The organism is Pseudonocardia sp. Ae505_Ps2, from assembly GCF_001932425.1.
In the GTDB taxonomy this organism is placed as follows: domain Bacteria; phylum Actinomycetota; class Actinomycetes; order Mycobacteriales; family Pseudonocardiaceae; genus Pseudonocardia.
The window spans coordinates 833006-888349 of record NZ_MCIP01000001.1; the positions used below are offsets into that span (position 1 = coordinate 833006).

The 55344-nt window shown below is 74.7% G+C and carries 56 protein-coding genes (1 of these 56 running past the window's edge); 12 read left to right on the top strand and 44 right to left on the bottom strand.

Going from position 1 to position 55344, the window contains the following annotated elements:
• Window positions 1-599: 599 nt before the first annotated feature.
• From ccsB to Ae505Ps2_RS03860, 15 genes are all read right to left on the bottom strand, one after another.
• Window positions 600-1556, bottom strand: coding sequence for a c-type cytochrome biogenesis protein CcsB (gene ccsB, locus Ae505Ps2_RS03790; protein ID WP_020625495.1), 957 nt, complete (start codon window positions 1554-1556; stop codon window positions 600-602).
• 6 nt (window positions 1557-1562) lie between these two features.
• Window positions 1563-3209: a cytochrome c biogenesis protein ResB gene (locus Ae505Ps2_RS03795; protein ID WP_075310002.1), complete on the bottom strand. Its 1647-nt coding sequence runs from the start codon at window positions 3207-3209 to the stop codon at window positions 1563-1565.
• Window positions 3209-4072: a cytochrome c biogenesis CcdA family protein gene (locus Ae505Ps2_RS03800; protein WP_075310000.1), complete on the bottom strand. Its 864-nt coding sequence runs from the start codon at window positions 4070-4072 to the stop codon at window positions 3209-3211. The genes Ae505Ps2_RS03795 and Ae505Ps2_RS03800 overlap by 1 nt, the downstream gene beginning before the upstream one ends.
• 96 nt (window positions 4073-4168) lie before the next feature.
• Window positions 4169-4768, bottom strand: coding sequence for a TlpA disulfide reductase family protein (locus Ae505Ps2_RS03805; protein ID WP_075309998.1), 600 nt, complete (start codon window positions 4766-4768; stop codon window positions 4169-4171).
• Window positions 4765-5424 (bottom strand): histidine phosphatase family protein, encoded by a 660-nt coding sequence (locus Ae505Ps2_RS03810; RefSeq protein ID WP_075309996.1) that lies wholly within the window; start codon window positions 5422-5424, stop codon window positions 4765-4767. Before Ae505Ps2_RS03810 ends, Ae505Ps2_RS03805 begins: the two co-directional genes overlap by 4 nt.
• 2 nt (window positions 5425-5426) lie before the next feature.
• Window positions 5427-6740 carry a glutamate-1-semialdehyde 2,1-aminomutase gene (gene hemL / locus Ae505Ps2_RS03815; protein ID WP_075309994.1) on the bottom strand — a complete coding sequence of 438 codons (1314 nt, stop codon included), beginning with the start codon at window positions 6738-6740 and terminating at the stop codon, window positions 5427-5429.
• Between the two features lie 49 nt (window positions 6741-6789).
• Window positions 6790-7479, bottom strand: coding sequence for a hypothetical protein (locus tag Ae505Ps2_RS03820; protein ID WP_139320124.1), 690 nt, complete (start codon window positions 7477-7479; stop codon window positions 6790-6792).
• Between the two features lie 244 nt (window positions 7480-7723).
• A complete protein-coding gene (gene hemB / locus Ae505Ps2_RS03825; RefSeq protein WP_075309990.1) occupies window positions 7724-8704 on the bottom strand; it encodes a porphobilinogen synthase in 981 nt (326 codons plus the stop codon).
• A 114-nt stretch (window positions 8705-8818) separates the two neighbouring features.
• Window positions 8819-10360: a uroporphyrinogen-III synthase gene (locus Ae505Ps2_RS03830; RefSeq protein WP_075309988.1), complete on the bottom strand. Its 1542-nt coding sequence runs from the start codon at window positions 10358-10360 to the stop codon at window positions 8819-8821.
• A 16-nt stretch (window positions 10361-10376) separates the two neighbouring features.
• Entirely contained in the window at window positions 10377-11333 is a 957-nt protein-coding gene (gene hemC, locus Ae505Ps2_RS03835; protein WP_020626099.1) for a hydroxymethylbilane synthase, read from the bottom strand.
• Window positions 11330-12766, bottom strand: a complete 1437-nt coding sequence (locus Ae505Ps2_RS03840) for a glutamyl-tRNA reductase (protein WP_075309986.1) — start codon at window positions 12764-12766, stop codon at window positions 11330-11332. The genes hemC and Ae505Ps2_RS03840 overlap by 4 nt, the downstream gene beginning before the upstream one ends.
• A 4-nt stretch (window positions 12767-12770) precedes the next feature.
• On the bottom strand, window positions 12771-13499 hold the full coding sequence (locus tag Ae505Ps2_RS03845; RefSeq protein ID WP_075553411.1) for a redox-sensing transcriptional repressor Rex: 729 nt from the start codon (window positions 13497-13499) through the stop codon (window positions 12771-12773).
• 485 nt (window positions 13500-13984) lie between these two features.
• Complete coding sequence (locus tag Ae505Ps2_RS03850) at window positions 13985-15679, bottom strand: molybdopterin-dependent oxidoreductase (RefSeq protein ID WP_083695305.1); 1695 nt, start codon at window positions 15677-15679, stop codon at window positions 13985-13987.
• Window positions 15676-15912, bottom strand: coding sequence for a glutaredoxin family protein (locus Ae505Ps2_RS03855; RefSeq protein WP_060710448.1), 237 nt, complete (start codon window positions 15910-15912; stop codon window positions 15676-15678). The genes Ae505Ps2_RS03850 and Ae505Ps2_RS03855 overlap by 4 nt, the downstream gene beginning before the upstream one ends.
• 1 nt (window position 15913) lies before the next feature.
• Entirely contained in the window at window positions 15914-17515 is a 1602-nt protein-coding gene (locus tag Ae505Ps2_RS03860; protein WP_349289816.1) for an AMP-binding protein, read from the bottom strand.
• Window positions 17516-18243: 728 nt separating this feature from the next.
• Between Ae505Ps2_RS03860 and Ae505Ps2_RS03865 the strand changes: the two genes are divergently transcribed.
• The 3 genes from Ae505Ps2_RS03865 (at window position 18244) to Ae505Ps2_RS03875 (ending at window position 21633) form a co-directional block, all read left to right on the top strand.
• On the top strand, window positions 18244-18882 hold the full coding sequence (locus Ae505Ps2_RS03865) for a sigma-70 family RNA polymerase sigma factor (RefSeq protein ID WP_043280249.1): 639 nt from the start codon (window positions 18244-18246) through the stop codon (window positions 18880-18882).
• Window positions 18883-19072: 190 nt separating this feature from the next.
• The gene (locus Ae505Ps2_RS03870; protein WP_075553413.1) at window positions 19073-20491 is read left to right on the top strand and encodes a DUF5667 domain-containing protein; all 1419 of its coding nucleotides are present in this window, start codon (window positions 19073-19075) and stop codon (window positions 20489-20491) included.
• 251 nt (window positions 20492-20742) lie between these two features.
• A complete protein-coding gene (locus Ae505Ps2_RS03875; protein ID WP_075309978.1) occupies window positions 20743-21633 on the top strand; it encodes an HAD-IB family hydrolase in 891 nt (296 codons plus the stop codon).
• A 13-nt stretch (window positions 21634-21646) separates the two neighbouring features.
• On the opposite strand, the gene Ae505Ps2_RS03880 is transcribed toward Ae505Ps2_RS03875, so the two are convergent.
• The 15 genes from Ae505Ps2_RS03880 to ddaH all read right to left on the bottom strand — a co-directional run bounded on the left by Ae505Ps2_RS03880 (window position 21647) and on the right by ddaH (window position 35170).
• Entirely contained in the window at window positions 21647-22045 is a 399-nt protein-coding gene (locus tag Ae505Ps2_RS03880; protein WP_075309976.1) for a DUF5313 family protein, read from the bottom strand.
• A complete protein-coding gene (locus tag Ae505Ps2_RS03885) occupies window positions 22042-23067 on the bottom strand; it encodes a lysophospholipid acyltransferase family protein (protein WP_233147670.1) in 1026 nt (341 codons plus the stop codon). The genes Ae505Ps2_RS03880 and Ae505Ps2_RS03885 overlap by 4 nt, the downstream gene beginning before the upstream one ends.
• Before the next feature lie 17 nt (window positions 23068-23084).
• Entirely contained in the window at window positions 23085-24131 is a 1047-nt protein-coding gene (locus tag Ae505Ps2_RS03890) for an NAD-dependent epimerase/dehydratase family protein (RefSeq protein WP_060710443.1), read from the bottom strand.
• Window positions 24132-24306: 175 nt separating this feature from the next.
• A complete protein-coding gene (locus Ae505Ps2_RS03895; protein WP_010241351.1) occupies window positions 24307-24408 on the bottom strand; it encodes an AURKAIP1/COX24 domain-containing protein in 102 nt (33 codons plus the stop codon).
• A gap of 210 nt (window positions 24409-24618) precedes the next feature.
• Window positions 24619-24831: a helix-turn-helix domain-containing protein gene (locus Ae505Ps2_RS03900; RefSeq protein WP_020625776.1), complete on the bottom strand. Its 213-nt coding sequence runs from the start codon at window positions 24829-24831 to the stop codon at window positions 24619-24621.
• Between the two features lie 186 nt (window positions 24832-25017).
• Entirely contained in the window at window positions 25018-25818 is an 801-nt protein-coding gene (gene proC, locus Ae505Ps2_RS03905; protein ID WP_075309974.1) for a pyrroline-5-carboxylate reductase, read from the bottom strand.
• Window positions 25819-25838: 20 nt separating this feature from the next.
• Window positions 25839-26684 carry a thioesterase family protein gene (locus tag Ae505Ps2_RS03910; protein ID WP_075333922.1) on the bottom strand — a complete coding sequence of 282 codons (846 nt, stop codon included), beginning with the start codon at window positions 26682-26684 and terminating at the stop codon, window positions 25839-25841.
• Window positions 26685-26693: 9 nt separating this feature from the next.
• A complete protein-coding gene (locus Ae505Ps2_RS03915; RefSeq protein WP_139318914.1) occupies window positions 26694-27578 on the bottom strand; it encodes a sugar phosphate isomerase/epimerase in 885 nt (294 codons plus the stop codon).
• Window positions 27579-27580: 2 nt separating this feature from the next.
• On the bottom strand, window positions 27581-29089 hold the full coding sequence (locus Ae505Ps2_RS03920; RefSeq protein ID WP_139320125.1) for a hypothetical protein: 1509 nt from the start codon (window positions 29087-29089) through the stop codon (window positions 27581-27583).
• The gene (locus tag Ae505Ps2_RS03925; RefSeq protein ID WP_075309968.1) at window positions 29089-30096 is read right to left on the bottom strand and encodes a Ppx/GppA phosphatase family protein; all 1008 of its coding nucleotides are present in this window, start codon (window positions 30094-30096) and stop codon (window positions 29089-29091) included. Before Ae505Ps2_RS03925 ends, Ae505Ps2_RS03920 begins: the two co-directional genes overlap by 1 nt.
• Window positions 30097-30142: 46 nt before the next feature.
• The gene (locus Ae505Ps2_RS03930; protein ID WP_075309966.1) at window positions 30143-30832 is read right to left on the bottom strand and encodes a response regulator transcription factor; all 690 of its coding nucleotides are present in this window, start codon (window positions 30830-30832) and stop codon (window positions 30143-30145) included.
• A gap of 1 nt (window position 30833) precedes the next feature.
• Window positions 30834-32096: an ATP-binding protein gene (locus Ae505Ps2_RS03935; protein ID WP_060710437.1), complete on the bottom strand. Its 1263-nt coding sequence runs from the start codon at window positions 32094-32096 to the stop codon at window positions 30834-30836.
• Window positions 32097-32295: 199 nt separating this feature from the next.
• Window positions 32296-33030: a phosphoglyceromutase gene (locus Ae505Ps2_RS03940; protein WP_020624973.1), complete on the bottom strand. Its 735-nt coding sequence runs from the start codon at window positions 33028-33030 to the stop codon at window positions 32296-32298.
• Window positions 33031-33047: 17 nt separating this feature from the next.
• Entirely contained in the window at window positions 33048-34268 is a 1221-nt protein-coding gene (rocD, locus tag Ae505Ps2_RS03945) for an ornithine--oxo-acid transaminase (protein ID WP_075309962.1), read from the bottom strand.
• The gene (gene ddaH, locus Ae505Ps2_RS03950; protein ID WP_349289817.1) at window positions 34265-35170 is read right to left on the bottom strand and encodes a dimethylargininase; all 906 of its coding nucleotides are present in this window, start codon (window positions 35168-35170) and stop codon (window positions 34265-34267) included. Before ddaH ends, rocD begins: the two co-directional genes overlap by 4 nt.
• 8 nt (window positions 35171-35178) lie before the next feature.
• Between ddaH and Ae505Ps2_RS03955 the strand changes: the two genes are divergently transcribed.
• Both Ae505Ps2_RS03955 and Ae505Ps2_RS03960 read left to right on the top strand, forming a co-directional pair.
• Window positions 35179-35619, top strand: a complete 441-nt coding sequence (locus Ae505Ps2_RS03955; RefSeq protein ID WP_212567607.1) for an Lrp/AsnC family transcriptional regulator — start codon at window positions 35179-35181, stop codon at window positions 35617-35619.
• 63 nt (window positions 35620-35682) lie between these two features.
• Entirely contained in the window at window positions 35683-36195 is a 513-nt protein-coding gene (locus tag Ae505Ps2_RS03960) for a VOC family protein (RefSeq protein WP_075312749.1), read from the top strand.
• A 114-nt stretch (window positions 36196-36309) separates the two neighbouring features.
• Here Ae505Ps2_RS03960 and Ae505Ps2_RS03965 read toward each other — a convergent pair whose 3' ends face one another.
• A complete protein-coding gene (locus Ae505Ps2_RS03965; RefSeq protein WP_075553416.1) occupies window positions 36310-37074 on the bottom strand; it encodes a GntR family transcriptional regulator in 765 nt (254 codons plus the stop codon).
• 46 nt (window positions 37075-37120) lie between these two features.
• Window positions 37121-38524 (bottom strand): GABA permease, encoded by a 1404-nt coding sequence (gene gabP / locus Ae505Ps2_RS03970; protein WP_075309960.1) that lies wholly within the window; start codon window positions 38522-38524, stop codon window positions 37121-37123.
• A gap of 123 nt (window positions 38525-38647) precedes the next feature.
• On the opposite strand from gabP, the gene Ae505Ps2_RS03975 reads away from it, so the two are divergent.
• Window positions 38648-39280, top strand: coding sequence for a TenA family protein (locus Ae505Ps2_RS03975; protein ID WP_075553417.1), 633 nt, complete (start codon window positions 38648-38650; stop codon window positions 39278-39280).
• Here the strand turns inward: Ae505Ps2_RS03975 and Ae505Ps2_RS03980 are convergent.
• On the bottom strand, window positions 39268-39702 hold the full coding sequence (locus Ae505Ps2_RS03980) for a hypothetical protein (RefSeq protein ID WP_075309958.1): 435 nt from the start codon (window positions 39700-39702) through the stop codon (window positions 39268-39270). The two genes, Ae505Ps2_RS03975 and Ae505Ps2_RS03980, sit on opposite strands and share 13 nt — an antisense overlap.
• Window positions 39703-39785: 83 nt before the next feature.
• Between Ae505Ps2_RS03980 and Ae505Ps2_RS03985 the strand changes: the two genes are divergently transcribed.
• Complete coding sequence (locus Ae505Ps2_RS03985) at window positions 39786-40745, top strand: FAD-dependent oxidoreductase (protein ID WP_075309956.1); 960 nt, start codon at window positions 39786-39788, stop codon at window positions 40743-40745.
• 119 nt (window positions 40746-40864) lie between these two features.
• On the opposite strand, the gene Ae505Ps2_RS03990 is transcribed toward Ae505Ps2_RS03985, so the two are convergent.
• A complete protein-coding gene (locus Ae505Ps2_RS03990) occupies window positions 40865-41308 on the bottom strand; it encodes a VOC family protein (RefSeq protein ID WP_075309954.1) in 444 nt (147 codons plus the stop codon).
• Window positions 41309-41421: 113 nt separating this feature from the next.
• On the opposite strand from Ae505Ps2_RS03990, the gene Ae505Ps2_RS03995 reads away from it, so the two are divergent.
• The gene (locus Ae505Ps2_RS03995) at window positions 41422-42408 is read left to right on the top strand and encodes an AraC family transcriptional regulator (protein ID WP_075333925.1); all 987 of its coding nucleotides are present in this window, start codon (window positions 41422-41424) and stop codon (window positions 42406-42408) included.
• A gap of 30 nt (window positions 42409-42438) precedes the next feature.
• Window positions 42439-42876 carry an SMI1/KNR4 family protein gene (locus Ae505Ps2_RS04000; protein WP_075309950.1) on the top strand — a complete coding sequence of 146 codons (438 nt, stop codon included), beginning with the start codon at window positions 42439-42441 and terminating at the stop codon, window positions 42874-42876.
• 129 nt (window positions 42877-43005) lie between these two features.
• On the opposite strand, the gene Ae505Ps2_RS04005 is transcribed toward Ae505Ps2_RS04000, so the two are convergent.
• A complete protein-coding gene (locus Ae505Ps2_RS04005; RefSeq protein WP_075312747.1) occupies window positions 43006-43395 on the bottom strand; it encodes a VOC family protein in 390 nt (129 codons plus the stop codon).
• Window positions 43395-43727: a metalloregulator ArsR/SmtB family transcription factor gene (locus Ae505Ps2_RS04010; RefSeq protein ID WP_198932228.1), complete on the bottom strand. Its 333-nt coding sequence runs from the start codon at window positions 43725-43727 to the stop codon at window positions 43395-43397. Before Ae505Ps2_RS04010 ends, Ae505Ps2_RS04005 begins: the two co-directional genes overlap by 1 nt.
• A gap of 54 nt (window positions 43728-43781) precedes the next feature.
• Here Ae505Ps2_RS04010 and Ae505Ps2_RS04015 point away from each other — a divergent pair, with 54 nt between their 5' ends.
• A complete protein-coding gene (locus tag Ae505Ps2_RS04015) occupies window positions 43782-44009 on the top strand; it encodes a hypothetical protein (protein ID WP_139318911.1) in 228 nt (75 codons plus the stop codon).
• A 62-nt stretch (window positions 44010-44071) separates the two neighbouring features.
• Here Ae505Ps2_RS04015 and Ae505Ps2_RS04020 read toward each other — a convergent pair whose 3' ends face one another.
• From Ae505Ps2_RS04020 to Ae505Ps2_RS04035, 4 genes are all read right to left on the bottom strand, one after another.
• Window positions 44072-44260, bottom strand: coding sequence for a hypothetical protein (locus Ae505Ps2_RS04020; protein ID WP_075309946.1), 189 nt, complete (start codon window positions 44258-44260; stop codon window positions 44072-44074).
• A gap of 168 nt (window positions 44261-44428) precedes the next feature.
• Window positions 44429-46006, bottom strand: a complete 1578-nt coding sequence (locus Ae505Ps2_RS04025) for an AMP-binding protein (RefSeq protein ID WP_075553418.1) — start codon at window positions 46004-46006, stop codon at window positions 44429-44431.
• A 196-nt stretch (window positions 46007-46202) separates the two neighbouring features.
• Complete coding sequence (locus Ae505Ps2_RS04030) at window positions 46203-47543, bottom strand: solute carrier family 23 protein (RefSeq protein ID WP_075309942.1); 1341 nt, start codon at window positions 47541-47543, stop codon at window positions 46203-46205.
• Window positions 47540-48658 carry an aryl-sulfate sulfotransferase gene (locus Ae505Ps2_RS04035; RefSeq protein WP_075333927.1) on the bottom strand — a complete coding sequence of 373 codons (1119 nt, stop codon included), beginning with the start codon at window positions 48656-48658 and terminating at the stop codon, window positions 47540-47542. Before Ae505Ps2_RS04035 ends, Ae505Ps2_RS04030 begins: the two co-directional genes overlap by 4 nt.
• A 91-nt stretch (window positions 48659-48749) precedes the next feature.
• Here Ae505Ps2_RS04035 and Ae505Ps2_RS04040 point away from each other — a divergent pair, with 91 nt between their 5' ends.
• On the top strand, window positions 48750-49328 hold the full coding sequence (locus Ae505Ps2_RS04040; protein WP_075309938.1) for a helix-turn-helix domain-containing protein: 579 nt from the start codon (window positions 48750-48752) through the stop codon (window positions 49326-49328).
• Between the two features lie 3 nt (window positions 49329-49331).
• On the opposite strand, the gene Ae505Ps2_RS04045 is transcribed toward Ae505Ps2_RS04040, so the two are convergent.
• The 4 genes from Ae505Ps2_RS04045 to Ae505Ps2_RS04060 all read right to left on the bottom strand — a co-directional run bounded on the left by Ae505Ps2_RS04045 (window position 49332) and on the right by Ae505Ps2_RS04060 (window position 54755).
• On the bottom strand, window positions 49332-49814 hold the full coding sequence (locus Ae505Ps2_RS04045) for a YbjN domain-containing protein (RefSeq protein WP_020625459.1): 483 nt from the start codon (window positions 49812-49814) through the stop codon (window positions 49332-49334).
• Window positions 49811-51085 (bottom strand): D-inositol-3-phosphate glycosyltransferase, encoded by a 1275-nt coding sequence (mshA, locus tag Ae505Ps2_RS04050; RefSeq protein ID WP_075309936.1) that lies wholly within the window; start codon window positions 51083-51085, stop codon window positions 49811-49813. Before mshA ends, Ae505Ps2_RS04045 begins: the two co-directional genes overlap by 4 nt.
• The gene (locus Ae505Ps2_RS04055; protein ID WP_170917010.1) at window positions 51082-53694 is read right to left on the bottom strand and encodes a hypothetical protein; all 2613 of its coding nucleotides are present in this window, start codon (window positions 53692-53694) and stop codon (window positions 51082-51084) included. Before Ae505Ps2_RS04055 ends, mshA begins: the two co-directional genes overlap by 4 nt.
• A 227-nt stretch (window positions 53695-53921) precedes the next feature.
• Window positions 53922-54755, bottom strand: coding sequence for a DUF3027 domain-containing protein (locus tag Ae505Ps2_RS04060; RefSeq protein ID WP_349289818.1), 834 nt, complete (start codon window positions 54753-54755; stop codon window positions 53922-53924).
• 39 nt (window positions 54756-54794) lie between these two features.
• Between Ae505Ps2_RS04060 and Ae505Ps2_RS04065 the strand changes: the two genes are divergently transcribed.
• Window positions 54795-55344: the 5' portion of a glutaminyl-peptide cyclotransferase gene (locus Ae505Ps2_RS04065; protein ID WP_233147671.1), read on the top strand. Its footprint extends 275 nt past the window's final position; 550 of the gene's 825 nt are visible here — the first part of the coding sequence; it begins with the start codon at window positions 54795-54797; its stop codon lies off the right edge, out of view.

Sequence of the window (55344 nt, forward strand, 5' to 3'; positions counted from 1 at the left end):
CGGAGGCGGGCACCGCCCACCACGGCTCGGAGTCGGTGCCCCCGGCCCGGTAGAGGCCGGTGTCGTCGGGGCCGTGGTCGTGCACGCCCGGGTCCGGGGAGGCGTCGTCGCGCCGGTGCCGGGGGTCGCCCGCGGAGGCCTGGGCGGGCTCCTCCTCGGCATCCGCGGCCGCCGAGGAGCCGGCGGGGGAGGTCGGGCGCGGGGTCTCTCGCAGGGCGGACAGGTCCATCCCGTGCGGCGGGGTGGACGGGTCGATCTCGTCGACCAGGTCGTCGTCGATCTCGGGCAGCTCGCTGCCCCACGCCGAGCCCGCCGGCGGGGTCTGCGTGCCGATGGCCGCGCGGCCCGGGGCGGGCGCCGACGCGGCGCGCTCGGCGGCCGTCGGGGTCCGCGGCGGCGTGTCACCGGGCTCGGCGGCCGGCTCCGCAGCGTCGTCACCGCCGGTCCGCCTGCGCCGTCCGAAGGACCGGCCGGGGGACTCCGTCGTGGCCCAGCGCTCCCGCACGTAGCGGCCCACCGACCCGTCGGGCTGCTCGCCGGAACCGTTCTCACTCACGGGAAACGACGGTAGCCGGGCGGAACCCGGTGGTCGAGGCGCCTCACACCCCCGCGTACGAGTGCAACCCGGCGACCACCATGTTGATGAAGAACAGGTTGAACACGATCGTGGCGAAGCCCGCCGTGTTGATCCACGCCGCGGCGCCGGAGTTCTTCCACCCCGCGGTGGCCCGGGCGTGCAGGTAGGCGGCGTAGAGCACCCAGGCGACGAAGGCGACGGTCTCCTTCGGGTCCCAGCCCCAGAACCGGCCCCAGGCCGCCTCGGCCCACACCGCGCCGGTGATGATCCCGAAGGTGTAGAGCGGGAACGCGAGCACCGTCACGCGGTACGCCAGCCGGTCGAGCGACTCCGCCGACGGCAGCTTCGCGGCCCACGACGCCGGCTTCCCGTTCCGCTTGACCAGGAACAGCAGGCTCGCCACACCGGGGACGAGCAGCAGGCCGGAGGCCAGCGTGATCGTCGTGACGTGGATGATGATCCAGTACGACTGCAGGGCCGGGACGACCGGCGCCGCGTCGAGGTAGAGCACGGTGCCGGTGACGAACATCAGCAGCACGACCGGCGTCAGCACGAACACCCCGGCCGGGCGCAGCCCCGGGTGCCGGCGCACGAGCACCAGCCACGCCCCGACGGCCATCAGGCACAGCGCCGAGGTGAACTCGTACATGTTGCCCAGCGGCCACCGGTAGGCGGCGAAGCCGCGCAGCACGATCGACCCGAGGTGGGTCAGGAACGCCAGCACCATCAGCGAGATGCCGATCCGGCCGTAGCGGTCGGCGCGGGAGCGGCGGCCGTCGTCGGAGGGGGGCTCCTCGGGCGCGGCGACCGCCGTGGACCCGGCCCCGACCGGGGCGGGCTCCGACTGCCGGGCGGAGGCCCTGGCGACGCGGCGGGCCGCGTACTCCAGCGACGCGAACACCAGCGCCAGCAGCAGCACGACGAGCGTCGCCTGGAACAGGCGGTCGCTCCACATCGCGGTGATCGGGTCGACGAGCATCTCCGGTTAACCGTCCTTCTTGTCCGTCGGGTCGAGCAGCTCGGTCGCGAGCCGGTCGAACTCCTCGCCGTAGCCTGCCCGGTCGGTCCGGGCCAGACCACCGAGGGTGATGCGCGCGCCCCCACCGTCGCGCGGGGTCACCCGCACCCAGAACCGGCGACGCGTGACCGACAGCGACAGCGCGAGGCCGCCGACCATCAGCACCGCCGCGGCCAGCACCCAGGACTGGCCGGGGTCGTGGCCCACCTGCAGGTTCACCCACGGGGTGACGCCGTCGAACCGGACGACCGTGCCGTCCGGCAGCCGGGTGGTGTCGCCGATCCCGAGCCGCGCGGTGGCGACGGAGCGCAGCTCGCCGTCGTCGATCTTGCTCTGGTCGACGCTGAAGATCGACTGGCCGCGGCCGTCGTCGATGCCGAGGTCGCCGAGGAGCACGTCGATGTCGGCGGTCGGCGACCGCAGGTCCGGGTGCACCGACACCAGCCTGCCCTCGGGGTCGACCGCGCCGGTCGGCGCGAACGTCCCGGTGACGGCGATCTGCGTGGTGCGCCGCTGCTCCGGGTCGGTGATGCCGGGGCGCTCGAACTTCGTCGCCCCCTCCGACAGCTGGGTGCCGGACTGGTCGACCGGACGCCACTGGACCTCGCCGGTGCGGCTCTGCCCGTCCGGCCAGGTCACCGTGAACTCCGGGGCGTAGCCGTATCCGGTCAGGTAGACGCGGTCGCCGTCGGTGCGCAGCGGGTGGTTGACCGCGATCTCGTAGGGACGCCAGGTGCTGACGCCGTCACGGACGTCCTGCCCGGTCTGGTACCCGACCGAGGCGCCGAAGGTCGACGGCTGGCCGTTCGGCAGCCAGGTGCCGTCGAACCGGTCGACCTTCACGCAGAAGTCGTTGAGGTCGGTGCCGTCGACGCGCAGCCCGGCGCGGAAGCTGTCGTAGCCGAGGATCGAGCTGTTGCAGAACTCGCTGCCGTCGGCGCGCACGATGACGTCGCCCTCGTAGCCGTACATCTTCCCGCCGGCCAGGCCGAGCAGGATGCCGATCAGGCTGAGGTGGAACACGAGGTTGCCGGTCTCGCGCAGGAACCCCTTCTCCGCCGAGATCGTGCGGGAGCCGTCGTCCTCGGTGCGCTCGACGGTGCGCCAGCCGCGCAGCAGCCGCCGGGCCCTGGCCAGCTCGTCGTCGACGCCGGCGGTGGTGTCGCCCTCGGCGTGGTGCGGCAGCCGCGCCAGGTTGCGCGGGGTCATCACCGGGGGCTGGCGGACCGAGCGCAGGTACTCGCCGGTGCGCGGGAACACGCAGCCGACCAGCGAGATCATCAGCAGCAGGTAGATGGCGGCGAACCACGGGCTCGCGAACACCTCGAACCCACCGACCGCGTCGATCACCGGCGCGATGGTCGGGTTGTCGCGGTAGAAGTCGTCCACGAGGAACGCGTTCAGCGAGCGCTGCGGCAGCAGGGCCCCCGGCATCGCCGCCAGCGCGAGCAGGAACAGCAGCACCAGCGCGGTGCGCATGCTGGTCAGCCCGCGCCAGGTGTTGCGCAGGAACGCCAGCGCGCGGACCAGCGGCCCGGGCCGCTGCGACGACGGCGGTCCGCCGTCCGGTGTCGACACGGACGGCTGCGGTGGGGCCTGCGGCGGGGAGCTCATCAGATCGGCGGGGTGAATCCGGCGATCGAGACCTGCAGCGCGACCAGCCACTGGGACCACAGACCGGACACCAGCAGCGCCCCGACCGCGACCAGCAGCGCTCCCCCGGCGATCTGCACCACCCGGGTGTGGCGGCGCAGCCAGCCCAGCGCGCGCACCGCCCGGGTCGCGCCCAGCGCGATCAGCACGAACGGGATCCCGAGCCCGGCGCAGTAGGCCAGGATCAGCACGATCCCGCGCACCGAGCCGCCCCCGGTGCCCGCGGCGACGGCGACGACCCCGGCCAGCGTCGGTCCGATGCAGGGCACCCAGCCCAGGCCGAAGACCGCTCCCAGCAGCGGGGCGCCCGCGAGGCCGACCCGCGGCGTCCAGTGCGAGCGGTACTCGCGCTGCAGCGCGGGGATGGCCCCGGCGAACGCCAGCCCCATCACGATCATCACGACGCCGCCGATGCGCTGCAGCAGCGCCTCGTTGTCGATGAGGACGTCGGACAGCCACACGACGCCGACCATGATCGCGCCGAACACGACGGTGAACCCGCCGACGAACAGCAGCGCGGCCCCGGCGACCCGCCAGCGGCCGTCGTCCCGGGCCGGTGCGACGGCGGCGGCCACGGCGCCGTCCTGCCCGCCGTCCCGGGGCACGGTCGCGGCCCCGCCCCGGCGGGCGGCGGCGCGGTCGCCCGCCTCGGCCGGGGTGACCGGCGGGGACTGCGCTCCGACGAGCCCGGCGAGGTAGGCGAGGTAGCCCGGGACCAGCGGGACGACGCACGGCGAGGCGAAGCTCACCAGGCCCGCGGCGACCGAGACCAGCACTGCGAGCAGCAGCGGCCCCGAGATCGCCAGCGTCGTCGTCGCGTCCATCGCATCCCAGGGTAGAAGCCCTGCTCGGGGTGCCGCGCGGCGGGTTCTACAGCGTGTAGTTCACCGCGCGGCGCGCGACCGGCCGGTCACCAGGGGTCAGCGGGACGAACCGGCCCGCGGCTCGGCGGCCAGCCGCGTGATGAGCGGCAGCAGGTCGGAGCTGCCGACCGGGACCAGGAACACCGCGGCCACCCGGGAGTCGCGGTCGAGCACGATCGTCGAGGGGACGACGTTGCGCGGGTAGCCGTCGAGCCGGGCCAGGGTGCGGCCGGGCGCGTCGTAGATCGAGTCGTAGGTGATGCCGCGGTCGGTGACGAAGTCCAGGGCGGCCTGTCGGTCGTCGCGGACGTCGATCCCGAGGACGACGGCCTTGCCCTTCGCCGCCTCGGCCACCGCCTGCAGCTCGGGGGCCTCGGTCCGGCACGGGCCGCACCAGGAACCCCAGATGTTGATGACCCGCACCGTGTCGGGGAAGTCGCCGATGCCGACCTGGGTGCCCTCCCGCAGCAGGCTCTCGCCACGCAGGTCGGTGATCGTCTGACGGCTCTCCGGCGGGTCGTAGGTGATGCGCACCTGGCCGCCCGGGGCGACGAACTGGAAGTCCTGGCCCGGTCCCCCGCCCGCGGCGTCGCGGCCCACACCGCAGCCGGCGACGAGCAGCAGCAGCCCGAGCAGGGCGGGCAGCAGGCGGCTCATGCGCCGGTCACCATCGCGCCGCTCGGGCCGGCCGGCTCGGCGTAGCGCAGCCCGGTCATCCGGGTGCCGATGAACTCGATGCTGGTCAACGAGGCGAGCGCGCACTGGCGGCGGCGCGGGTCGTGCCAGAGCCGCTGGCCCATCAGGTAGCGGCGCAGCGTCCAGATCGGCAGCTGGTGCGACACGCACACGACCTCGCGGCCGGGGGCGAGCGCCCGTGCGGCGTGCACGGCGCCGAGCATCCGGTGTGCGATCGCGATGTAGGGCTCGCCCCAGGACGGGGTGAACGGGTCGCGCAGCTGCCGCCACACCTGCGGGCGCTTGAGCGCGCCGTCGCCGACGCCGAACCGCTTGCCCTCGAAGAGGTTGCCGGACTCGATCAGTCCCTCGTCGGTGTGGATGTCGACGCCGTGGGCGTCCGCGATCGGGCGGGCGGTCTCCTGCGCGCGCTGCAGCGGCGACGCGACGACGGCCGCGACGTCGTTGCCGTCCAGGTACGCGGCGACGGTCTTGGCCTGGGCCCGGCCGTGGTCGGACAGGTGGTAGCCGGGGATGCGGCCGTAGAGGACGCCCTCGGGGTTGTGCACCTCGCCGTGGCGCAGCACGTGCACCACGGTCACCGGTCCCGACGCGGGCGGGCTGGTCCGGTCACCCATGGTCAGACCCCGTCCGGTCGGGTGGCGGCGGCCGCGGCGCCCGCGGCGGCGGCGAGGCCGGTCTCGATCCGCTCGAAGGCCTCGTCGTCCAGCGCGGTGGAGACGAACCAGCCCTCGAAGGCGCTGGGCGGCAGGTAGACCCCGTGGTCGAGCATGGCGTGGAAGAACGCCGGGTAACGCCAGGTCTCGGCGGCCTTGGCACCCGCGTAGTCGGTGACCGGATCGGCGGTGAAGAACGGGGAGAACATGGTGCCCGCGTACTGGATCGTGTGGGCGACGCCCTCCCGGTCCAGCGCCGCGGTCACCATCGCGCCGATCCGGTCGGCGTTGGCCGCCAGGGTGGCGTAGACGGCCTCGTCGGCGTGGCGCAGCGTGGTGAGCCCGGCGGCGACGGCGACGGGGTTCCCGGCGAGCGTGCCCGCCTGGTAGACCGGCCCGGCCGGGGCCAGGTACGACATGTGCTCGGCGGACCCGCCGAACGCGGCGGCGGGCAGGCCGCCGGACATGACCTTGCCGAAGGTGTAGAGGTCCCCGGCGACGCCGTCGCAGCCGAACCAGCCCTGACGCGAGGCCCGGAAGCCGGTCATGACCTCGTCGATCACCAGCAGCGCGCCGTGCTCGTGCGCGAGGTCGCGCAGCGCGGCGTTGAACCCGGGGACCGGCGGGACGACCCCCATGTTCCCGGCGGCGGCCTCGGTGATCACGCAGGCGATCTCCGGGCCGCGCTGCTCGAACACGGTGCGGACGGCGTCGAGGTCGTTGTAGGGCAGCACCACGGTGTCGGCGGCCTGGGCGCCGGTGACACCCGGGCTGGTCGGCAGGCCGAGGGTGGCGATGCCGGAGCCCGCGTCGGCGAGCAGCGCGTCCACGTGGCCGTGGTAGCAGCCGGAGAACTTCACGATCCCCGTGCGACCGGTGATGCCGCGGGCGAGCCGGATGGCGCTCATCGTCGCCTCGGTGCCCGAGTTGACCAGGCGGACCTGCTCGACAGGGGTGCGGTCGACGATCTCGGCGGCGAGATCGATCTCGCCCGGGGTCGGGGTGCCGAACGACAGCCCCTGCGACGCCGCGGACCGCACCGCCTCGACGACGGCCGGGTGCGCGTGCCCCAGGATCATCGGCCCCCAGGAGGAGACGAGGTCGACGTAGGTGGCGCCGTCGGCGTCGGTGAGGCGGCAGCCCTCGCCCGAGACCATGAACCGCGGGGTGCCGCCGACCGAGTTGAACGCCCGCACCGGGGAGTTCACCCCGCCGGGGATCAGCTCGGTCGCCCGCTCGAAGAGGCGGGCCGACTCCTTCGGTTCCGGGTTGCTCACGGTGGTCCCTGCGCTTCCGGTGCTCACGGGCCCAGTCTCGCAGCCGGTGTCAGGACCGGCTCGCGGCCCCGAGCTTGCGGGCGGCGTACCACTCCTTCGCCGGGCGACCGAACAGCAGCGCGACCCCGGCAGCGGCGACGCCGACGACCAGCACCGCGAACACGGGCTGTCCGCCGATCAACATGATCAGCAGTAGTGGGATCCCGTAGAGCACGAGCAGCACGATCAGCGCGATCCGCGCCCCGGCAGCACCGAGGAACGCGGCGACCGCCAGCGCGATCCAGACCAGTGCCAGCACCAGGAAGACCACGCCCATGACCCGCACCGCCTGGCCGAACTGGGCCATCGTCATCCCGGACGCGGCCAGCGCGGCGTCGAACTCCCCGCGCGGGATACCGGGGTCGTTCAGCAGCGACTCGTTGACGGTCACGAACAACGAACCGATTCCGGTGACCACGAACGGCACCGCCGCTGCGATCAACGCGACGAGCGCGGTCACGACCTGACGAGGCCGGGCCGGACGGCCCTGTGGCCCGCTGCCGAGACCCGCCGGGGGCGGTCCCCAGCCCGACGCGGTGTTCGCCGGCGCGGCGGGTGCCTGCTGCGGCGACGGCGGCGGCATGGAGCCGCCGTGCCAGCCGTTCGGGTACGGGTTCTGCGGGTACTGCGGGTAGCGCCCCGTCGACGGCCCGGGCCGGTAGTACTGCGGGGCGTCGTGCTGTCCGGGGTCGCTGCTCACGTCGTCCACGGTAGCCGTGCCGGTGTCCGGTTTGCCACGTTCGGCGGTACCCGACGGCGCGATTCACTCTTCGCCGGACGCCCGGCGCCGGGGCCGAGCTCGGGATCGGGGCCCAGGGTCTGCGAACTCGCTTACCGGGTAAGCGAATTCGGAGAAAGGTGGCCTCGCCGGCGCTTCCCCGGGCCGCCCACGGCGGACACGCTCTCCACCGCGCGAACAGAAGATCGTCCCGACGGTGGCGGGATCAGCCCCGGTCGAGCCAGGACGCGACCTCGGTGGCCCAGTAGGTCAGGATCACGTCCGCGCCGGCGCGGCGGATCGAGGTCAGCGTCTCCATGATGGTCCGCTCGCGCTCGAGCCAGCCCCGGGCGACGGCGGCCTCGACCATCGCGTACTCACCGGAGATCTGGTACGCCGCGACGGGCACGTCGGCGACGTCGGCCACCCGGGCCAGGATGTCGAGGTAGGCCAGGGCGGGCTTGACCATCACCATGTCGGCGCCCTCGTCGAGGTCGAGCGCGAGCTCGCGCAGGGCCTCGCGCGCGTTGCCGCCGTCCTGTTGGTAGGTCTTGCGGTCGCCCGTGAGCTGCGAGTTCACCGCCTCGCGGAACGGGCCGTAGAACGCCGAGGCGTACTTCGCGGTGTAGGCGAGGATGCCGGTGTCGGTGAACCCGGCCTCGTCGAGCGCGGCGCGGATGACGCCGACCTGGCCGTCCATCATGCCGCTGGGCCCGACCAGGTGAGCGCCCGCGCGGGCCTGCTCGACACCCAACCGCGCGTAGATGTCCAGCGTCGCGTCGTTGTCGACGCCGCCGTCGGCGTCCAGCACGCCGCAGTGGCCGTGGTCGGTGAACTCGTCGAGGCACAGGTCGGACATCACGACCAGGTCGTCGCCGACCTCGGAGCGCACGTCGCGCAGGCCGACGTTGAGGATGCCGTCCGGGTCGACGGCGCCGGAGCCGGTCGCGTCGTGGTGCTCGGGGACGCCGAACAGCATCACGCCGCCGACGCCCGCGGCCGCCGCCTCCGCGGCCGCCTTGCGCAGCGAGTCGCGGGTGTGCTGCACGACCCCGGGCATCGAGCCGATCGGGACCGGCTCCGTCGCGCCCTCACGGACGAACATCGGCAGCACCAGCTGCCGCGGACGGACCTCGGTCTCGGAGACCAGCCGCCGCATCGCGGGGGTGGTCCGCAACCGTCGGGGACGCTGCGCCGGAAAACCCATGCGGACCAGGCTACGACCGCCCCGGACACACGTCGGCCCCGCACCACCTCGGAGAGGCGGTACGGGGCCGGACGGGGACGGCTCAGCGGCAGTGCCGATGCGCCCTTCGCACGCTCAGCGGCGGCGAGCCTTCACCTTCTTCGGCGGCGGCAGGTTGCCCTCGGCGCGCAGCTTCGCGGTGTGGCTGGCCAGCGCGTCGACCAGGGTCGGGACGCGGGACTCCTCGGGCTGCACGTCGACCCGCAGGCCGAACTCGCGCGCGGTCTCCGCGGTGGCCGGGCCGATGCAGGCGACCAGGGTCCTGGCGTGCGGCTTGCCGGCGATGCCGACCAGGTTCCGCACCGTCGACGACGAGGTGAAGCACACCGCGTCGAAGCCGCCGGTCTTGATCGCCTCACGGATCGGCGCGGGCGGCGGGGCGGCCCGGACGGTCCGGTAGGCCGTCACGTCGTCGACCTCCCAGCCGCGCTCCTGCAGCCCGGCCGACAGCGTCTCGGTGGCGATGTCGGCGCGCGGGAGCAGCACCCGGTCGACCGGGTCGAGGACGTCGTCGTGCGGCGGGAAGATGTCCAGCAGGCCCTCGGACGTCGAGGACTGGGCCTCGTCGATGTCGGGGACGAGCTCGGGCTCGATGCCGAACTCGCGGACCTTCTCCGCGGTCGAGCGGCCGACACAGGCGATCTTCACGCCGGAGAAGGCGCGGGCGTCGAGGCCGAACTCACCGAACTTCTCCCAGACGGCCTTGACCGCGTTGGTCGAGGTGAACACGACCCACTGGTAGCGGCCGTCGACCAGGCCTTTGACCGAGCGCTCCATCTGCGCGGGCGACCGGGGCGGCTCGACGGCGATCGTCGGCACCTCCTCCGGGATGGCGCCGTGCATCCGCAGCCGCTCGCTCATCACGCCGGCCTGGTCCTTGGTGCGCGGAACCAGGACCCGCCAGCCGTAGAGCGCGCGCGACTCCCACCAGGACAGCTCGCCACGGCGACCGGCGGCCTCGCCGACGGTGAGGACGAGCGCGCCCTCCAGGTCACCGCCGTCGGCGGCGATCCGCCCGACCGACGACGAGATGGTCCGCTGGGTGGAGGTGGTGCCGCCCGCGGTGATCGCGACCGGCGTCTCGTCCGGGACACCCTGAGCGGTCAGACCGGCGGCGACGTCGCCGAGCAGCGCGCTCGTCGCGTGCAGCACGACCGGACCCGGGCTCGCGGCCAGCGCGGCCCAGTCGACGCCCGCGCGGACGTCGGCCTCGACGTGCGCCGACCCGAGCGCGACACCGGCGTAGGCCGGGACCGCGGTCGAGGACGGGACGCCCGGAACCACGTCGAACGGCGTGCCCGAGGCGGACACGGCCATCGCCTCGGCGACGACGGCGTCGTTGGTCAGCGGGTCACCGGAGACCAACCGGGCCACCGAGCGGCCCTGGCCGGCCTCGCTGAGCAGGTCGCTCGCGATGTCGGCGGGCTGCCCGACGGCCGGGCGCACCTCGGCGCCGTCCGCGGCCAGGGCGAGGATGCCCTCGGGCACGTCCGGGTCGGTGATGACCAGCGGCGAGCCGGCGAGCACGTCCCGGGCACGCACGGTGAGCAGCGCCGGGTCCCCCGGTCCGCTGCCCACGAAGGCGATCCGCCCCGAGGTGTTGGCAGGTCCTGTCATTGAAGAAACTCCCGAATCAGCGGTTGGCGGGACCACCGGGACCTGCGGGGCGCAGGTCCTCGGCTCCCAGGTCGAGAAGCTCGAGGGCGACCGCGGCCCCGATCTTCTCTGCGTCGTCCATGTCTCCGGTGGCGGAGGCGCGCACCACGTCGCCCCCCGCGATGTCCCCGATCCCCAGCGCGCCGCGCAGCGACAGCCGGTCGACCGCGCGGCCGTCGTCGTCGAGGTCGGAGACGACCTCGGCGAGCGCGCCGACGGGGGTCGTGCACTCGGCCTCCAGCCCCGCCAGCACCGCACGCTCGGCGGTGACGGCGAAGCGCACACCGCTGTCGTCCAGCACCGCGGCCAGCACCGCCGCCAGGTCGGTGTCGGCGGTGCGGCACTCGATCGCCAGCGCGCCCTGGGCCGGGGCGGGCAGCATCTGCAGCGGGTCGATCAGCTCGTCCGCCTCGTCGACGCGGCCCAGCCTGCGCAGTCCCGCGGCGGCCACGACCACCGCGTCCAGCTCGCCGGACCGCACCTTCCCGATCCGGGTGTCCACGTTCCCGCGGATCGGCAGCACCTCCAGCCCCAGGCCGAGCGCGTGCAGCTGCACGGTCCGGCGCGGGGACCCCGTCCCGACCCGGGCACCACGGCCCAGCTCGCCGAGCACCCGACCGCCGGTGACCAGCGCGTCGCGGACGTCCTCGCGCTCGGGGACCGCCGCGATCGTCAGCCCCTCGGGCTGCGCGCTCGGCAGGTCCTTGTACGAGTGCACGGCCACGTCGATCTCGCCGGCGTAGAGCGCGTCGCGCAGCTGCGAGACGAACACCCCCACCCCGATCTGCGGGATCGGCGCCGACGAGCGGTCACCGCTGGTCGAGATGGTGACCAGCTCGCACGGGTGGCCGGCGGCGACGAGCCGGTCGGCCACGGTGGTGGACTGCGCGACCGCCAGCTTCGACGGCCGGGTGCCGATCTTCAGGACGCTCACGAGATCTGCTCCGGGGGACGGGACCCGATCGACGGGGTGACGTCGAACGGCACGGTGGGGTCGCTGAAGCGCAGGGCGGCGGCGACGTCGCCGCCGTCGACGCTGGCGTCGGCGCCACGGACCGGGGCAGCGACCGCGGCGGCGGCCTGCGGGTCGAGTTCGAACAGGGTGCGCAGCGCCGCGGCGTAGCTGTCCCCGTCCGGGCCCTCGGCCAGGCGCTTCACCTGGACGGTGGGGGTGTGCAGCAGCTTGTCGACGACCCGGCGCACGGTGCGGGAGAGCTCCTCGCGGACCCGGGCGTCCAGATCGGGCAGCCGCGAGTCGAGGCGCAGCAGCTCGGCGTCGACGACCTCCGAGGCGCGCCGGCGCAGCGCGGTGACCGTCGGCGTGACCTCGGCCGAGCGCTGCCCGGCCAGGTACTGCTGGGCCTCGGCGTCGACCATCTTCTGGGCCACGGCGACCGAACCGCCGTCGGCGACGTCGAGCAGCCGACGCTGCAGGGTGATCAGGTCGACCATGCGCACGCCGGCCAGCTCTCCGACGGCCGGGTCGACGTCGCGCGGCAGGCCCAGGTCGCACACGACCAGGGGGGAGGTGCGGCCGTTCAGTGCCTGCGCGACCGGCTCGACGTCGACGACGTGGCCGATCGCGCCGGTACAGGCCAGCAGCAGGTCCGCGTCGCGCAGCTCGGCGGCCAGGTCGTCCATCACCGCGAAGCGCGCCGTGGTGCCCGGGTCCGCGTGCTCCAGGATCTTCTCGACGAGCCGCTCGCCGCGCTCGGCCGACCGGTTCAGCACGACGATCTCGCCTGCCCCGGCGCGACGCAGGTGGGCCGCGGCCAGCGCGCCCATCGCGCCCGCCCCGACGATGACGGCGCGGCGCCCGGCCAGACCGTCCCCGCCGAGCTCGCGGTCGGCGTCGCGCAGGGCCTCCGACACGACCGAGGCACCCGCCTCGTCGATACCGGTCCCGGCGTGCACCCGCTTGCCGACCCGCAGCGCCTGCTGCACCAGCTCGTGCAGGACCTTGCCGACGGCGCCCGCGCTGTCCGCGGCGGCGTAGGCACCGCGCAGCTGGCCGAGGATCTGCGACTCGCCGACCACCATCGAGTCCAGGCCCGCCGCGAGCGCGAACAGGTGCTGGACCGCCGAGCCCGCGTAGTGCACGAACAGGTGCTCGGACAGCTCGCCGATCGGGAACCCGGCATGGGCACCGAGCACGTCGGTGACGTCGCCGAGGCCGCCGTGGAACGCGTCCACGACCGCGCAGATCTCGATCCGGTTGCACGTGGAGAGGACGACCGCCTCCTCCACGTGCGAGCGGTCGAGCATCTCCTCGAGCAGCTTGGGCACGTCACCCGGAGCGACCGCGAGGCGCTCCAGCACCTCGACCGGAGCGCTGCGGTGCGACAGGCCGACCACGAGGACGCTCATGGCTCTACGACACCACCGATTCGTTCGTCTTGTCCGTCACCGCGGCGGCACCGGTGTGCCGTCGCGCCACGTGGAACGCGAGGACCTGCAGCTCGACCGACAGGTCGACCTTGCGGACCTCGACGTCGTCCGGGACCGTGAGCAGCACCGGAGCGAAGTTGAGGATGGACTGCACACCCGCCGCCACGAGCAGGTCGCAGACCTTCTGGGCAGCCGGCCCCGGCGTCGCGATCATCCCGATGGTGACGCCGTCACCGGCGCACACCTCCGGGATCTCGCGCGCGTGCCGCACCCGGATGCCGTTGATCTCACTGCCGACGAGGTCGTCGTCGACGTCGAACAGGGAGCTGACCGGGAAGCCCCGGCCCGCGAAGCCGGAGTAGCCGGCCAGGGCGTGGCCCAGGTTGCCGACGCCGACCAGCGCGACCGACTGCCGCTGGTCCATGCCCAGCTCGCCCTGCAGCCGACCCTGCAGCGAGGCGACGTCGTAACCGACGCCGCGCACGCCGTAGGAACCCAGGTAGGACAGGTCCTTGCGGAGCTTGGCCGAGTTGACCCCGGAGGCACCGGCGAGCTCCTCGGACGACACCGTCTCGACGCCCGCGTCGCGCAGCTCACCGAGCACGCGCAGGTACACCGCGAGCCGGGACACGGTCGCCTCGGGCACCGGGCGCGCGGGGCGCTCGCCGGTGCCGTCGGGCGCGGCGACGCCGGACTCGGGCGGCAGGGTCACGGGCCGTCCTCCTCGGGCGTCGGTCGGCGGGCGGCCGGGGTCCCGGTGGCCGTCCTGCTCACGGGGGCTTGTCCGCGGGCGGTCGGTCATCGAGACTGGGCGTGCTCCGTTCGGGGATGTACAGGGGCCGGTCGTCGGCGTGCTCGCGGCACGCCCGCGAACCGGCCGGACGGGCTGCGGACGGACGAGACCCGGCGTCCTCGGCGCCGCAGGGGCACCGTGCCACCGGGACCGGCGACGGGAACCCACGGTAGCCGCTTGTGAAGGCACGCACAAAGTTGCGATCTTGGTCCTCTCCGTGCTCGACCCCGCCCCTGACCTGGAGCTACCGGTGATCGACGGGCAGGAACCGCTCGTCGTGCGACGACCGCCACGTCGTTCCCCACGACACCACCGTCACGCAGTCCTGACGACCGCTCGTGACACAGCTCTCCGCGCGGAGGGGGCCCACCGGGATCCAGGTCGGCGCCGCCCTTCGCTGTCTCTCAGGTCACGGTGACCGTGCGGGTCGGCCAGCCGGTCGCCGCCCCCGGCAGCGGGGAGCGGCGCTCGGCGGTCTGGACGACGCCGTCGCCGTCGGTGGCCCGGCACACCAGGGTGTACCCGCCCGGCGGCAGCTCCAGCTCGGCGCGCCACTGCCGCCAGGTCGCCCCGCCGGCGGGCACCGGCGCGAGCTCGGCGGTCACCCAGGACCCGGACCCGCCGCCGTCCTGCACCCCGACCTCGACCCGGCGGATCCCCCGGGGCACCGCCCAGGCGGTGCCGGTGACCACGACCCGGCCGGCGGGCACGCTCGCGTACGAGGCGGGCGACTCGATCCGCGCGGCCGTCTCCATCGGTCCGGGCGGGGCCCACCCGCGGGCGCGCCAGTAGTCGGCGCGCGCGCCGAACGTCGTGAACTCGATGTCGGTGACCCACTTGGTGGCCGAGACGTAGCCGTAGAGCCCGGGGACGACGATCCGCACCGGGAAGCCGTGCTCGGGCGGGAGCGCGACCGGGCCGTCGGGGCCGGCCATCGCGACCGCGAGCAGCGCGCCGCGGGCGGGGTCGAGCAGCAGCGACGACGGGCTGCCCGCCGTCCAGCCGTCGGTGGAGGTGGACAGCGCCTGGTCCGCGGCCGGGTCGGGCTCCGCGGCCGCGAGCAGCGGCGCGAGCTCGACGCCGGTGAACCGGGTGGTGGAGACGAGGTCGCCGCCGACCTCGTTGGAGACGCACGCCATCGTCACCCAGCGTTCGACGAGCGGGCGGGCCAGCAGGTCGTCGAGGGTGAGGGTGAGCTCGCGCCCGACCCGCCCGTGCACCCGCAGGCTCCACGACGCCGGGTCGACCGACGGGACCCGCAGCGCGGTGTCGATCCGGTAGAAGTCGTCGACGGCGGTGGTGAACGCGGCCGCGCCGGGCACCTGTGCCCCCGCGGGCAGCGCCGGTGCGGCCGCGATGCGGCCCTGCGCGGCGAGCGTCCGGATCCGGGCGGTGAGCGCCTCGCGTGCGGGCCCGATCCGGCCCGAGGGCAGCAGCGGCGCGGCGGCCGTGGCCCCGGTGCCCAGCACGACCCCGCCCGCCCCCGCCAGCGCGGTGGTGCGCAGGAACCGCCGCCGGGTCAGCGACGACCGGACCGGCCGCCCGTCGGGCAGCGTCCCGTCCGCGGTCGGGGCGGGGATCCGGGCCGCCAGCGCGTGCAGCTTCCGGAACACCGTCACCGCGACGACCGCGGCGGCACCCGCCGGGACCATGTCGAGCTGACCGGCGCCCGACGCCGTCGCCGCGGCGACCACGCCCGCCAGCCCGAGCACCGCGAGCCCCCACGCACCGGGCCACGGTGAGCGGCGCGACAGCGCCCCGAGCCCGGCCGCGGCGAGCGCCAGGACGACGAGCACCCCGGCGACGACGGTGTGGCGGCTGCCGATCCCGGCCCCGACCGTCGCCGCACCGGCCAGCGCGGGCGGGGTGAGCGCCACGACCTGCTCGGCGACGGCGTTCACCGGCCCGGCGGCCGGGGCGACCAGCAGCGCGAGCGCCTGCCCGGCGCCGACGCCCAGCGCGGCCGCGGCGAGCCCGGCCAGGGCGGTGCGGGCGGGCGGCGCGGGACGGGCCGGCCGCGTCCCCCTGCCGGCCGGGCCTCCGTCGGGGAAGGCCCGACCGTCGACGGTGGAGGCCGGACCGCCCGGGGCCGGGCTCACCGCCGGGCCAGGTCCGCGCGCAGGCGCTCCTCGTCGACCCGGAACGAGTCGTGCTCACGGCCGTCGAGCAGCACCACCGGCACCTGGTCGCCGTACTCGGCGCGCAGCTCGTCGTCGGAGTCGACGTCGACGGTGTCCCAGCCGGTGTCCGTCTCGGCGCACACCCGGGCCAGCACCTCGGCGGCGTCGTCGCACAGGTGGCAGCCCACCCGGGTCAGCAGTCGTACCCGCATCTCACATCCTCGCCAGTGTCCTCCGGGCGATCTTGCCCGTCGGGGTGCGGGGCAGCTCGTCGACGAACGCGACGACGGCGGGCCGCTTGAACCGGGCGAGCCGGGCCGCGCAGTGCTCGGCGACCGTCTCCTCGGTGAGCTCGGCGCCCGCGACGGGCACGACGACCGCCTTGACCGCGGCGCCGGTCCGGTCGTCGGGCACCCCGACGACGGCGACCTCGGCCACCGCGTCCAGCTCGGCGACGACCTGTTCCACCTCGCGCGGGTAGACGTTGAAGCCGTTGACGATGACCAGGTCCGAGGACCGGTCGACGAGGTGCAGGTCGCCGTCGGCGTCGAGGTAGCCGACGTCGGCGGTGACGAACCAGCCGTCCTCACCGGGGCCGCCGCAGCCGTCGGGCCAGTAGCCGGAGAACAGGTTGGGGCCGCGCAGCGCGATCAGGCCGGTGTCGTCGGCGGGGTCGGAGTCGTCGTCGTAGTCGAGGTCGTCGAGCGGGTCCTCGCCGCGCGGGGCCGGCTCCGGGTCGCGCCGCGGCAGCGGCTGCCCCGCGGGGTCGACCAGACGCAGCTCCACCCCGGGCAGCGGCCGGCCGACCGAGCGCGGCTTGGCCGGGCGGCCCAGGTCGTTGCTGGTGACGACGGGCCCGCCCTCGGTGAGGCCGTAGCCCTCGTGCAGGTCCAGCCCGCTCGCCGCGCGGAAGTCCGTGAGCCAGCTCGCGGGCAGCGGGGCGCCGCCGGAGGTGCACAGCCGCACCCCCGCCATCGCGGCGCGCAGCCGCTCGGGCCCGAGGTCGAGCAGCATCCGGAACATCGACGGCACCCCGGCCACGACGCTGACCCGCTCCTGCACGACCGCCTCGGCCAGCCGGTCCGGGGAGAACCGGCCGGGCAGCACGACGGTCGCGCCGGTCCAGCAGACCTGCAGCAACCCGGCGGCGAGCCCGTAGACGTGGAACAGCGGCAGCGCCAGCAGGACCCGGTCGACCGCGTTGACCGGTGCCGGGCGGAGCTCCCCCGCCTGCTCGCGGTTGGCCAGCAGCGCGCGGTGCGACAGCCGCACCCCGCGCGGACGCCCGGTGGTGCCGGAGGTGAACACGACCAGCGCGATCCGCTCGGGGTCGGCGGGGGCCCGGTCGACCGGGGCGTCCGGGACCGGGGCGGCCAGGTCCGGCGGGCCCAGCAGCGTCGCGCCGACGCCCTCGGCGCAGCCGGCCGCGACGGCGTCGTCGGGGCGGGCGACGACCGCGACCGGCCGGGCCTGGTCGAGCACGACCTCCAGCTCGCGGGTCACCGCGCCTGCGCCGAACGGTACGACGACCGCGTCGGCCCGCAGCGCTCCGAACAACGCCACGCAGTAGTCGGCCCCGTCGGGCAGGCCGATCGCGACCCGGTCGCCGTGGCGGACGCCCGCCGCACGCAGCCGGGCGGCCTCGGCGGAGACCGCCGCGTCGAACGCCGACCAGGTCAGGGTGAGCGGTGCCGCGCCGGACAGGTCGCGGACGGCGTCGTGCCCGGGGCGCTCGGAGGCGTTGCGCGCCACCAGGTCGGCGAGGTGGGTGGGCCGCTCGGGACGGTGGCCCGGCGCGGGGTCGGAACTCGGCACGGCGGTCTCCATCCTCGGACCCCGCCGGGGCGGGGTCGGCTCGTCGGCACGCGTCACGGCCAGTGTTCCAAACCCGGCCGGGACCGTCGCGCCCCGAGGGACCGCTCACCGCTGTGTACGCCACGTGTCGATTCGGACACGCTTCGCGCACGGTTCGTCCACCGCGCGTATCGGGCCGCTCGCCGGAACGGCACGCGACGAGAGGCGGCGAGTGCGCTGCGCCACTCGACAGACGTCTATGCTCCGCCGCTACATGTAGTTCAACGCGTGAACCGCCGGTTCGTCGCGCGACTCACCCGAGGGAGTGGCATGCAGCTCGACGCCAGCGCGCCACGGTGCACACCGTGCCGCGCCGCGCGGGACGCGCCGGCGGTCCCCGCCCGCCGGGTCGCCCGCCGAGCCGTACCCCGTCCGACCCCCCGGGATCCATGACCCGGCCGACGCGACCGCACCGGCTGCTCCGACAGCAGCGCTCCGAGACCATCCCCGAGACCGTCCGTCCGCCCCGGGCCCCCGAACCCGGCGAGGACAGACCCGACACCGTCCGCCCCCAGCCGGACGGGGAGGTGTCCGTGACTTCAGCGACCTCTGCGCCGTCCCAGCCGACGGGGCCGATCGCGTCCGCTCCCCTGGTCGACGCTCCCCCCACGTACCCCGCAGGCCCTGCGCTACACCGCCCGGACGGCCGGACCACCCGGTCGGGTCCGCCGGGCCGTACCGAGCAGGACATGCCGATGCCACGACGGGCACCGCAGATCTCGCAGGAGCTGCAGCGACCGGAGGCCGACCCGGCCGACGAGGCCGCCCGCGCCGTCGAGGACGCGAACAGCTCCTGGGCACTGGTCGAGGCCTGCCAGGCCGGCGACGTGGCCGCGTTCGGCGAGCTCTACGAGCGCTACCACGACGTCGTCTACCGGTACGTGCTGTTCCGGATGGGCGACCGGTCCTTCGCCGAGGACGTGACCCAGGAGACCTTCGTCCGGGCCCTGCGCCGGATCTCCTCGGTCAGCTACCAGGGCCGCGACATCGGGGCCTGGTTCGTCACCATCGCCCGGAACCTGATCTTCGACTACGTCAAGTCCAGCCGCTTCCGGCTGGAGCAGACGACCTCGGAGATCGTCGAGCTGTCGCCCAGCACCGGTGGCCCCGAGCAGCAGGTGCTCGACATGGCCACCAACGACGAGCTCCTGGCCTCGATCGCCAAGCTCAACTCCGACCAGCGCGAATGCATCCAGTACCGGTTCCTCAAGGGCCTCTCGGTCGCCGAGACCGCCGAGCTGATGGACCGCAACGAGGGTGCGGTCAAGGCGCTGCAGCACCGCGCGGTGCGTCGCCTCGCACAGCTCCTCCCGGACGGCCTGCGGTGAGCGGGTCTCCCGCCGGAACAGCCGGAACGCGAGAGGGTGTGTCGATCACTGCGCCGAACGCACTACTCGATGCGGTGAACGGTTGGAAGGCCGTAACCTCGTCCGCAGTCGGTCGTTGTACCGACCGGCGCGCACTGACGGCGCCACACGCGCCGACGAGCAGCGCGAGACTGCAGTGAGGACGGACGGCATGCCCAGGGCATGGGACGACGGGTATCCCGGCGACGACGGTTTCGACCGCGCGCCGGCGGGTGCCCCTGCATCGGAGGAGCTGGCGCACGAGATCGCGCTGGCCGCCGCGCTGGACCGTTCGCGGCGTGACCTCTCGCCCGATCCGCACGCCTCGGCCCGGATGCGGGCACGGCTGTTCGAGGTGCTGGCCCAGGAGGGCGTCGGGCAGCAGTCCGGCGGGCCCTCGTTCGGCGGCCGGTTCGACCGCGTCGACCCGGCCGACCTCACCGCGCCGATCGGCCCGCCGATCGCCGACGACCTCGACTGGGACGCGGTGTCCAACCGCCGCGCCGCCGGCGAGCACGCCCCGGCCGCGGACGACCCGACCGGTCGCGGCGGCCGTCCGCGGCGTGGCCGCCACGTGCTGCCGTCGGACCACCCGGACCACCCCGAGCAGGTGAGTGCCCCGGCCGGACCGGCCCGCGACGCCGAGGCGGGGCCCGGCCGCGACGACTCCGCCCGTCCGGCGTCGTCCGGCGCCCGGATGCTGGACCGCCGTCGCCCGAGCGTGCGCAAGCGCTTCGGCGTCGTCGTCGGCGGGTTCGCCGCGCTCGCGGTGATCGCCGGTGTGACCTCGACCGTCAGCCGCGACGCCCTGCCCGGCGACGCGATGTACGGCATGAAGCGCGCCAGCGAGAGCGTCGGCGGGGTGTTCACCGTCGGCCAGCAGGCCGAGGCCGCCCGCCAGCTCGACCTGGCTCGCTCCCGGGTCGACGAGCTGGAGAGCCTGGTCGCGCGGTCCACGCCGCCGTCGCCGGACGCGGTGGCGTCCGCGATGGGCGACTTCGACCGGGCCACCAGCACCGGCAGCAGGCTGATGCTGGCCGGCGCGGGCACCGACGGCGCGGACACCTCGCGTCTGGCCGAGCTGCGGACCTGGGCGGCCGCCCAGTCCGGGCGCATCACCCGTCTGCAGTCCGACCTGCCCGCCGAGAGCCGCGGGGAGACCTCGGAGGCCATCCGCCTGCTGGACCGGGTGCTGACCCGGGCCGAGGCGCTGCGGGCCGGCACCGGCTGCGCCGCGGACAGCGGCGGCACGGTCGACGACCTCGGCCCGGTGCCCGGCGAGTGCCGCACCGCGGGTGGGCCCTCCGCGGCCCAGGCCGTCGAGCAGTCCGCACCGGTGACGCCGTCGGAGTCCGCGACCGGCACGCCGTCGCCGACCTCCGGTCCGGCCACCTCGACCTCCCAGCCCCCGACCACCTCGGGGTCCTCGCAGGACGGCGGTGGGCTGCCGCTGCTGGACGGCGGTGGCTCGGCCACCTCCGAGAGCGGGTCGAGCAGCTCGTCGGAGCCGTCGGCGGAGCAGAACCGCCTGCTGCCGCCGATCACGATCCCGCCGCTGCTGCCGGGCCTCGGCCCGGTCACCCTCGGCTGATCCAGCCCGGAGACCACGGGGACGGGCCCGGCGCCCGGTACGTCGACACGTGTCACGTACCGGAGGCCGGGCCCGCTCCCGCGTTCCGGCAGTAGGCTGGGGCCGCGCCCCGATCCCCTCGGGACGCGAGACGCCGTCGCACCAGGAAGGCCGCCGTGGTGAGTGATCCCGGGTCCGTCCCCCCTCTCGACCAGAGCGGGACCCGCGAGTCTCACCCGCCCATCGACACCGGGCTCTCCGAGGAGCCGGGGGTGCTGGAGCGGGCGACCGCGCTCGACTCCGCGCAGCGGGCGGGGCAGGCCTCCGCCGCTGCGGCCGTCGCCGCCGAGGCCGACGACCACCCCGACGGCCCGGAGGGCGGGGACGGCGCCCCGCCGGACCTCACCGCCGCCGCGTTCTTCGACTGCGACAACACGATGATGGTCGGCGCGTCGATCTTCCACTTCGCCCGTGGGCTGGCCGCGCGCAAGTTCTTCACCACCTCCGACCTGGCCGGGTTCGCCTGGCAGCAGATCAAGTTCCGGGTCGGCGGCCGGGAGGACAAGGGCGGCATCGCGGGGCACCGCGACACCGCGCTGTCGTTCGTCGCGGGCCGTCCGGTCGACGAGGTCGTCGCGCTCGGCGAGGAGATCTACGACGAGCTGATGTCGGACCGGATCTGGGCCGGGACCCGGGCGCTGGCCCAGATGCACCTCGACGCCGGCCAGCGGGTGTGGCTGGTCACCGCGACGCCGATCGAGCTGGCCCGCATCATCGCGCGGCGGCTCGGGCTGACCGGGGCGCTGGGCACTGTCGCGGAGTCCGTCGACGGGCTCTACACCGGGCGGCTGGTCGGCGAGATCCTGCACGGTCCGGCGAAGGCGCACGCGGTCCGCGCGCTGGCCGCGTCGGAGGGTCTGGACCTGCGTCGCTGCACCGCGTACTCGGACTCGGTGAACGACGTCCCGATGCTGTCGGCGGTCGGGACCGCGGTCGCGGTGAACCCGGACTCGGAGCTGCGCGACGTCGCGAAGGCCCGCAACTGGCAGATCCGCGACTTCCGGACCGGCCGCAAGGCCGCCAGGATCGGGGTGCCCTCGGTGCTCGGTGCGGGCGCCGTCGCCGGTGCGGTCGCGGCCGGGATGGCCTACCGCAAGCGCTGACCCGCCCGGCCGCTCAGGGTGGCGGGGCCCCGCGATAGCGCTCGGCGTAGCGGCGGGCGGCCTCGGCCCGCTCGTCGGCGGTGGCCTCCAGCCGCGTCGCGCGGGCGGTGCCCGCGGGGTAGCCGGCCTTCACCACCCGGTGCTCGACGGACTCCTCCATCACGAACAGCGCGTACTGCAGCGACACCAGCCAGCCGAGCAGCAGGGCGCTGAGCCGCAGCCACAGCGGGCCGGGGATCACCAGGGCCAGCGGCACCGACAGCAGCGTCAGCACCGCCGCGGTGCGCGCGAAGTGGCGCAGGTGCCAGGTCCGGCAGGTCGTGTCGTGCAGCACCCACTCGCGGTACCGCGCGGGCAGCCGCCCGCCGGCGGCGTACCACAGCCACCGCAGCGGGTCCGGCCGTCGGATCATCCCAGGAACACGTTGCGGCGCTGGGACAGCAGCCGGTACAGCGTGTGCTGGATCGTCTCCCGGACCTGGTCGGTCAGGTTGAACACGAGCATCGGGTCGTCGGCGTCGGACGGCGCGTGGTCGTCGGTGCGGATCGGCTCGCCGAACTCGATGTACCACTTCGACGGCAGCGGGATCAGCCCCGCCGGGCCGAGCAGCGGGAAGGTCGGCGTGACCGGGAAGTACGGCGCGCCGAACAGCCGGGCCAGCGGCGCCAGGTCACCGATCTTGGGGTAGATCTCCTCGGCGCCGACGATCGAGCACGGGATGATCGGGACCCCGGTCCGCAACGCGGCGGAGACGAACCCGCCGCGGCCGAACCGCTGCAGCTTGTAGCGGTCCCGGAACGGCTTGCCGATGCCCTTGAACCCCTCGGGGAACACCCCGACGAGCTCGCCGGAGGTCATGAGCCGCTCGGCGTCGGGGTTGCAGGCCAGCGTCGCGCCGGCCTTGCGGGCCAGCGAGCCGGACACCGGCATGGTGAACATGAGGTCGGCGCCGAGCAGCCGCAGGTGCCGGTGCGACGGGTGGTCGTCGTGCACCGCGACGGTGGTCATGACCGCGTCGAGCGGCAGCGTCCCGGAGTGGTTGGCGACGATCAGCGCGCCACCGGTCTCGGGGATGTGGTGGGTGCCGATGGTCTCGACCCGGAACCAGCGCTTGTAGAGCGGGCGCAGGGCGGGCAGCACCATCGCGTCGGTGAGCTCGCGGTCGAAGCCGAACTCGTCGATCGGGTAGTCGCCCGCGAGCCTGCGGCGCAGGAACTCCAGGACCTGCTCCAGCGCGGCCTCCCAGGCCGGGCCCTCGGTCTCCTCGGGCTCGGCCGCGGAGGGGACCGGCGCGGGTCGTGACGGCTCCTCCGCCCGCGCAGGCCGGGCAGGCCCCCGGTTGCCCCGGATCGGGATCACCCGCGCCTCGGCCATGCCGTCGCCCTTCCTCGTGCCACCGCGGCCGCCCGGCCGTCCCTGCTCGTGTGCCCGCATGCCGCCGTCCCGGCCCGTCACCGCAGCGCCCGGGCCAGGCCGAGCACGCCCCGTTCGATGGAGGCGATCCGCTCCGGGCCGAGGACCGGCGCCAGCGCCTTGCCGCGCACGAAGTCGTCGAACGCCTGGGTGGTGGTCCACCGTGGTTCGAAGCCGAAGTCGTTGATCAGCCGGGTGAGGTCCACGACCCGGCCGAAGTTGAGGAAGCGCATCTGCTCCGGGGAGAAGTCCACGACGCGCGCGCCCCGCAGCACCCGGCTGACCGGCCCGACCGCACCGCTCGGCACCGGGACGGCGATCTTGCCGGCACGGCGGATGGCCTGGGACAGCATCAGCACCCCGTGCGCGGCGACGTTGAACACGCCCGGCAGCTCGTGGGTGGCGGCACGCTCCAGCACGGCGAGGCCGTCCTCCTCGTGCAGCAGCTGGATCCGCGCGTCGTAGCCCAGCACGGTGGGGACGACCGGCAGCGCGAAGTAGCGCGACAGCACGGTGTCCATCCGCGGGCCGATGAAGTTGGCGAACCGCAGGACCGTGGTGGTGACGTCCGGGCGGCGACGGCTGAACCCGCGCAGGTAGCCCTCGATCTCGGCGGCGTCCTTGGCGTAGCCGCCCGACGGCAGGTCCTTGGCCCCGATGGCCTCGTCGAACACGGCGGGGTCGCGCGGGCTGGAGCCGTACACCGCGGTCGTCGACTTGAGCACGACGCGGCGGACGCTCGGCGCCTTCTGGCACGCGGCGAGGAGCTGCATCGTGCCGATGACGTTCATCTCCTTCATCGTCGCGCGGCCGCCCGACGATGCGGGGCTGGCCGAGAGCGACGCGTGCACGACCGTGTCGACGCCTCCGGAGGAGATGACCTTCGCGATGAGCGGGTTGCGGATGTCGGCGCGCACGAACTCGGCGCGGCCCATCCGCTTCAGCAGGTCCCGGGGCGGCGGGACGGTGTCCACACCGAGCACCCGGTCGATGGACGGGTCGGCCGCCAGCCGGGCCGCGAGGTGCCCGCCGAGGAAGCCGCTGACCCCGGTGACCAGCACGACGTTCGGGGTCGGCCGGTCCATGGGCGCTCCGTTCACCGGGGGCTGACGCGAGATCGTCCGATCGTAGACCCGCCCCGTCACACCGGGCAGGTACGCGGACACGTGAGGTGCGCGACGCGTCCGACCGGGGTACGGACCGCCACAACGACACCGGCCGCGCACCCGCCGGAGGGCGGGCACGCGGCCGGTGCGCGAGTCACTTGCCGAGCTTGCGGCGCTGCACCCGGGTCTTGCGCAGCAGCTTGCGGTGCTTCTTCTTCGACATCCGCTTGCGGCGCTTCTTGATGACCGAGCCCATGTGGGTGCTCCTCCTGTGTCGACGCAGATCGTCAGCGACCGCTCCACCGGGTGACCTCGGAGTGGGCCGCCCGCACGATCCGTGCACGTGGACACGAGGCGCGGGCCGGGCGACGCCCGCCGGAGCGGGCGACGACGCGATGCGACCGGTGGGGGTCGGCAGCCGGTTCACCAGTCTACCCGGGCGTACCGGCCGTCACCCCACGGGGGATCAGCCCGCGTCGAAGTAGGCGTTGCGCAGGTAGTCCTCCACCGCGCGCTGCGGCACACGGAACGAGCGACCGACCCGCGCAGCGGGCAGCTCGCCCGAGTGGACGAGCCGGTACACGGTCATCTTGGAGACGCGCATCATCGACGCGACCTCGGCCACCGTCAGGAACTGGACCTGGGACGACCGCAGGGGCTCGGGTCGTTCCGCCGCCATGGGGCACCGCCTTCCTCCCCCGAGAGGGGTTCCCCGGTTCGCCCGGTGGTGGGGGATGCAGGTGCAGTCTACCGGGGCGGATGTGACGATCGGTCCGCCAGAGGGGGGGCTCGATCGTGCTACGGCACGGCGCGTCCGAGTGACTTTGCGTCATACGATGCGCTGAACGAGGTACCGCTGGTCCGGTCAGCCGCGACCGAGCGCCACCGAGCGGTCGTACGCTGCGGTGACCGCGTCGGCCAGTGCCGTGCGCAGCCCGTGCCGCTCCAGCTCGCGCAGGGCGGCGGCCGTGGTCCCGGCGGGCGAGGTGACGTTCTCCCGCAGCACCGCGGGGTGCTCGCCGGTCTCGCGCAGCATCCGCGCGGCGCCGAGCGCGGTCTGCACGGTCAGCTCGGTCGCGTCCGGGCGGGTCAGGCCCAGCCGGACCCCGGCCTCGATCATCGCCTCGGCGACGAGGAAGAAGTACGCGGGCCCGGAGCCGGACAGGGCGGTCGCGGCGTCCTGCTTCGCCTCGTCCAGGCGCAGCACCGCGCCGACGGTGGACAGCAGCGTCTCGGTCTCGTCGAGGTGCGCGGGGGTCGCGTGCGCACCCGGGGAGATCGCGCACATCGCCGCGCCCAGCAGCATCGGGGTGTTCGGCATGACCCGCACGACCGGCGTGCCCTCGGGCAGGGCGCCCTCGAACAGCGAGGTCGGCAGGCCCGCGCACAGCGACACGACGAGCGCGCCAGGCTCCAGCACTCCGGCGACCTCGCCGAGCAGCGTGACGACGTCCTGCGGCTTGACGGCGACGACCACCGTCCCGGCCCCGCGCACCGCCTCGTCGACCGGGGCCGCGGTCACCCCCAGCGACGCGGTCAGCTCCTGCGCCCGGGCCGGGGACCGCTCGGCCACCACCAGGTCACCGGCGTACCGCCCGGCCGCCAGCAGCCCGCCGAGCAGCGCCTCGCCGATCCGTCCCCCACCCAGTACCGCGATCCTCGTCATGGGAGGAGCGTAGGAACCCCTCAGCCGGCCTGTGGGGCCAGGGCGAGCTGGCGGGCCTGGCAGACGGTGCGGCCGTGCGCGTCGACGACGGTGACGTCCTCGTCGAACTGCGCGCTCGACACCCCGCCACCGGCGGACGGGCTCGCCACGGCGCCGGAGCGGGACTCGACCCGCAGCCAGCCCGGAGCCGGGCGGGCCCGCAGCAGCGCGGTGAGCTGCACCGTCGGCGCCCAGCCGAGGGAGCCGCCGAGGTTGAACACCGTCGGGGGCAGGATGTCGCCGGACATCAGCGCGAACAGCACGTCGGGCTCCTCCCCGCGCGGGCGGACCCAGCCGGCCATCTCCGGCGGCCCGGTCTCGCCGCGCAGGAACGGCAGGGCACCGCGCGGGTAGCGCAGCTCGCAGGCGGCGGCGAGGCCGCGCGCGCCACCCTCGGCCGAGGCCGGGTCGAGCGCGTCCGGGTCCGGTTCGACGGCGAGCGCAGAGCCGTCGTCCAGGCGCGGGGCGTCGGTCGGGAGCACACCCGCGGTGACCGTGGAGTGCAGCATGAGCCGGCCCTGCTGGTGCAGGCGGACGGCGACCGTGGACACCGTCCGCCCGATCTTGAGCGGGTCGGTCGTGATCTCGACCGGCCCCAGGTCGGGCGCGCGCAGGAAGTCCACGGCGACGGCGAGCGGGTCGGGTGCGGGGGCCTCGTCGGCCGCGAGGCGGGCCAGCCCGGACTTCGCCATGAGCACCATCAGCAGGCCGCCGAACGCCTTGTCCCCGATCGCCCAGGTCCCGTCGAGCCGGGCGCGGAACCGGCCGTCCCCGAGGTGCTCGATGTCGTGCGCGTCGGCGAACGGCCGGACCGTCGTACTGCTCATGCGAGCATGTTACCCACGGGTAGGAGCGATGGCGGACATCGTCGGCGTGAGGTGCAGCCGGGCGAACAGCAGCGACTCGGCGAGCAGCCCGGTGCGTTCCTGGCGGGTCCGGCAGCGCCGGGTCGACACCTCCAGCACGACGGTGCCGCCGTCCGCGGCGAACCGGGAGTCGGCCAGGCGCTCGCACACCTCGGCGCACGGCTGCGTCCCGCGGCCGGGGACCAGGTGTTCGTCGCGCGGGGCTCCGGAGCCGTCGGTGAGGTGCAGGTGGGTGAGCCGGTCGCCCATCCGCTCGGCGAGGTCGAGCGCGTCGACCCCGGCCGCGGCGGTGTGCGACAGGTCCAGGGTGTACGCACCGAACCCGATCTCCGTCGGGTCGTGGCCCAGCGCGTAGGGCACGGTGCTGATCGCGCCGCGGGTCACCGGGAACATGTTCTCCACCGGCAGCGTGACGTCGTGGACCTCGTGGGCGCGGGCGACCTCGTCGGCGAAGACCCCGGCGTAGCGGCGCTGCCAGCGGAACGGCGGGTGCACCACCACGGTGCGCGCGCCCAGCCGGGCGGCGACCTCGACGGTGCGCCGCAGCCGGTGCACCGGGTCGGCGCCCCAGACCCGCTGGGTGACGGCCAGACAGGGCGCGTGCACCGCGAGGATCGGCACCCCGTGTCGGTGGGCGAGACGCTCGACCGCTCGGGGGTCCTGGCTGACCGGGTCGGTCCAGATCATGAGCTCGACGCCGTCGTAGCCCAGCTCGGCGGCGATCTCGAACCCGGCGGCGACTCCCTCCGGGTAGACCGAGGCCGTGGACAGCGCGACGGGTGCCGACCCGGTCGGGTCGGCGACGGGCGGGCGCGACGGTGTCACGAAGCGTGGAGTCGTCGCGCCGTCGCTCATCGTTACCGGTCCAGCAACACCAGGATCGCCGGGGACACGGTCAGCAGCAGTCCGACGAGAACCGCGAACAACGTGGTCTTCAGGTCGTCCTGCCGCAACAGGGCCCGCACACCGAGGACGAGGCCCACGGTGATCAGGACCGACGCGGCGATGGCGACGAAGGCGAGCGAACTCCACAGGTAGCGGAACAGCACCCAGATCGCCGCACCGGCGACGGCGCCGCCGATCCACTGGGCGATGACGACCGCCCAGGCCTGGCCGGTCCCCGCCGCACCGGCCGGGGCGTCGTCGTCGAGGCCCGCGGGCGGCTGCGCACCGCTGTCGGTGACGGCGTCGCGGCGCCCGGAGCGGCGGCGCGGGGGCTCGTCGTCCTCGACCGCGCCGGCGGCGAGCTCGCCGTGGTCCTCGTAGTCGTCGTAGTTCTCGTAGTCGTCGTGGTCGGTGTAGTCGTCGTGGTCGCGGTCGTCCTGGGGGCGCTCGGGGGCCAGCACACCGGTGCGACCGCCGTCGGCGGAGCCGGGCCCGTCGTCGTACCCGGCGGGGCCGTGCCGGCCGTCGTAGCGGGGGTCGGCGTCGTAGCCCCGGTCGTCGTGGCCCTGGTCCCGGTCCTGATAGCCCTGCCGGACGTCGTAGCCCCGGTCGTCGTAGCCCCGGTCGTCGTAGCCCTGCCGGTCGTCGTAGTCGTCGGCGAACGGGTCGTAGGCGCCGGTGGGCGGGCCCGCGTCGGCCGGACGCGCACGTCCGGTGGGGCCGTCGTGCTCGTCCTCCAGCGGCGGGGCGCCGAACTGGGTGGGCGGGCCACCGTCGTCGTCGGCCGTGGGGGCCGGGCGGCGGGTGCCGAGCCGGCTGGTCGGGATCTCGTCGGCGACGCCGTCGGCCGTGCCGGGCGGGGGGCCGTACGGAGCGGACGGGCGCGGGGCGTCGCCGCGGGGTCCCCAGTCCTGGGTGGCGGGGCCGTCGTCGCGGCCGTAGGGGCGGCCGTTCGGCGGGCCCTGCGGCTCGGGGGCGAACGGACGGGCCTGCGTGGCCGGTCCGGGGCCCGCGGCCCACTGCCCGGGGGGTGGGCCCTGTGGCCTGCGGGGCGGGGCGCCGCCGAAGACCGCGGCCCCGTTCGGGCCGCTGCCGTTCGGAGTGCCACCGTGGGCGGCACCGCCGTTCGGCGCGTTGCCGTTCGACACGAACGGCTCCGGCGCGCGCCCGGTCGAGCCCTCGGAGGGGTCGGGGCGGCGCGCGGGCGGGAACGAGGGGTGGTCGAGGGGCGGCGGACCGTCGCCGCCGCGCGGGGCGAACCCGCCCGCGCCCTCGGGCGGGCGGACACGGTCGGCGGCCGCCGGGCGTCGCGGCGGGGCCGCCACGTCGGTCCGCGCGGGTGCCGCGGACGACGGGGCGCCGGGGCCCTCGTCGTCCTCCGCGGCGCGACGACGGCGGCGTCGTCCGGGCTGCTGGCCGCCGTTGGCGGCCAGGAGCTCCGCGACCGTCCGCTGGCGAGGCTCTCCGCTGTCCACACTCATCACGACCACCGTGCCCTGTGCGTTGTCAAGGGTCCAAGCCCGTCCGGGGTTGTCTGCGCCGAGCGGTCGTCCCCGTTCGTCCCATCGAGCATGTCGAAGCGCCGGAGGATCACTCCCTCGCGCAACGCCCACGGACAGATCTCGAGTTCGGTCACGCCGAGGGCGTCCATCGCCGCCTGGGCGACGACCGCCCCGGCGACGAGCTGGTGCGCCCGGCTGGCGCTCACGCCGTCGAGCTCGGCGAGGTCGGGGCCCGACATCCGGGTGATGAACGCCGACAGCTGGCGCAGACCCTGCGCGGTCAGCGTGCGGCGGGCCCCCGGCCCGGCGCTGGACGGCGCGGCGCCGGCCAGCCGGGCCAGCGTCCGGAAGGTCTTGGAGGTGCCCACGGCCCGGTCCGGGCGGCCCGCGGCACGCAGCCGTCCGGCGATGGGGGCGATCTCGTCGCGGACCCGTTCGGTCAGCGCGGCGACCTCCGCCCGCGACGGCGGGTCGGAGGTGAACGCGTCGCGGGTCAGCCGCCCCGCGCCGAGCGGCACCGACGCGGCGACGTCGGGAGTCTCGTCCCGCCCGACGGCCAGCTCCAGCGAGCCGCCGCCGATGTCGAGCACGAGCAGCCGCCCGGCCGACCAGCCGCACCAGCGGCGGACGGCGAGGAAGGTCCAGCGGGCCTCGTCCTCGCCGGGCAGGACCTCCAGCGCCACCCCGGTCTCGCGCTGCACCCGGGCGAGCACCTCGGCGGAGTTCGTCGCGTCGCGCAGCGCGGAGGTGGCGAACGCCAGGAGGTCGTCGCAGCCGGCGGCCCGGGCGGTGTCCCGGGCCCGGTGCACGCTCTCCAGCAGCGCCTTCACCCCGTCGCGGCTCAGGGCGCCCTTGCGGTCGAGGTGCTCGGCCAGACGCAGCTGGTCCTTCTCCGACGACATGGGCTTCGGATGGGCACCCCGGTGGGCGTCCACCACCAGCAGATGGACGGTGTTGGACCCCACGTCGAGAACGGCCAGGCGCACCCGGTCAGGTTACCGAGCCGTTATCGACCGTCGGGCAACCCCTGGCTCACACGTCGAACTTGTAGCCGAGCCCGCGCACCGTGACCAGGTGCTTGGGCGCCGAGGGGTCGCCCTCGACCTTGGACCGCAGCCGCTTGACGTGCACGTCGAGGGTCTTGGTGTCGCCGACGTAGTCCGCGCCCCACACCCGGTCGATCAGCTGGGCCCGGGTGAGCACCCGCCCGACGTTGCGCAGCAGGTACTCCAGCAGGTCGAACTCCTTGAGCGGGAGCGCGACCTCGTCGCCGTTGACCGACACGACGTGCCGCTCGACGTCCATCCGCACCGGGCCGGCCTCCAGGACGCCGGTGCCGCCCTCGGCCTCGCCGCCGGCCTCGCCGCCGCGGCGCAGCACCGCGCGGACGCGGGCGATGAGCTCGCGCGCCGAGTAGGGCTTGGTGACGTAGTCGTCGGCGCCGAGCTCCAGCCCGACCACCTTGTCGATCTCGCTGTCCCTGGCGGTCACCATGATCACCGGCACGGCGGAGCGGGAGCGCAGCGCCTTGCAGACGTCGGTGCCGCTCATACCGGGCAGCATCAGGTCCAGCAGCACGATGTCGGCACCGTTGCGCTCGAACTCGCTCAGCGCGTCGTTGCCGTTGGCCGCGACGGCGGTGGTGAACCCCTCCTTGCGCAGCATGAACGCGAGCGGGTCGGCGAAGGACTCCTCGTCCTCGACGATCAGCACCCTGGTCATCTCATCCTCCGGTTCCGGCGGTCTGGGGGGAGCTGCCGACGGCAGCCTCACCGTGCGGGGCGCCGCCGATGCCCATCCGGGCGGGCAGGCGCATGGTGAAGGTCGATCCGGTGCCGGGGCGGCTCCACAGCCGCACCTCGCCACCGTGGTTGGCGCAGACGTGCTTGACGATCGCCAGGCCGAGCCCGGTGCCGCCGGTGGCCCGCGAGCGGGCGGGGTCGACCCGGAAGAAGCGCTCGAAGACCCGCTGCTGGTGCTCGGGGGCGATGCCGATGCCGCGGTCGGTCACGGCGATCTCGATCGAGCCGTCGACCGCGCGCCGGCTGACCGACACCGACGAGTCCGCCGCGGAGTAGGCGATCGCGTTCTCCAGCAGGTTCGTCAGCGCGGTGACCAGCAGCGTGCGGTCGCCGTCGACGACCAGCCCCGAGTTCTCGTCGGCGGTGATCTCGACGGCGTGCGACTCGGCGGAGTTGCGGCTGCGGGCCAGCGCCTCGGAGACGACCTCGTCGACGTCGACGGCGGCCAGCGCGGGCAGCCGTTCGGCACCGGTGAGCCGGGACAGCGCGATCAGCTCCGAGACCAGGTTGCCCATCCGGGTCGCCTCGCGCAGCAGCTTGTCGCCGAACCGGCGGACCTCGCCGACCGCGTCCGGGTCGGGCTCGCCGCCGTCGGCGCGCTCCAGGCCGTCGAGGCTGTCGAGCAGGGCCTCGGCCAGCAGCGCGACCGCGCCGACGGGGGTCTTGAGCTCGTGCGAGACGTTGGCGACGAAGTCGCGTCGGGTCGCCTCCAGCCGGGCCACCTCGGAGGTGTCGACAGCCTCGACGAGCGCGAAGCCGTCGCCGAGGGAGCGGATCCGGGCCTGCACCGCGACCGGGCCGCGGGGCGTGCGGTCCAGCGGCGAGAGGTCGACGGTGTAGTCGCCGGAGGCGAGCAGCCGGTCCCCGCCCTGCACCCGTCGGCAGGCGGCGAGCGCGCGCGGGTCGAGCCGCTCGCCGGTGACGGCGCCGAGCGCGGCGGCCCGCCGGTTGTGCAGGAGCACCTCACCCCCGGCCCCGACGACGGCGAGCCCGGAGCTCGACTGCCGGAACGTGCGGTGCAGCAGCTCGCCGAGGGTCGGGCCGTCGACGGCAACGGGGTCCGCCGGAGGGCGGCCGGTGCCGGGGCTGGTCCGGCCGTGCGACGACCGTCGCGCCAGTGCCACCCCGGCGGCGAGACCGAGGAGCAGGGCGAGGGCCGAGATCAGCCACGCGAGCGTGGTCACGGGTGCATGGTAGGCAGCCGGGGGTACCCCCTGACCAGCGCCGGACACCGGATGGTGACGCCCGCGACCCCTTCGCGCGACACTGTTCGGTCCCCGTTCACCGTGGGTTCAGCGAACCCCGCCCCGACACCCCCAGGGTCACCTTGGAGGCTGAGAGCGCCACGAGGGTGACCCTGGGAGCACGACGGGATAGGCGCGGTCAGCGCCCCTGGTTCGCCACCCCGGCGATGGCCTCCTGCGCCGCGGCCGGGTCGAGGTAGCGCCCGCCCGGGTTCGTCGGCGCCAGGTCGTCGTCGAGGTCGTAGACGAGCGGGATGCCGGTGGGGATGTTGAGGCCGGCGATGTCGGCGTCGGAGATCCCGTCGAGGTACTTCACCAGCGCGCGCAGCGAGTTGCCGTGCGCGGCGAGCAGCACGACCTTCCCGTCGCGCAGGTCCGGCACCACGGCCTCGGTCCAGTACGGCAGGAACCGGTCGACGACGTCGGCCAGGCACTCGGTCAGCGGCGCGTCGACACCGGCGTAGCGCGGGTCGGCGTCCTGGGAGAACTCCGAGCCCTTCTCGATGGGCGGCGGCGGGGTGTCGTAGGAGCGGCGCCAGAGCATGAACTGCTCCTCGCCGTACTGCTCCAGGGTCTGCTTCTTGTCCTTGCCCTGCAGGGCGCCGTAGTGGCGCTCGTTGAGGCGCCAGTCGCGCCTGACCGGGATCCAGTGCCGGTCGGCGGCGTCGAGGGCGATGTTCGCGGTGGAGATGGCACGACGCAGCAGGGAGGTGTGCACGACGTCCGGCGCGACGCCCGCCTCGGCCAGCAGCTCGCCGCCGCGGCGGGCCTCGGCCTCGCCCTGGGAGGAGAGCGGCACGTCCACCCAGCCGGTGAACAGGTTCTTCGCGTTCCAGTCGCTCTGACCGTGACGCAGCAGTACGAGGGTCGGCATGGCGGACAGCCTGCCACCTACCCGCGGGAAAGGTCTCCGAGCACGTCCCCGAACGTGTCCACCAGCACGTCGACCTCGTCGTGGGTGACCACCAGCGGCGGGGACAGCCGCACCGTCACGCCGTGGGTCTCCTTGGCCAGCACCCCACGCCGGGCGAGCGCGACGCACACGTCGCGGCCGGTGCCGATCCGCGGGTCGACGTCGACGCCGAACCACAGCCCCACCCCGCGCACGGCGGTGATCCCGGGCAGCGCGCGCAGCCGCGTGTCCAGGTGCGCACCGAGCTCGCGGGCCCGGGCCTGGTACTCCCCCGTCGCCAGCAGTGCGCACACCGCGGACCCGACGGCGGCGGCGAGCGGGTTGCCGCCGAAGGTGGAGCCGTGCTCGCCGGGGCGCAGCACGCCCAGCACGTCGCGCCGCCCGACGACGGCGCTGACCGGCACGATCCCGCCGCCGAGCGCCTTGCCGAGGGTGTAGAGGTCGGCGCGCACCCCGGACAGGTCGGTGCACAGCGTCGCCCCGGCCCGGCCGAGCCCGGACTGGATCTCGTCGCAGACCAGCAGCACGTCCCGCCGCTCGGTGAGCTCGCGGACCGTGCGCAGGTAGCCCGGCGGCGGCACCAGGACCCCGGCCTCGCCCTGCACCGGTTCGAGCAGCACCGCGACGGTGTCGTCGGTGAGCGCGGCGGCGAGCGCGTCGGCGTCGCCGTAGGGGACGCGGTCGAAGCCGGGGGTGAACGGGCCGAAGTCGTCGCGGGCGACCGGGTCGTCGGAGAAGGAGACCACCGTCGTCGTGCGCCCGTGGAAGTTCCCCGCGGCGACGACGATCCGGGCCGCCCCCGGTGCCACGCCCTTCACCCGGTAGCCCCAGGCGCGGGCGATCTTGACCGCGGACTCGACGGCCTCGGCGCCGGTGTTCATCGGCAGCACGGCCTCGGTGCCGGTCAGGGCGGCGAGGTCGCGCTGGAACCCGGGCAGGCGGTCGTTGTGGAACGCCCGCGCGGTCAGGGTCAGCGTGTCCAGCTGGGCGTGCGCGGCCGCGGTGAGCGCGGGGTGGCGGTGCCCGAAGTTGAGCGCGGAGTAGCCGGCGAGCGCGTCGAGGTAGCGGACGCCGTCGACGTCGGTGACCCAGGCGCCGTCGCCGCGGGACAGCACCACCGGCAACGGCGCGTAGTTCGCCGTGCCGAACTCCTCGGCGAGGGCGATCTGCCGGTCGGTGCCCGCGACCACGGCGGTCACGACCGCAGCTCCAGCGTGGCGCACTTGATCCCGCCGCCGCCGCGGCGCAGCTCCGAGGTGTCGACGCCGACGGTGCCGAACCCGCGCGCGGCGAGGTCGGCGGCGAACTTCTCGGCCTGCGGCGCGTGGACGACGGTGCGGCCGTCGGAGAAGCAGTTCAGACCCAGCACCGACGCGTCCTCGTCGGAGACGATCACCGCGTCCGGGAAGCGGAACCGCAGCACCTCCTGGGATGCGTCGTCGAAGGCCGCCGGGAGGTAGGCGACCGCGCCCGGCCCGCCGGCCGGGTCGAGCACCGCGAACGCCGTGTCGAGGTGGTAGTAGCGCGGGTCGACGAGCTGCAGGGACACGACCTCGCGGCCGAACACCTCCGCGGCCTCGGCGTGCGCACGCGGGTCGGTGCGGAACCCGGTGCCGGCGTAGACGGTGTCGCCGACGAGCAGCAGGTCGCCCTCGCCCTCGTTGACGTGGCGGGCCTCGTGCACGGCGAACCCTGCGGCGCGGAACCACGCGCCGTACGCGGGCCCCTCGGCGGCGCGCTCGGTGTGCCGGAACCGGGCGGTCAGCGCGGTCCCGTCGATCACGGTGCCGCCGTTGGCGGCGTAGACCATGTCCGGGTAGCCGGGCAGCGGGTCGACGAGCCGGACGTCGAACCCGAGGTCCCGGTAGACCGCGTGGAGGGTCTCCCACTGGGCCAGCGCGAGCCGGGTGTCGGTCGCCTGCTCCGGACGCATCCAGGGGTTGATCCGGTAGCTCACCGTGAAGTGCTCGGGGCGGCACATCAGCACAGAGGTCATGTGCACAGCATGGCGCGCACACCCCGTGCGTTTCCCGGCATGGAGCGCACGATCCGCGCGTGCTGCATCGGTTCTGAGCCGGATCCGGGCGCACCGGGCTAGCATCCGGCGTCGTGGACGGGATCGACGCGATCGACCGCAGGCTGCTGGACCTCCTGCGGGTCGACGGCCGGGCGAGCTGGGCGGACCTGGGCGGGCGGGTGGGCCTGTCGGCGTCGGCGGTGCGGCGCCGGGTGGACCGGCTGACCGCCCGCGGCGTGGTGCAGGGCTTCACCGTGCAGGTGGACCCGGACGCCGAACGGACCCCGGGCGTGGCGGCCTACGTCGAGCTGTTCTGCCGCGGCACGGTCGCACCGGCCGAGCTGCAGCGGATGCTCTCCGCAGTGCCCGAGGTCGTCACGGCGGGCACGGTGACCGGGGAGGCCGACGCACTGGTCCTGCTGCCCTCGCGCGACGTGCAGTCCCTGGAGGACGCCCTGGAACGGCTGCGACTGGCGGCGAACGTCGACCACACCCGCTCGGCCGTCGTCCTCACGTGGCTGGTCACCCGTTGAACTCGCCGGGGCACGGGCGTACCGTATGAGTTGAGAGTTCAACTTCTTTCGATGGAGACCGGGATGCCCGTCCAGCGCCTCAACCACGCCGTCCTCTACGTCCGCGACGTCGCACGCAGCGTCGACTTCTACCGCGACACGCTCGGCTTCCGCCCCGTCGTCGAGCTCCCCGGTGGCCGTGGCGCGTTCCTGCAGGCCGAGGGGTCGACCAACGACCACGACCTGGCCCTGTTCGGGATCGGCGCGCAGGCCGGGGCCTCGCAGGCGGGTCGCGGCACCGTCGGGCTCTACCACCTGGCGTGGGAGGTCGACACGCTCGGCGAGCTCGCCAGGATCGGTGAGCAGCTCCAGGCGGCCGGGGCGCTGGTCGGCGCCTCGGACCACGGCACCACCAAGGCGCTCTACGCGCGGGACCCCGACGGGCTGGAGTTCGAGGTCTGCTGGCTGGTCCCGGCCGCCCTGGTCGACGGCGCCGACGACCACGACATGCGCATCGAGCCGCTCGACCTCGCGGCCGAGATCGCCCGCTACGGCGCGGACACCCGCGGCGGGATCGGCGTCTCGGTCCCGGCCTGAGGCCCTCCGACCCCGGCCCGGGTCACTCCGGTTCCGGCGTGCGGCGTTCCGATCCCGGCCCACGGCGCTCCGGTTCCGGGTGCGGCGTTCCGGCCCCGGTCCGAGGCGCCCTGGTCAGTTCGGCTCGTTGAGGTCCACCCGGTAGCCCGAGCGGGCCGAGAACTGGGCGGTGACCGAGAACCGGTCGCCGCGGACCAGGGTGTGCCGCCACTCCACGGGACGCCCGGCGGACAGGCCGAGCCGCTCGATCGACAGCGCGGCGACGCCCTCGTCGATGCCGAGCAGCTCCCGCTCGCCGTGCCCGGGCAGCACCGCCCGGATGTTCTCCATGCCCCCGTCGACACGGATCCCGCAGCGGCGCCGGTACTCGGGGTAGATGCCGGTGTGGGTGAAGTCGACGTCGAGCAGGGGCGCCGCCAGCTCCTCGGGCAACCACACCCGGTCGACGGCGAGCGGCTCGGCGTCGGCGAGCCGCAGCCGCTCCAGGTGCACCAGCGGCGTGGACTCCTCCAGTCCCAACCGGGCCGCGACCACGCCGTCCGCGCGGACCTCGAAGGTCCGCACCACGCTGCGCTGGGTGCGCCCGGCCGACTCGACCGCCACGTAGAGCGAGTACGGCTCGTCGAGCGGCTGCTCGATCTCCGAGCGCACCGTCGGGCGGGCGACCCGCCCCCGCCCGGCGACGACGGCGCCGTCCTCCCGCAGCCGGCGCAGCGCCTCCCGCACGGTGTGCCTGCTGACCGCGTAGTCGGCGGCCAGCGCGAACTCGCCGGGCAGTGCCTCGTCGAACTCGCCGTCGGACAGCCGGCGGCGCAGGTCCGCCAGCAGCTGCTGCCACAGCGGCATCGCGCCGTTGCGGACCAGTGCTCGCGCCGTCATCGCCCACCCCCTTCGCGCGTGATCACCGTAGGCGAGCGCCGCGGGCTCACCGCACGGCGGCCCGCGTGTGACGCCGGGTGAGCAGCACGCCGACACCCACGACGACGGCCGCGATGAGCCCGGTCATGCCCAGTTCGAAGCGCGAGCCCTCGCGGGCGGCCATGTAGACGAGCACCACCGGGATCACGACGATCACCGCCCAGGTGAGCACCGGGTAGGCCCACATCCGCACCGGCATCGCGACGCCGTCGCGCTCCAGGACCCGGCGCATCCGCAGCTGGGACACCGCGATGACCAGGTAGACCAACAGCGCGATCGCGCCGGAGGTCGCGAGCAGGGTCGTGAAGACCTCCTCGGGGAAGGCGTAGTTCGCGATCACCGCGACGAACCCGACCAGCGTCGACCCGAGCACCGCGAACCGCGGCACACCCTGCGAGGTGGTCCGGTTGACCAGGCCAGGGGCCTGCCCGCGGCGGCCGAGCGAGAACAGCATCCGCGAGGCGGTGTACAGCGCCGAGTTCAGGCAGCTCGCGACGGCGACGAGCACCACCACGTCGACGATGAGCTTGGCCGACGGCACGTCCAGCGCCTCCAGCGCCGCCTGGTACGACCCGACCGCGGGCAGCCGCGGGTCGTTCCACGGCACGATCGCGACCACGAGCAGGATCGAGGCCAGGTAGAACACCGCGATCCGCCAGATCACCGAGCGGGTGGCCCGGCCGATCCCGCGCGCCGGGTCGCCGGACTCCGCCGCCGCGATCGTGACGATCTCGGTGCCCATGAAGCTGAACATCGTCACCAGCACCGCGGCGACCACCGCGCCCGGCCCGTTCGGCAGGAACCCGCCCTCGGACACCAGCCGGGACAGCCCCGACACCGACGAGTCGTCGCCGACGAACCCGGGCAGCAGGCCCAGCACCGCGAGCACCCCGACGACGATGAACGCGATGATCGCGACCACCTTGAGCAGGGCGAACCAGAACTCGAACTCGCCGTAGTTGGCGACGGAGAACAGGTTGGTCACCGTCAGCAGCACGGTGACGGCCAGCGCCCAGCCCCACTGCGGCACCCCGGGCAGCCACGAGTTGAGGATGAGTGCGGCGGCCGTCGCCTCGACCGGGATGACGAGGACCCAGAACCACCAGTACAGCCAGCCGACGGTGAACCCGGCCCACGGCCCGATCGCCCGGTCGGCGTAGGTGGAGAACGAGCCGGAGTCCGGCTGCGCGGCCGCCATCTCGCCGAGCATCCGCATCACCAGCACGACCAGCGTCCCGGCGAAGAGGTAGGCCAGCAGCACCGCGGGGCCCGCGGTGGCGATCGCGCTGCCGGAGCCGATGAACAACCCGGCGCCGATCACCCCGGCGATGCTGATCATGGTGACGTGCCGGTCGCGCAGCCCCGCCCTCAGCTCGCCACCGGCCTCCGGCCGGTGCGCGGTCTCCGTCATGGCGCCTCCCCCTCCTCGGTGCCACAGCCGGCGGTGGCCGGTGCGATGCGCAATGGTCACCCGGGCGTCGCCCGTTGTCACACCCCGGGGAGGTCTCCGGGGGTGACGCCTAGCCTGGGCGGCATGGGATTCAGCGCGCAGCTGCGGGAGTCGACGGCCGCGATCTGGGACGCGGCGGTGGGGCACCGGTTCGTCGAGGAGCTGTGGTCCGGCGCCCTGGACCGCGGCGTGCTCCGGCACTACCTGGAGCAGGACCTGCAGTTCGTGGACTCGTTCCTCGCGCTGCTCGGCGCCGCCGTCGCGACGGCCGACCGGCCCGGTCCGCGGGTCCGGCTGGCCCGTCAGCTCGGGCTGGTCGCGGGCCCGGAGAACGACTACTTCGAGCGCTCGCTCGGTGAGCTCGACGGGAACGCCGAACCGGAGCGGGCCGCGCCGACCGTCGGGTTCGTCGACCTGATGGGCGAGGCCCGCGACGCCGGGTACGCCGAGACCCTGGCGGTGCTGGTCGTCGCCGAGTGGCTGTACCTGGACTGGGCGACCCGGCCGGGCGCGGCCACCCCCGACGACCGGATCTCCCGCGAGTGGATCGAGCTGCACCGCGGTGTCGAGTTCGAGGAGTGGGTCGCGTTCCTGCGCGACGAGCTCGACCGTGCCGCCGACCGGCTCGACCCCGCCCACCGCGAGCGGGTCGCGGCGCTGTTCGTGCGCGCGGTCGACCTGGAACTGGCGTTCTTCGACGCCGCCTACGCCGGCTGAACGCGGACGACGGCCTTCACGATCTGCGCCCTGGCGACGACGACGCCGGCGCAGACGGCGGTCACCGAGGTGAACGCGGACCGGCCGGTGCGCCGGTCGAGCGTTCCGCGGAACGCGACCTCCCCGCCCCGCGGGGCCTGAGCGGGCAGCGTGACCGCGGTGGACACCGACACCGCGTGCTCGGCCTCGGTGAGGTGCGGCAGGACGGCGAGCAACGCCCCCACCTCCAGCCCGACGGCCAGCGCACCGGCGTGCGCACCGCCCGCGCCGCCGTCGGCGAGCTCACCGATCTCGAACGCGACCCCGGCAGCCGGGTCGGCGTCGTCGACCGGCCGGGCGCCGAGCGCGGCCTGCAGCGGGACGGCGAGGACGAGTGCGACCCGGTGGGCCAGGGCCGGGCCGGTCAGCAGCGGTGCGGTCACCGGTCCGAGTCTGCGCGCCGGGGGTGATCGGGCGTCGACGTCCGGATGACGATCCGGGGAGAGCGGCTGCGAGGATCGCCGGCATGGGAGGCAACCGACGGGCCGTGGTGGTCGGCGCCGGGATCGCGGGCCTGAGCTGCGCGCTCCGGCTCCGGGAGCGGGGCTGGTCGGTCCGGGTGCTGGCCGACGTGCCGGTGGAGGCGTCGACGTCGCACCTGGCCGCGGCCGTGTGGTTCCCGACCCGGGCCGGGCCGCGGGACAAGGTCCTCGACTGGGGACGGCGCACCTTCGCCGAGCTGGCCCGTCAGGCGGCCGACGGCGTCCCCGGCGTCGTGATGCGGGAGTCGCTGACCCTCTACCGGGCGGAGCCGGAGCCGCAGTGGTGGGCCGACGCCGTCGGCGAGGTCCGGCCGGCCCGGCCCGACGAGCTGCCGCCCGGCTACGCCCACGGCCTGCGCTTCGCGGTGCCACTGGTCGAGATGCCGGTGCACCTGCCATGGCTGGCCGCCGAGGCGGGGCGGCGCGGGATCGCCCTGGAACGCCGGCGCGTCACCGCGCTCGACGAGGCCGGGCGGGACGCCGACCTCGTCGTGCACTGTTCCGGGCTGGGCGCGCGCACCCTGGTCGGCGACACCACGGTGACCCCGGTGCGCGGGCAGATCGTGCGCGTCACCAACCCCGGGCTGACGATGTCGGTCCGCGACGAGATGCACCCCGGCGGCCGCGCGTACGTGCACCCCCGCGCGCACGACTGCGTCCTCGGCGGCACGCTCGACGACGGCGTCTGGGACGCGACACCCGACCCGGCCGCCGGCGAGGCGATCCTGCGGCGCTGCCGCGACATCGTCCCGGCCCTGCGCGACGCCGAGGTCCTGGAGCATCTCGCGGGCCTGCGCCCGGCCCGCCCCGAGGTGCGGCTGGAGGCCGAGCCCGCCACCGCGACCCGCCCGCGGGTGATCCACGACTACGGGCACGGCGGCTCCGGCATCACCCTGTCCTGGGGCTGCGCCGACGACGTCGCGGATCTCGCCGACGCCGCCTGACCCCGGTCCGGACGTCCGCGGACGCCCGCTCGAGGCGGACGACCCGCCGTCGACGGGCAGGCCGCGGCGAACCGGCACGGAACCGGCGCCCGAGCCCGCCGGGTGATGATCGGGGGCCCTCACACGATGCAGAAGTCGTTGCCCTCCGGGTCGGCCATCCACAGGTGGTCCACATGGGGAGAACCTGGGGACAGGTGCTCCTCGACGACCCGCGCGCCCAGCGCACAGAGCCGCCTCGCCTCCGCGCCCAGCCGCTCGCCGCGCAGCTCGTCCGGCAGGTGCCGGCCCCCGGAGACCTGCAGGTCCAGGTGCAGTCGGTTCTTCACCGTGCGGGGCTCGTCGACCCGCAGGAACGAGATCCGCGGGCCCGCGCCCTCCGGGTCGCTGATCGCGGCGACGTCGCCCCACTCGTCGGCGGGCACCTCGTGGTGGGCCAGCCACGCCTCCCAGGTCGCGAACCCGGTCGGTGGCGGGGCGGGGGCGTAGCCGAGCGCAGCGCTCCAGAACTCCGCGAGCAGGTGTGCGTCGGCACAGTCGACGGTGATCGTCCAGGGAGTCGCCATGGGTGGAGGCTACGGCCGGACCCCGACGGTTCCGCGGCCGCGCGAGTCGCGCCGATGCCCGGTCACGGGGTAGCTTTCCGCTTCCGATCACCCGGTGCACCGGTGGAGGGCGAGTGAACGGTCAGCCTCCCGGCAACGGGGTGCGACGCCTGAGCTTCCGCATGGAGTCGGCGGCCGACGTCGAACGGTTCGTCGCGGAGTTCTACGGGGGCGCGGTGGTGCTGCCGGCGGGCGACGGCCGCGACTTCGAGGTGGGGAACGAGACCGTCGCCGCCCCGGGGTTCTCACTGAGCGACCTGTGGGTCACCGCCGAGATCGACGCGATGGTCGACCCGGTCGAGAACGAGTTCGTCGTCGATCTGGTGCAGGGCGGACGCATGCGCCTGGACACCGAGGCGTACGGCACCGTGCTGCTGCAGCCCGGTGACGTCGGGGTGCTCCCGCCCGAGGGCCGTTTCCGCGACCTCGCCGAGGACATCGACCTCGACGTCGTGGGCCTCGACCCGGCGGCCCTGGCCCGCTGGGCGGGGCAGGTGCACGGCGTCGCGACCGACCGGGTGCGGCTGACCGGGATCACCCCGCTGAGTGAGGAACACGCGCGCCGCTGGGCCGCCACCGTGGTGCACGTGCGGGACCGGGTGCTCGGCAACCCGATGCTGCTGGACGGGTCCGTCGCGCTGGACGAGGCGTTCGGACTGCTGGCGTCCCGGTTCCTGGAGACGTTCCCGAACACCGTGCTCGACGAGGTCACCCGCCGCGGGCCGGCCCGCACCCCGGCGCTGCCCGCCCGCCTGGTCCGCCGCGTCACCGAGCACCTGCGCGCGCACGCGCACCGTCCCGTCGACCCGACGGAGCTGGCCCGGCTGACCGGGGCCCCGGCCCGGACCGTGCTGGCCGGGCTGCGCCGGGCCGGGACCGACCCGGCCACCGTGCTGTGGCGCGCCCGGCTCCACGGCGTGCGCGACGACCTGCGCGCGACGGGCGACGCGACGGCGGTGGAGCGCATCGCGGGCCGGTGGGGCTTCGTCCGGCCCGGCGGGTTCCGGGTGGCATACACCCGCGCCTTCGGCGAGACCCCGGAGGAGACCGCGGGCCGCTGACCCGCCCCGTCGCACCGGTACGGTCGCCGGGTGTGGATCGAGCTGGCGCAGCGGCTGTTCGACGTCGTCGAGCCTGCCCGGCCGGCCTCCCCGGACGACGTCGATGCCATCGGCACCGAGCTGGGCCACGAGGTGCCCCCGGACCTGCGGGCACTGCTCCTCGAGACCGACGGACTGCACGGCCGCCACGGCGCCGCCCTGGTCCATCCGGCCCGTCGGATCGTCGACGACAACCTGGCCCTGCGCCGCGACCCCGGCCTCGCCGAACTCTACCTGCCCTTCGACCAGCTGATCTTCTTCGCCGACAACGGCGGGGGCGACCTGTTCGGCTTCCCGGCACTGCCGAACCGCCCGGAGGTGGTCGTGTGGGACCACGAGACCGACTCGCGCCACCGGGTCGCCGGATCGCTGCGGGACTACCTCACCCGTCGGGCGGGCGGCGACGGCGACGACTGGTACCGCCGCTGACCCACCACCCCTCGGAGAAGTGGTCACCCGCCGCCCCGACCGCCCGGACGACGTCGATCAGTACATGAGCGCTGTCCGGGCAGCCCTCGACAGCACTAAGGTACTTCTCGACGTGCCGGATCACGGCCGTCAGTAGGAGAACAACTGGATCAGGTTCCCGCAGGTGTCGTCCACGACCGCGATCGTCACCTCACCGGCGGGAGTAGGTCGTTGGACGACGGTCGTGGCGTGCTCCGAGACGAGCCGGTCCACCTCGGTCTGCACGTCGTCGACCTCGAAGGCCGCCAGCGGGATGCCGTCCTCGACCAGCGCCGTCTTGTAGGTCTTCACGGCCGGGTGCACATCGGGCTCGAGCAGCAGCTGCGGCCCCTCCGGGTCACCGGGGGCGGTGACGGTGAGCCAGCGATGCTCCCCGATCGGAATGTCGTGCTTGATCTCAAATCCCATCACATCGCAGTAGAACCGCTTCGCCTGGTCTTGGTCGTCGACATAGACATTGCAGTAGGACACCTTCGCCATCACGTCGCTCCTGGAGGCTCTGGCCAACGCTGCGCTATCTCACGCAGCGGGCGGGTATCGATGTCGTGGAACTTGTAGCGGCCCTGCCGTCGGACGGTGACCAGTCCGGCGTCCTCCAGAACTGCGAGATGCTGGGAGACGGCCTGCCGGGTCGGAGAAAAGCCCCGTTCGAGTAGCGCGCCACAGAGCGCGAACAACGTCTGTCCATCGGTCGCCGTGAGTGCATCGAGCAGCGCGCGCCGAGTGGGATCGGCGAGAGCCCGGTAGATGTCACCCACGTCCGGGACTATAGGCAAGTAGCAACTTGCCTGTCTAGAGCGGCGGCGGGCCATGCCCGGCGACTCCACCCACGTCGAGCACGGCGGCGGCGTCCTATCGTGGCGGCGGTGCCCGACCTGCAGCCCAAGCTGTACTACGGCCAGCCCGGCTACGCCCGTGGCGGCCCGGTCCTGGTGTTCTTCCGGAACGACGAGGGTCTGATCTCGTTCGCATTCACCGAGAAGGCGGCGTTCTCGACGTCGTCGCCGCTGGTCGGGTCGGGGTGGTTCGTGAACGGGATCTCCGCCGACGCGGAGAAGACGATTACCGCGATCGTGCAGGAGGCGACCGCCTGAGCCGGTCGGGAGCGCGCCGCACAGGCACGGCCGGATCTCAGGAGCGCCGGATCGGTGAAGCGCTACTCGATGTCGGCCCAGACGACGAAACCGCTCGTGCCGAAGACGACGTTGATGCGGTCGAACCGGCAGTCGTCCTCCCGCCACGCGTCCCGGGTGACGTCGCGGAACGCCCACCCGAGCGCCCCGGCCCACGCCCGTGCCTCACGAGGCGTGAGCCCCAGGAACTCGTCCGCGGTGTGCGTGGCCACCGTGAGAGTGTGGAGCGCGAGCGGCGGAACGGCCAGCGGTTTCGTCCGTCCACACCAGACTGCACCGTTCTGGACACCCCCGGGGCGCCCCGCACCGCCACAGACGACGGGACGGCGCCGTCCCCGCGTCCCCGCAGGTGACAACGCCGTCCCGGCCGTTCAGAAGGGTCAGGCCTGCTCGGTCTCCCGAGCCCGCAGGTCCTTCCGCAGGATCTTCCCCGCGGCCGACTTCGGGATCTGGTCGATGAACTCGACCACGCGCACCTTCTTGTGCGGCGCGACCCTCTCCGCGACGAAGGTCATGACCTCGTCCTCGGTCAGGTCCCCACCCGAGGACTGCTTCACCACGAACGCCTTCGGGACCTCCTCGCCGTCGGCGTCCTTGACCCCGATGACCGCGGTGTCGGCGATCTTGTCGTGGGTCAGCAGCAGCGCCTCCAGCTCGGCGGGCGGCACCTGGTAGCCCTTGTACTTGATGAGCTCCTTGACCCGGTCGACGATCGAGTAGACGCCCTCGTCGTCGACGACGGCGATGTCGCCGGTGTGCAGGTAGCCGTCGGCGTCCTTGGTGGCGTCGGTCACGGAGTCGTTGTTGAGGTACCCGACCATCACGTTCGGGCCCTTCACCCACAGCTCGCCGCGCTCGCCGACACCGACCTCCTCGCCGGACTCCGGGTCGACCAGCTTGCACTCGATGTTCAGCAGCGCGAAACCGGACGAGTTCAGGTCGAGGTCGCCGCGGTCGTCGGGCATGCAGTGGCTGACCGGGGACAGCTCGGTCATGCCGTAGCCCTGCAGCACGGTGCAGTTCAGCCGCTTGGCGACGGCGCGGCCGAGCTCGCCGTCCAGCGGGGCGGCACCGGAGAAGATCGTCTTCACGCAGGACAGGTCGAACTTCTCGACGATCGGGTGCTTGGCCAGCGCGACGGCGACCGGCGGGGCGATGTAGAGCCGGTCGACCTGCAGGTCCTGGGTGATGGTCAGGAACTGTTCGAGGTCGAACTTCGGCATGGTGACGACGGTGGCGCGCGCGTGCAGCCCCTGGTTCATCATCACGGTCATGCCGTAGATGTGGAAGAACGGCAGGAACGCCATGATCTTGGTCTCGCTGGTCACGTTGCCCATGACCTGGATCTGGAGCAGGTTCGCCACCAGGTTGCGGTGGGTCAGCACCACGCCCTTGGCCAGGCCGGTGGTGCCGGAGGAGTAGGGCAGCACCGCGGTGTCGGTCGCGGAGGTCGTCAGCTCGGGCGCCGGGGCGCCGGAGCTCACGAGGTCGCGCAGCAAGTCGTGGCCCTCGGTGGCGTCGATGGTGAGGACGACGTCCTCGGACAGCCCGGCCTCCTTCGCCCCCACCACGGCGCGGTCGAGGAACGGCGAGACGGTGATCACCATCTTCGCGCCAGAGTCCTTGAGCTGGTGGGCCAGCTCGCCGCCGGTGTACATCGAGTTCGCGCTGGTCACGATCCCGTTGGCACGCAGGATGCCGTGGAACAGTGCCGCCCACTGCGGCAGGTTGGGCGCGAACAGCGCGACGACGTCGCCCTTCCCGATGCCGCGGGCGGCGAGCCCACCGGCGATCTTCTCGACCAGGCCGTGGAACTCGGTGTAGGTCAGCTGGTCGCCGGTGGTGCCGTCGACGATCGCCGGCGCATCCGCCCGGTCGCCGAAGCCGTCGGCGAACAAGAACTCGGTGAGCGAGACGTCGGGGATCTCGACGTCCGGGTACGGGCTGCGCAACGACAAGGGTCGCTCCTTCGCGAGGTCCTACGGAACAGAGGCGACGCCGATCATCGCCCATGAGGGGCGGCCGTGCCAGGACCGCACCGCGGGACCGGCCGGGGCGGTCCGGTCCCGCGGAACGGGCCGGGACCGCTGCCGGACCGGAAGGCCGGTGGCGAGGTGCCGTGCGGGGCCCCGTCGGGCCGGGTGACCCCGCCGCTCACCCCTCCGGTCGTGGCTCCGTCCGTGGCTCCGCCTGCGCCTCCGGCCGCGTCTCCGGCCGTGGCTCCGTGCGACGCAGCAGGTGGTGGGCCAGGGCCCCGACCAGCGCGGCCATCGTCACGCCGCTGCCCAGGACGAGCCGCAGCGTGACCGGGAGCGCCTGGTAGACCGTCGGCATCAGGACCGGCAGCAGCCCGGCCGCCAGCGCGAGCGTCGCCGTCATCAGCGCCCGGTCGTCGCCGAGCCCGCTCCGGGCGACCATGCCGACGCCGAGCGCGGCGACCATCGCGAAGACCACCACACCCGCGGCGCCGACCACCGCGCTCGGCACGGCCGCGACCCAGCGGGCGACCGGGGCACACACGGACAGCACCACGAGCAGCACGGCCGTGCCGACGGTGACGTACCGGCTGCGCACCCGCGACAGCCGGACGATGCCGATGTTCTCGCCGCTGGTGACCATCAGCGGTCCTCCGAGGAGCCCGGCGAGCACCGAGGTGACCCCGTCGCCCCGCACGGTCCGGGTGACGTCGTGCCGGCCCACCGGCCGGTCCACCGCCTCGGCGGTGAGCACCGTCTGTCCGGCCGCCTCGGCCATCGCGCCGATCGAGAACAACAGCAGCGGCACCATCGCGGGCAGCAGGAGCTCCGGCGCGCCGAACGGGAACGGCTCGGGCAGCGCCAGCAGCGGACCGGGCGCCGGCGGGGTGATCCGCCCCGCGACCGCGGCCACCACGGCCCCGGCGAGGATGCCGAGCAGGACCGCGAGCCGGCTCAGGCCACCGGGCAAGACCCGATGGGCGACGACGATCGTGCCCACCGTGACCGCGACCAGCGCGAGCGCCCACGGCGACGGCCCCGTCGGGGTGTCCGACACGAGCCCAGCGTTGATCTTCACCAGGTTGACGCCGACGACGACGATCATCGTCCCCAGCACCACCGGCGGGAAGAACCGCATGAGCCGGGTGAACACCGGCGCCAGCACGACGACGGCCAGCCCGGTGACCACGACCGCGCCACTCGCCGCGGCCGGTCCCGCTTCCCGCGCGATCTGCGCGAACAGGGCCACCGCCGCCCCACCGGGCAGCATCACGAAGGGCAGCCGGGCCCCGATCCCGAACGGACCGATGGACTGCAGTGCCGTGCCGATCCCCGACACCAGCAGCAGCGCGGCGAGCAACCGGGCCCCGGCGGCGGCGTCGAGCTCCAGCGCGGCGGACAGCAGGAAGGCCGACGAGACCGGCCCGGCCACCATCACCAGCAGGTGCTGCACGGACAGCGGCGCCAGCACCCGCAGCGGCACCCGCTGCCCGGTCGGGTCGACCGTCGGCGCGCTCACCGGTCCAGCCAGGGCAGCTCGTCGGGGGCGTACCGGTAGGCCCGGAACAACGCGTTCGACGGCCCGGGGAAGTTCCGCCGGACCCGTTCGTCGGCGTAGGTGCCGATCTCGGGGAGCACGTACTCCCAGCAGACCCGGCCCTCCCCCGTCACCTCGAACAGCCTGCCGAACCCGGACTCGGTGATCAGGGTGTTGCCGCCCGGCAGCCGCTGGACGGCTCCCATGAACGGGGTGAAGAACGCCTCGGGCTGCGGGTCCCGCCAGCTCCACACGACCTCGTGCAGCTCGGGGTCCAGCTCGACCACCCTGCTGAAGGGGACGCTCTCCCCCGGCCGGAACACGCCATTGTCGAAGACCAGGACGTTGCCGTCCGGGAGCTCCTGGGCGTGGTGCTGCTGGGACACCGTCCCGGGCGCCGACCGGCGCAGGACCTTCCCGCTGGCCCGGTCGATCACGATCACCGCGGAGACCGACCGCAGGCTGGCGAGCACGGTGCCGTCGGCCATCGGCACGACGCTGTTGATCAAGGGCCAGTGCTCGCGCGGGTAGTGCGCCCCGAGCGGGTACTCGTCGGGGTCGAGGTGCTCGGCGGCGTGCCAGCGCCACGTCTCGGTCCCGTCGGCGTCGACCTCGGTGATCACGTCGGCGTACACCGCGCCCGCGTGCTCGGTGCCGGGGACGCCCCCGCGGACCGCCGCCGAGGCGGCCGGCCCGAGCTCCTCCAGCACCGTGTAGAGCACGCGGCCGTCGCCGAGGTGGTGCGCGTCGTGGTGGGCGAGCGGGTCGCGGTGCTCGCGCACGACGGTGCCGTCGGGGGCGAGCTCGGCCATCACCCCGCCGCGGTACTTCTCCCAGAACGGGAAGAGCTCCGGGCCGTCGGGATGCACACCGTTGTACGCCAGGTTCCCGTTCGGGAGGATCCGCGCGTGTCTGCCCGCCCGCCACGGTGGCCGCCACTCGTGAACGACGGTGCCCGCCATGTCCACCAGCCGCACCAGGCCGGTCTCCGCGCCACCCGCCGCCAGCGGCGTGTACAGGGTGTACCCGGGGAACGCGTGCTCCGGGTCGTGCTCGATCAGTCCGGTGCGCCGCCGTGCCAGCGTCCGCTGGTCCATGAGAACCTCCATCAGGGATCAAACTTTTGACATCAAAAGTTTGATCCAGTCCGGGCCGGGAGACCAGGCCCGTGTGTGAAAGGTGTGTGACATGTCAGGGCCTCAGGTGGGCGCCGTCGTCCGCGCGCTGCGCAGGGAGCGCCGTGCCACCCTCGCCGACGTGGCCGCGGCCAGCGGCCTGTCCGTCCCCTTCCTGTCCCAGGTGGAGAACGGCAGGGCCGCGCCCAGCATGCGGTCGCTGCAGGCACTGGCCGCGGCCCTGGACACCACCGCCGTCGCGCTGCTCTCGGCCGCGGAGGAGGCGGGCCGGGTCGACGTCGTCGCACCGGAGGACAACGCCATCGCCGACGGGGCGGGCCGGGTCCGCACCCTCGTCCGCGGGGATCGGCACCTGCACGCGCTGGAGTTCACCGGCAGCACGGGCCGCGCCGGGGACTCCTTCCGCCACCCGCACGACGAGCTGCTCTACGTCGTGCGCGGGACCGCGCGGGTCTGGGCCGGCGACGAGGAGTTCGAGCTCGCCGCGGGCGCCGCGTTGTACTGCTCCGCCGGTGTGGACCACCGCTGGACCGCCCTGACCGATGAGACCACCGTGCTGCTCGTGGGCATCAACGATCGGGCCAGGGTGTCGCTGCCGGCCGGCCCGCCGCGGGCGACGGACCGCCCGTGAGGGTCAGTCGTCGAACAGGTGCTCGAACGCCGTGAGGTTCGCCGTGGACTCGCCGTGTTCGGTACGCCAGGCGTACTCGCGGCGGATGGAGGAGGCGAAGCCCAGCTCCAGGAAGGTGTTGAAGTCGCCGTCGGCGGCCTCCAGCACCGATCCGAGGACGCGGTCGAGCTCGTCCGCGGTGACGGCGTGCCGCGCCAGCCGCCCGACGAGGTGGATGTCCCCGACCCGGTCCAGGCAGTAGTGCACGCCGTAGAGCTTGGCGTTGCGCAGCAGCATGAACCGGTAGACGCCCTCGTGGTTCTCGTCGGGCCTGCGGCACACGAACGCCTGCACCGCGAGGGTCTGTTCGCGCAGGATCAGCCAGGTCTGGGTCTGGAGCCGGGCCTCGCCGGGGAGGGTGACCAGCCACTGCCCTGGTCCACGGTGGACGTACTCGGCCCCGGAGTCGGCGAGCGCGGCCCCGATCCGCTGCTCCAGCTCGCTCATGCGTCCCCCCGTCGCCGCGCCGCGAACTCGGTGCGGGCCTCGTCGTAGGCGCCCAGCAGGGCGTCGGTCGTCCGGTCCCAGGAGAAGCGGTGCGCGTGCGTCGCCGCGGTCCGCCCCATCTGCTCGCGACGGCCCGGGTCGAGCGCGAGCTCGCCCAGCGCGTCGGCCCAGTCGGAGATGTCGTGCCCGGTGACGAGCAGCCCGGACCGGCCCTCGGCGACGGCGACCGGCAGCCCGCCCACCCGGGTCGCCACCACCGGCGTCCCGCAGGCCTGGGCCTCCAGCGCGACCAGCCCGAACGACTCGTTGTGGCTCGGGACGGCGACGACGTCGGCCGCCCGGTAGACCGTCACCAGCTCGTCGCCGGCCCGCGGCGGCAGGAACCGGACCAGATCGGTGATCCCCAGCTCGGCGGCCAGCTCGTGCAGCGAGGTCGGCTCGGCCAGCCCGGACCCCGACGGCCCGCCCGCGACGAGCACGACGAGGCGTTCACGCAGCCCCGGTACCCGCGCGACCAGCTCGGCGGCGGCGCGCAACAGCACGTCGGGGGCCTTCAGGCGCTGGATGCGCCCGACGAACGCCAGCACCACGGCCCCGGCCGGGAGTCCCAGCTCGGCGCGGGCCGCGGCCCGGTCGCCGGGCCGGAAACGGTCGGTGTCCACCCCCGGCGGGATGGTGACGGTGCGGTGGGGGTCGGCGTCGTAGAGGTCGAGCAGCTGCTTGGACTCGATCTCGGTGTTCGCCACCAGCCGGTCCGCCTCCGCGACGACCTGGTCCTCGCCGATCACCCGGACCCGCGGCTCGGGGGTGTCCCCGGCGGCGAGCGCGGCGTTCTTGACCTTGGCCAGGGTGTGCGCGGAGTGCACCAGCGGCACCCCCCAGCGGTCCCGGGCCAGCCACCCGACCTGGCCGGACAGCCAGTAGTGGGAGTGCACGACGTCGTACCAGCCCGGGTCGTGGCGGGCCTCTGCCCGCAGCACCCCGGCGGTGAACGCGCACAGCTGGCTCGGCAGGTCGTCCTTGCCGAGCCCCTCGAAGGGGCCCGCGGCGACGAACCGGACCGTCGCGCCCGGCTCCAGCTCGACCGTCGACGGCTGCTCCGACGACGTGGCGCGGGTGAAGATCTCCGCCTCGACGCCGCGGCGGGCCATCCGGATCGCCGTCTGTGCGACGTAGACGTTCATCCCGCCGGCGTCGCCGGTGCCGGGCTGCTCGGTCGGGGAGGTGTGCACCGACAGCACCGCGACACGTCGGGGCAGTCGTTCACTCACCCGAGCATCCTGACACGGCGCCGGAGCGCCAGCGCAGCCACCAGCGCCCGCAGCGGGTCGGCGGCGTGCCAGTCGTCGCCGCGGCCGGGCCACGCCGGGACGGTCACCGTCCCGCCGTCGTGGAGGTCGACGACCAGCTCCTCGTGCCGGTGCAGCCGCCCCGGGGGCGCGGGTTCCCCCAGCGCGGCCAGCGCCGCGGCGACCTCGGGGTCGGCCGTCCACGGGCCGGAGGTGCCGGTGCCGCGGGCCGTCCCGGCGACCCGGTCCGAGGCCAGCGGCACGTCGAGCAGCTCCGCGAGCGCGGCCGGATCGGGCCCGCCGGGGACCGCGGGCACCGCGTCCAGCGCGGGCAGCACCCAGGGCGCGTCGAGGACGACGGCGCGGTCGGTCGGCGCGACCTGCCCGGTCACCGTGCGGACCCGGTCCGGCGGGTCGACGTCGTCGAGGTCCACCCGCCCGTCGGCGACGGCCGCGGCGAGCGCGGCGTAGGCGGCCGCGGCGACCTCCCCGCTCACCGTGCGGGCCGGGTCGGCCAGCCGGTCGAGCAGTTCGACGACCTCGTCCGGCCCGTCGACGACGACCCGGTCCCGGACCCCGACCGCGGTGAGCACCGCGTCGTCGACGCCGGGCAGGGCCGCGACCTCGTCGTAGAGCCCGGCCAGGCCGGTCGCCGAGCGCAGCCGCCACGTGCTGGGGAGCCGGCCGTCGAGGCGGACGTGGCGCGACAGCCACCAGGCGGTGTAGCCGGTGAGCAGCGCAGCCCGGGTGTCGCGGTCGGCGGCGAGCAGGGCCAGCGCCGCGGGCCAGCGGTCGTCGGCGACGAGGTCGAGGTCGCGCACGGCGGGCGGGGTGTCACCGTCGTCGGGGTAGTGCTCGCCGTCGTGCAGTACGTCGGGGTCGAACGGGACGACCGTGAACCGGTCCAGCACGCCCGCGGCGACCAGGGCGTCGCGGGACACGTCGGCCCACTCCGGCCCCAGCACGCCGACCGGGGCGTCCGGGTCGAGCAGGTCCCGGACGGCGGCGTCGGGCAGGACGAGCTCGTCGGCGCGGGCGGGGCGGCCGTCGTCGTCGGTGAGCGCCAGGGACCCGAACCGGGGGTCCGGCGCGGCGGCGGGGGTGTCGAGCAGAGCGAGGACGGCACGGGCCGCCGCGGTGGTGTCCAGGCCGGCCTCGGCGTCGTCGACGGACCGCTCGACGGCCGCGTGCAGGGCTGGGGCGTCGAGCAGGGTGTCGCGGTCGGCGTCGGCGGCACCGAGACGGCGCAGCAGCGGGTGGACGGCGTCGGGGTGGGCGATCCGCAGCTCGGGGAGCGCCGTCACGGCGGCCGGGGCGTCGCCGTCGGGGAGCAGCACCGAGGCGGGCCCGGGCACCAGACGACCGTCGACGAGCGGGACGGGCAGCGCGCCCAGCTCGGCCGCCAGCCCCGGGACGGTGTCGACGGCCGGGGCGAGGGCCGCGTACAGCTCCCGCCACCAGCCGGGAGCCGCTTCGACGCCGGTCAGCCGCTCGGCCAGCGCGGCCGCGCCGATCCGGTCCACGCCGAGCGCGGCGGGCGGGACGACCCCGGACGCGACGAGCCGGGAGAACGCCGGGTCGCACGCGGCGAGCAGCTCCGCCACGCCGTCGCCCGGGACGTCGAGCCACTCCGCCCGACTCGGCGCGAACAGTCCCGCGTCGTCCTCCCCCACCCCCGGTGCGGTGCCGGTGGGGGATGCGGCGGCGGGGAGCCACGGGGTGTGGGTGAGGGTGGTGAGGAGGGCGTCGCGGAGTCGGCCGTCGAGCGGCGAGCGCGGGAAGCCCGGCTCCGGCACCAGCCCGGCGCGCTCGGCGGGGTCGACCCGCCGGACGAGGTCGGCGTAGGCGGCCGCCGCGGCGTCGACCAGCACGTCGACGGCCGGGTCGTCGGCACGGATCCGGCGGCGGTCCGGGTCGAGCGGGAACGGCGCGATCAGCCGGGCGGGCAGCGACAGCTGCTCGGCGCTGCGGGTGGGGGCGTGCAGGACCTCGCCGTCGTCGGGTCCGTACGGGGCGGGCCGGTCGCCGCGCAGTCGCAGCGCCCAGCGGACGCCCGCGTCCCCGGTGACCAGCAGGTACCCGGTGTCCCCGACCCGCACCCGGCCGTCGCCGAGGTCGGTGCGGGCGACGGTCACCGGGCCCGCGGTCACCGACTCCAGCCCCGGGAGCGCCAGCAGCAGGTCACCGGCGGTGCGGGCGAGTTCGTCGAGCAGGTCGCGCGGGTCGATGCCGGGTACCGGACGCAGCCGGACCTCGGTGGCGAACCCGGGCGGCGGCGGCTCCTCCTCCGGCGCGGGCCAGGCCAGCCGCAGCACCGGCACCCGGGCGTCGCGGGCCAGCTCGGCGGCCGCCTCACCGCCCAGTGCGGCCACCTCGACCGCGGTCCGGGCGGCGGAGAACGCGACGCCGCCCGCGGCGGTCACCAGGCGCGGCGCGGTGCAGACGGCGAGGACCGCGGCGAACCCGACGCCGAAGCGGCCGGTGGTGCCGGCGGTGTCCCGCTTGGCCGAGGCCCGCAGCGCGGCGAGCGCGGCGACCCCGGCGGCGTCGAGCGGGGCCCCGGTGTTGGCGACGCGCAGCTCACCGTCCACCACGACCGCCCGGACCCGGCCGGGCAGGTCCGCGGCGAGCGCGGCGTCGGCGGCGTTCTGGAGCAGCTCGGCGACCCAGGTGTCGGCGTAGCCACCGCGGCGCAGGTCGTCCTCGGCGTTGACGTCCTCCCGGAACCGGGTCGGCGACGACGACCAGGCCGTCAGGACCCCGTCCCGCAGCGCCGCCGTGCCGAACGGGTCGGTGCCGCCCGCGACGACGGTGGAGCTCAGGACCCGACCGGCTCGAGGTCGACGCCGTCGTCGTAGACCAGCGCCGAGACGTGGACCGGGGAGCCGGACGGCTCGGTGACCGAGGAGTGCGCGCCACAGCCGAACTCGACGGCGACGACCTGGGCGTCGGCCGGGGAGGAGCCGTTCGCGCAGACCCCGAACACGCCGTGCAGCGACCCGGCGAGCGGCACCAGGAACCCGCAGGTCCCGCAGGACGCGGGCGCGGACCGGGCGAGGTCGGCGCCCGGGCCGCGCTCCCCGTCCTGCCAGCGTTCGGCGGCGGCGATGCGGCCCTCGTAGGACAGCACCCGTTCGCGGCCGAGCCCGACCTCGCGGGCGAGCGCGTCGACGGCCGGGTCCCCGGAGTCGACGTAGCCCGGCACCAGGCGCGGGTCGTCGGCCGGGGTGGGCAGCAGGTCACCGGGCTTGAGGTCGCCGGGACGCACGCGCTGGTCCCACGGCACCCAGTCGGGGGCGACGAGCGCGGTCGAGCCGGGCAGCAGCACCGACTCCGAGACCGTCACCGGCCCGTCGTCGGCCGCGGCGGCGACGGTGACCGCCCAGCGCCAGCCGCGGTAGCCGGGCAGGTGCGCGGCGAAGGAGTGGGTGACCGAGCCGTCGTCCTCGACGGTCGTGCCCAGGTGCGCGCCGACGGCGGCCACGGCCGCGTCGGCCCCCAGCTCGTCGGCCGCCTCCTCGACGGCCGCGGCCCGCGCCTCGTCCACCGCGTCGAACAGGTGCGACGGCGCGGGAGTCACCCTGGGCTGCGGCGTCTCCGCCCGCTCGTCACCGCAGTCGCCGACCTCGACACCCACCTCACCAGTGCTCACCTCACCAGTGTGCCACCCGCGCCCGGGCATCCTGGGCGGGTGCCCGCCCGCGCGCTGCTCCGCCGCCCGTCCGTGACGGGCCTGCTCACCCTCCTGCCGGCCCTCGTGCTGGCCCTGGTGGCATGCGGCGCCGCCGCCCCGGCGCCCGGGCTGCCCGCCCCGGGCCCGGTACCGGTGGTCCGCCCGCAGGTCCTGGCCGAGATCCCGCACGACCCGCAGGCGTTCACCCAGGGCCTGGAGCTGCGCGACGGCACGCTCTACGAGGGGACCGGCCGGGTGGGGCGCTCGCAGCTGCGCGCGCTGGACCCGGCGACGGGTGCGGTGCGGGCGGCCAGCCCGCTGCCGCCGGCCTACTTCGGGGAGGGCATCACCGTCGTCGGGGATCGGATCTGGCAGCTGACCTGGCAGGACGGGGTGGCGGTCGAGTGGGACCGCGCGACGCTGCGGCCGCTGCGCGAGGTGCCCGTCGACGGCGAGGGCTGGGGGCTGTGCCTGCTCGGCGACCGGGTGGTGCGCTCGGACGGCGGTGACCGCCTGTTCTTCCACGATCCGGCCGACCTGGCGCCGACCGGCTCGGTGGCCGTCACCC

Bases quoted from the DNA above. Each gene is read 5' to 3' on its own strand.
- ccsB (WP_020625495.1), bottom strand. From the start codon at position 1,556: ATGCTCGTCGACCCGATCACCGCGATGTGGAGCGACCGCCTGTTCCAG.
- Ae505Ps2_RS03795 (WP_075310002.1), bottom strand. From the start codon at position 3,209: ATGAGCTCCCCGCCGCAGGCCCCACCGCAGCCGTCCGTGTCGACACCG.
- Ae505Ps2_RS03800 (WP_075310000.1), bottom strand. From the start codon at position 4,072: ATGGACGCGACGACGACGCTGGCGATCTCGGGGCCGCTGCTGCTCGCA.
- Ae505Ps2_RS03805 (WP_075309998.1), bottom strand. From the start codon at position 4,768: ATGAGCCGCCTGCTGCCCGCCCTGCTCGGGCTGCTGCTGCTCGTCGCC.
- Ae505Ps2_RS03810 (WP_075309996.1), bottom strand. From the start codon at position 5,424: ATGGGTGACCGGACCAGCCCGCCCGCGTCGGGACCGGTGACCGTGGTG.
- hemB (WP_075309990.1), bottom strand. From the start codon at position 8,704: ATGGGTTTTCCGGCGCAGCGTCCCCGACGGTTGCGGACCACCCCCGCG.
- Ae505Ps2_RS03830 (WP_075309988.1), bottom strand. From the start codon at position 10,360: ATGACAGGACCTGCCAACACCTCGGGGCGGATCGCCTTCGTGGGCAGC.
- Ae505Ps2_RS03840 (WP_075309986.1), bottom strand. From the start codon at position 12,766: ATGAGCGTCCTCGTGGTCGGCCTGTCGCACCGCAGCGCTCCGGTCGAG.
- Ae505Ps2_RS03855 (WP_060710448.1), bottom strand. From the start codon at position 15,912: ATGCGGGTACGACTGCTGACCCGGGTGGGCTGCCACCTGTGCGACGAC.
- Ae505Ps2_RS03865 (WP_043280249.1), top strand. From the start codon at position 18,244: ATGCCGATGCCACGACGGGCACCGCAGATCTCGCAGGAGCTGCAGCGA.
- Ae505Ps2_RS03870 (WP_075553413.1), top strand. From the start codon at position 19,073: ATGCCCAGGGCATGGGACGACGGGTATCCCGGCGACGACGGTTTCGAC.
- Ae505Ps2_RS03880 (WP_075309976.1), bottom strand. From the start codon at position 22,045: ATGATCCGACGGCCGGACCCGCTGCGGTGGCTGTGGTACGCCGCCGGC.
- Ae505Ps2_RS03885 (WP_233147670.1), bottom strand. From the start codon at position 23,067: ATGCGGGCACACGAGCAGGGACGGCCGGGCGGCCGCGGTGGCACGAGG.
- Ae505Ps2_RS03890 (WP_060710443.1), bottom strand. From the start codon at position 24,131: ATGGACCGGCCGACCCCGAACGTCGTGCTGGTCACCGGGGTCAGCGGC.
- Ae505Ps2_RS03895 (WP_010241351.1), bottom strand. From the start codon at position 24,408: ATGGGCTCGGTCATCAAGAAGCGCCGCAAGCGGATGTCGAAGAAGAAG.
- Ae505Ps2_RS03900 (WP_020625776.1), bottom strand. From the start codon at position 24,831: ATGGCGGCGGAACGACCCGAGCCCCTGCGGTCGTCCCAGGTCCAGTTC.
- proC (WP_075309974.1), bottom strand. From the start codon at position 25,818: ATGACGAGGATCGCGGTACTGGGTGGGGGACGGATCGGCGAGGCGCTG.
- Ae505Ps2_RS03910 (WP_075333922.1), bottom strand. From the start codon at position 26,684: ATGAGCAGTACGACGGTCCGGCCGTTCGCCGACGCGCACGACATCGAG.
- Ae505Ps2_RS03915 (WP_139318914.1), bottom strand. From the start codon at position 27,578: ATGAGCGACGGCGCGACGACTCCACGCTTCGTGACACCGTCGCGCCCG.
- Ae505Ps2_RS03920 (WP_139320125.1), bottom strand. From the start codon at position 29,089: ATGAGTGTGGACAGCGGAGAGCCTCGCCAGCGGACGGTCGCGGAGCTC.
- Ae505Ps2_RS03930 (WP_075309966.1), bottom strand. From the start codon at position 30,832: ATGACCAGGGTGCTGATCGTCGAGGACGAGGAGTCCTTCGCCGACCCG.
- Ae505Ps2_RS03940 (WP_020624973.1), bottom strand. From the start codon at position 33,030: ATGCCGACCCTCGTACTGCTGCGTCACGGTCAGAGCGACTGGAACGCG.
- ddaH (WP_349289817.1), bottom strand. From the start codon at position 35,170: ATGCTAGCCCGGTGCGCCCGGATCCGGCTCAGAACCGATGCAGCACGC.
- Ae505Ps2_RS03960 (WP_075312749.1), top strand. From the start codon at position 35,683: ATGCCCGTCCAGCGCCTCAACCACGCCGTCCTCTACGTCCGCGACGTC.
- Ae505Ps2_RS03965 (WP_075553416.1), bottom strand. From the start codon at position 37,074: ATGACGGCGCGAGCACTGGTCCGCAACGGCGCGATGCCGCTGTGGCAG.
- gabP (WP_075309960.1), bottom strand. From the start codon at position 38,524: ATGACGGAGACCGCGCACCGGCCGGAGGCCGGTGGCGAGCTGAGGGCG.
- Ae505Ps2_RS03975 (WP_075553417.1), top strand. From the start codon at position 38,648: ATGGGATTCAGCGCGCAGCTGCGGGAGTCGACGGCCGCGATCTGGGAC.
- Ae505Ps2_RS03985 (WP_075309956.1), top strand. From the start codon at position 39,786: ATGGGAGGCAACCGACGGGCCGTGGTGGTCGGCGCCGGGATCGCGGGC.
- Ae505Ps2_RS03990 (WP_075309954.1), bottom strand. From the start codon at position 41,308: ATGGCGACTCCCTGGACGATCACCGTCGACTGTGCCGACGCACACCTG.
- Ae505Ps2_RS04005 (WP_075312747.1), bottom strand. From the start codon at position 43,395: ATGGCGAAGGTGTCCTACTGCAATGTCTATGTCGACGACCAAGACCAG.
- Ae505Ps2_RS04010 (WP_198932228.1), bottom strand. From the start codon at position 43,727: ATGGCCCGCCGCCGCTCTAGACAGGCAAGTTGCTACTTGCCTATAGTC.
- Ae505Ps2_RS04035 (WP_075333927.1), bottom strand. From the start codon at position 48,658: ATGGACCAGCGGACGCTGGCACGGCGGCGCACCGGACTGATCGAGCAC.
- Ae505Ps2_RS04040 (WP_075309938.1), top strand. From the start codon at position 48,750: ATGTCAGGGCCTCAGGTGGGCGCCGTCGTCCGCGCGCTGCGCAGGGAG.
- Ae505Ps2_RS04045 (WP_020625459.1), bottom strand. From the start codon at position 49,814: ATGAGCGAGCTGGAGCAGCGGATCGGGGCCGCGCTCGCCGACTCCGGG.